This window comes from Protofrankia symbiont of Coriaria myrtifolia (genome assembly GCF_900634755.1).
In the GTDB taxonomy this organism is placed as follows: Bacteria; Actinomycetota; Actinomycetes; order Frankiales; family Frankiaceae; genus Protofrankia; species Protofrankia coriariae.
This window is the reverse complement of the sequence record NZ_CAAAFS010000206.1, coordinates 2,275-52,547: the sequence shown is the minus strand read 5'-3', so window position 1 is coordinate 52,547 and position 50,273 is coordinate 2,275. Positions and strand designations below refer to the sequence as shown.

35 protein-coding genes, 4 tRNA genes and 2 pseudogenes are annotated in these 50,273 nt (G+C 71.0%); 27 read left to right on the top strand and 14 right to left on the bottom strand.

From position 1 onward, the window contains the following. The coding region (gene glgX, locus CM1CMNOD_RS11740; RefSeq protein ID WP_131773982.1) for a glycogen debranching protein GlgX at positions 1–2,154 on the bottom strand (2,154 nt) is incomplete at its 3' end. Between the two features lie 745 nt (positions 2,155–2,899). Between glgX and CM1CMNOD_RS11735 the strand changes: the two genes are divergently transcribed. Continuing rightward, positions 2,900–3,430, top strand: a complete 531-nt coding sequence (locus tag CM1CMNOD_RS11735; RefSeq protein WP_050803510.1) for a DUF3145 domain-containing protein — start codon at positions 2,900–2,902, stop codon at positions 3,428–3,430. 478 nt (positions 3,431–3,908) lie between these two features. Beyond that, entirely contained in the window at positions 3,909–4,202 is a 294-nt protein-coding gene (locus tag CM1CMNOD_RS11730; RefSeq protein WP_013873850.1) for a DUF4193 domain-containing protein, read from the top strand. A 272-nt stretch (positions 4,203–4,474) separates the two neighbouring features. Here CM1CMNOD_RS11730 and CM1CMNOD_RS11725 read toward each other — a convergent pair whose 3' ends face one another. Continuing rightward, on the bottom strand, positions 4,475–5,077 hold the full coding sequence (locus CM1CMNOD_RS11725) for an isochorismatase family protein (RefSeq protein WP_043606273.1): 603 nt from the start codon (positions 5,075–5,077) through the stop codon (positions 4,475–4,477). Positions 5,078–5,362: 285 nt separating this feature from the next. Between CM1CMNOD_RS11725 and CM1CMNOD_RS11720 the strand changes: the two genes are divergently transcribed. From CM1CMNOD_RS11720 to CM1CMNOD_RS23090, 4 genes and pseudogenes are all read left to right on the top strand, one after another. After that, positions 5,363–6,262 carry a DUF3097 domain-containing protein gene (locus tag CM1CMNOD_RS11720; protein WP_013873848.1) on the top strand — a complete coding sequence of 300 codons (900 nt, stop codon included), beginning with the start codon at positions 5,363–5,365 and terminating at the stop codon, positions 6,260–6,262. Positions 6,263–6,312: 50 nt separating this feature from the next. Beyond that, positions 6,313–7,173, top strand: a complete 861-nt coding sequence (locus CM1CMNOD_RS11715; protein WP_013873847.1) for an N-acetylmuramoyl-L-alanine amidase — start codon at positions 6,313–6,315, stop codon at positions 7,171–7,173. Between the two features lie 313 nt (positions 7,174–7,486). Continuing rightward, positions 7,487–7,786: pseudogene (locus tag CM1CMNOD_RS24015) on the top strand (TetR/AcrR family transcriptional regulator); the annotation flags it as partial. Between the two features lie 63 nt (positions 7,787–7,849). Further along, positions 7,850–8,203, top strand: a complete 354-nt coding sequence (locus CM1CMNOD_RS23090; RefSeq protein WP_237702743.1) for a hypothetical protein — start codon at positions 7,850–7,852, stop codon at positions 8,201–8,203. Positions 8,204–9,394: 1,191 nt separating this feature from the next. On the opposite strand, the gene CM1CMNOD_RS11705 is transcribed toward CM1CMNOD_RS23090, so the two are convergent. From CM1CMNOD_RS11705 to CM1CMNOD_RS11695, 3 genes are all read right to left on the bottom strand, one after another. Continuing rightward, a tRNA-Val gene (locus CM1CMNOD_RS11705) sits at positions 9,395–9,466 on the bottom strand. Positions 9,467–9,497: 31 nt separating this feature from the next. Next, positions 9,498–9,569 (bottom strand) — tRNA-Cys (locus CM1CMNOD_RS11700). Positions 9,570–9,613: 44 nt separating this feature from the next. Continuing rightward, positions 9,614–9,686, bottom strand: a tRNA-Gly gene (locus CM1CMNOD_RS11695). Between the two features lie 307 nt (positions 9,687–9,993). On the opposite strand from CM1CMNOD_RS11695, the gene CM1CMNOD_RS11690 reads away from it, so the two are divergent. Further along, on the top strand, positions 9,994–11,040 hold the full coding sequence (locus CM1CMNOD_RS11690) for a chorismate-binding protein (RefSeq protein WP_131772530.1): 1,047 nt from the start codon (positions 9,994–9,996) through the stop codon (positions 11,038–11,040). Positions 11,041–11,385: 345 nt separating this feature from the next. On the opposite strand, the gene CM1CMNOD_RS11685 is transcribed toward CM1CMNOD_RS11690, so the two are convergent. Beyond that, positions 11,386–11,817 carry an SsgA family sporulation/cell division regulator gene (locus CM1CMNOD_RS11685; RefSeq protein ID WP_013873844.1) on the bottom strand — a complete coding sequence of 144 codons (432 nt, stop codon included), beginning with the start codon at positions 11,815–11,817 and terminating at the stop codon, positions 11,386–11,388. A gap of 520 nt (positions 11,818–12,337) precedes the next feature. Here CM1CMNOD_RS11685 and CM1CMNOD_RS11680 point away from each other — a divergent pair. Further along, positions 12,338–12,409: transfer RNA gene (locus CM1CMNOD_RS11680), tRNA-Val, on the top strand. 461 nt (positions 12,410–12,870) lie between these two features. Here the strand turns inward: CM1CMNOD_RS11680 and CM1CMNOD_RS11675 are convergent. After that, the gene (locus tag CM1CMNOD_RS11675; protein ID WP_013873843.1) at positions 12,871–14,511 is read right to left on the bottom strand and encodes a cytochrome P450; all 1,641 of its coding nucleotides are present in this window, start codon (positions 14,509–14,511) and stop codon (positions 12,871–12,873) included. A gap of 788 nt (positions 14,512–15,299) precedes the next feature. Here CM1CMNOD_RS11675 and CM1CMNOD_RS11670 point away from each other — a divergent pair. Then, positions 15,300–15,860, top strand: a complete 561-nt coding sequence (locus CM1CMNOD_RS11670) for an HIT family protein (protein ID WP_013873842.1) — start codon at positions 15,300–15,302, stop codon at positions 15,858–15,860. A gap of 257 nt (positions 15,861–16,117) precedes the next feature. Here the strand turns inward: CM1CMNOD_RS11670 and CM1CMNOD_RS11665 are convergent, their stop codons facing one another. Next, entirely contained in the window at positions 16,118–18,334 is a 2,217-nt protein-coding gene (locus CM1CMNOD_RS11665; protein ID WP_013873841.1) for an elongation factor G-like protein EF-G2, read from the bottom strand. Positions 18,335–18,783: 449 nt separating this feature from the next. Here CM1CMNOD_RS11665 and pgsA point away from each other — a divergent pair, with 449 nt between their 5' ends. From pgsA to CM1CMNOD_RS11630, 7 genes are all read left to right on the top strand, one after another. Then, positions 18,784–19,470 carry a phosphatidylinositol phosphate synthase gene (gene pgsA / locus CM1CMNOD_RS11660; RefSeq protein ID WP_013873840.1) on the top strand — a complete coding sequence of 229 codons (687 nt, stop codon included), beginning with the start codon at positions 18,784–18,786 and terminating at the stop codon, positions 19,468–19,470. Positions 19,471–19,556: 86 nt separating this feature from the next. Further along, entirely contained in the window at positions 19,557–20,549 is a 993-nt protein-coding gene (locus CM1CMNOD_RS11655; protein WP_083828482.1) for a phosphatidylinositol mannoside acyltransferase, read from the top strand. Further along, a complete protein-coding gene (locus tag CM1CMNOD_RS11650; RefSeq protein WP_013873838.1) occupies positions 20,546–21,679 on the top strand; it encodes a glycosyltransferase family 4 protein in 1,134 nt (377 codons plus the stop codon). Before CM1CMNOD_RS11655 ends, CM1CMNOD_RS11650 begins: the two co-directional genes overlap by 4 nt. Before the next feature lie 127 nt (positions 21,680–21,806). Next, a complete protein-coding gene (locus CM1CMNOD_RS11645; RefSeq protein ID WP_013873837.1) occupies positions 21,807–22,484 on the top strand; it encodes a hypothetical protein in 678 nt (225 codons plus the stop codon). Between the two features lie 208 nt (positions 22,485–22,692). Next, positions 22,693–23,682: a pyridoxal 5'-phosphate synthase lyase subunit PdxS gene (gene pdxS, locus CM1CMNOD_RS11640; RefSeq protein ID WP_013873836.1), complete on the top strand. Its 990-nt coding sequence runs from the start codon at positions 22,693–22,695 to the stop codon at positions 23,680–23,682. Further along, entirely contained in the window at positions 23,676–24,410 is a 735-nt protein-coding gene (pdxT, locus tag CM1CMNOD_RS11635) for a pyridoxal 5'-phosphate synthase glutaminase subunit PdxT (RefSeq protein WP_013873835.1), read from the top strand. The genes pdxS and pdxT overlap by 7 nt, the downstream gene beginning before the upstream one ends. Positions 24,411–24,420: 10 nt before the next feature. Then, positions 24,421–25,176: a YebC/PmpR family DNA-binding transcriptional regulator gene (locus CM1CMNOD_RS11630; protein ID WP_013873834.1), complete on the top strand. Its 756-nt coding sequence runs from the start codon at positions 24,421–24,423 to the stop codon at positions 25,174–25,176. A gap of 181 nt (positions 25,177–25,357) precedes the next feature. Here CM1CMNOD_RS11630 and CM1CMNOD_RS11625 read toward each other — a convergent pair whose 3' ends face one another. Further along, a complete protein-coding gene (locus CM1CMNOD_RS11625) occupies positions 25,358–26,050 on the bottom strand; it encodes an alpha/beta hydrolase (protein ID WP_050803508.1) in 693 nt (230 codons plus the stop codon). A gap of 26 nt (positions 26,051–26,076) precedes the next feature. Further along, on the bottom strand, positions 26,077–26,346 hold the full coding sequence (locus CM1CMNOD_RS22445) for a hypothetical protein (RefSeq protein ID WP_050803507.1): 270 nt from the start codon (positions 26,344–26,346) through the stop codon (positions 26,077–26,079). Positions 26,347–26,765: 419 nt separating this feature from the next. On the opposite strand from CM1CMNOD_RS22445, the gene ruvC reads away from it, so the two are divergent. The 9 genes from ruvC to CM1CMNOD_RS11575 all read left to right on the top strand — a co-directional run bounded on the left by ruvC (position 26,766) and on the right by CM1CMNOD_RS11575 (position 39,861). After that, positions 26,766–27,299 carry a crossover junction endodeoxyribonuclease RuvC gene (ruvC, locus tag CM1CMNOD_RS11620; protein WP_013873833.1) on the top strand — a complete coding sequence of 178 codons (534 nt, stop codon included), beginning with the start codon at positions 26,766–26,768 and terminating at the stop codon, positions 27,297–27,299. Continuing rightward, positions 27,296–28,090 (top strand): Holliday junction branch migration protein RuvA, encoded by a 795-nt coding sequence (ruvA, locus tag CM1CMNOD_RS11615; protein WP_013873832.1) that lies wholly within the window; start codon positions 27,296–27,298, stop codon positions 28,088–28,090. Before ruvC ends, ruvA begins: the two co-directional genes overlap by 4 nt. 10 nt (positions 28,091–28,100) lie before the next feature. Continuing rightward, positions 28,101–29,153, top strand: coding sequence for a Holliday junction branch migration DNA helicase RuvB (ruvB, locus tag CM1CMNOD_RS11610; RefSeq protein WP_013873831.1), 1,053 nt, complete (start codon positions 28,101–28,103; stop codon positions 29,151–29,153). 165 nt (positions 29,154–29,318) lie between these two features. Then, a complete protein-coding gene (yajC, locus tag CM1CMNOD_RS11605; protein WP_050803506.1) occupies positions 29,319–29,882 on the top strand; it encodes a preprotein translocase subunit YajC in 564 nt (187 codons plus the stop codon). A gap of 323 nt (positions 29,883–30,205) precedes the next feature. After that, positions 30,206–32,161 carry a protein translocase subunit SecD gene (gene secD, locus CM1CMNOD_RS11600; protein ID WP_431307085.1) on the top strand — a complete coding sequence of 652 codons (1,956 nt, stop codon included), beginning with the start codon at positions 30,206–30,208 and terminating at the stop codon, positions 32,159–32,161. A 3-nt stretch (positions 32,162–32,164) separates the two neighbouring features. Beyond that, positions 32,165–33,412 carry a protein translocase subunit SecF gene (gene secF, locus CM1CMNOD_RS11595; protein WP_013873828.1) on the top strand — a complete coding sequence of 416 codons (1,248 nt, stop codon included), beginning with the start codon at positions 32,165–32,167 and terminating at the stop codon, positions 33,410–33,412. Positions 33,413–33,438: 26 nt separating this feature from the next. Then, on the top strand, positions 33,439–34,014 hold the full coding sequence (locus CM1CMNOD_RS11590) for an adenine phosphoribosyltransferase (RefSeq protein ID WP_431307086.1): 576 nt from the start codon (positions 33,439–33,441) through the stop codon (positions 34,012–34,014). A gap of 572 nt (positions 34,015–34,586) precedes the next feature. Continuing rightward, positions 34,587–37,184: a RelA/SpoT family protein gene (locus CM1CMNOD_RS11580; protein WP_237703136.1), complete on the top strand. Its 2,598-nt coding sequence runs from the start codon at positions 34,587–34,589 to the stop codon at positions 37,182–37,184. A gap of 172 nt (positions 37,185–37,356) precedes the next feature. Beyond that, positions 37,357–39,861 (top strand): RelA/SpoT family protein, encoded by a 2,505-nt coding sequence (locus tag CM1CMNOD_RS11575; protein ID WP_013873824.1) that lies wholly within the window; start codon positions 37,357–37,359, stop codon positions 39,859–39,861. An 84-nt stretch (positions 39,862–39,945) separates the two neighbouring features. Here the strand turns inward: CM1CMNOD_RS11575 and CM1CMNOD_RS11570 are convergent, their stop codons facing one another. Then, positions 39,946–41,340: a helix-turn-helix domain-containing protein gene (locus tag CM1CMNOD_RS11570; RefSeq protein ID WP_237702740.1), complete on the bottom strand. Its 1,395-nt coding sequence runs from the start codon at positions 41,338–41,340 to the stop codon at positions 39,946–39,948. A 609-nt stretch (positions 41,341–41,949) separates the two neighbouring features. Here CM1CMNOD_RS11570 and CM1CMNOD_RS11565 point away from each other — a divergent pair. Further along, positions 41,950–43,785, top strand: a complete 1,836-nt coding sequence (locus CM1CMNOD_RS11565) for a DEAD/DEAH box helicase (protein WP_013873822.1) — start codon at positions 41,950–41,952, stop codon at positions 43,783–43,785. A gap of 240 nt (positions 43,786–44,025) precedes the next feature. On the opposite strand, the gene CM1CMNOD_RS11560 is transcribed toward CM1CMNOD_RS11565, so the two are convergent. From CM1CMNOD_RS11560 to CM1CMNOD_RS22440, 3 genes are all read right to left on the bottom strand, one after another. Beyond that, positions 44,026–44,862 (bottom strand): peptidylprolyl isomerase, encoded by an 837-nt coding sequence (locus CM1CMNOD_RS11560; RefSeq protein WP_347176479.1) that lies wholly within the window; start codon positions 44,860–44,862, stop codon positions 44,026–44,028. Between the two features lie 247 nt (positions 44,863–45,109). After that, complete coding sequence (locus CM1CMNOD_RS11555) at positions 45,110–45,469, bottom strand: hypothetical protein (protein ID WP_013873820.1); 360 nt, start codon at positions 45,467–45,469, stop codon at positions 45,110–45,112. A 763-nt stretch (positions 45,470–46,232) separates the two neighbouring features. Then, on the bottom strand, positions 46,233–46,739 hold the full coding sequence (locus tag CM1CMNOD_RS22440; protein WP_013873818.1) for a hypothetical protein: 507 nt from the start codon (positions 46,737–46,739) through the stop codon (positions 46,233–46,235). A gap of 622 nt (positions 46,740–47,361) precedes the next feature. On the opposite strand from CM1CMNOD_RS22440, the pseudogene CM1CMNOD_RS23085 reads away from it, so the two are divergent. After that, a pseudogene (locus tag CM1CMNOD_RS23085) lies at positions 47,362–50,273 on the top strand (cation-translocating P-type ATPase); the annotation flags it as partial.

Sequence of the window (50,273 nt, the reverse complement as noted above, 5' to 3'; positions counted from 1 at the left end):
GCCGGTGCCGGACGCCGCGCCGGCTCCGGCTCCGGCCGTCGTGGCGTCGACGATCGCCGGCTGGGCCGGGGCGGGCGGGCGGGTGTCGACGACGACCTCCCAGCTGGTGCCGAAGTTCTCCGGCGGGATGCGGAAGCCCAACGGCTCGAAGTGGGCGTTGAAGAACAGCAGGAAGGACTGGTCGGCGACCTTCTCACCACGCTGGTCGGGGTCGGGGATGCCGTGCCCGTTGAGGAACACCCCGAAGGAGCGGGCCGGGGTGAACCCCCAGTCGGCGTCCGACATCTCGGTGCCGTCCGGCCGCAGCCAGACGATGTCCTTGAGGGCTTCCCCGCCGTCGTGGCCGCTGACGGGTGCGCCGTCCGGGCCGCTGCCTGTCCCGGCGTCCAGGCGGTGGATCGGGTCGCCCCGGAAGAACCGGCGGCGGCGGAACACCGGATGCTCCCGGCGCAGGGCGCAGACGGTGGCGGTGAACTCCACCAGGTCCGTGTTGCGTTCCGCCAGGGACCAGTCCAGCCAGGAGATCTCGTTGTCCTGGCAGTATCCGTTGTTGTTGCCCTGTTGGGTGCGTCCCATCTCGTCGCCGGCCAGGAGCATGGGGACGCCCTGGGACAGGAAGAGCGTGGTGAGGAAGTTCCTGACCTGGCTGCCGCGCAGCGCGAGCACCGCGGGGTCGTCCGTCGGCCCTTCCGCGCCGCAGTTCCACGACCGGTTGTCGTCGGATCCGTCCCGGTTGTCCTCGCCGTTGTCCTCGTTGTGCTTGTTGTTGTAGGAGACCAGGTCGTCGAGGGTGAACCCGTCGTGGGCGGTGACGAAGTTGATGGACGCCGAGGGCCGGCGTCCGTCGGACTCGTAAAGGTCGCTCGAGCCGGTCAGCCGGGAGGCGAACTCGGCGATGCCCTGGTCCTGGCCGCGCCAGAAATCCCGCACGGTGTCACGGTACTTGCCGTTCCACTCGGTCCACAGCGGGGGGAAGTTGCCGACCTGGTAGCCGCCGGCGCCGAGGTCCCACGGTTCGGCGATCAGCTTGACCTGCGAGACCACCGGATCCTGCTGGACGAGATCGAAGAAGGACGACAGCCGGTCGACCTCGTAGAACTCCCGGGCCAGGGTCGCGGCCAGGTCGAACCGGAACCCGTCGACGTGCATCTCGGTCACCCAGTAGCGCAGCGAGTCCATGATGAGCTGCAGGACGTGTGGGTGACGCACCCGCATGCTGTTGCCGGTGCCGGTGTAGTCCATGTAGTAGCGCGGGTCGTCCTCGATGAGCCGGTAGTAGGCGGCGTTGTCGATGCCGCGGAAACACAGCACCGGGCCCATGTGGTTGCCCTCGGCCGTGTGGTTGTACACGACGTCGAGGATCACCTCGATGCCGGCGTCGTGAAGGTTCTTCACCATGAGTTTGAACTCCTGGACCTGCTGGCCCGCGCGGGCGTTGGCCGCATAGGCGTTGTGCGGGGCCAGGAAGGCCAGTGAGTTGTACCCCCAGTAGTTGCGCAGCCCCCGGCGGACCAGGTGCTCGTCCTGCACGAACTGGTGGACGGGCATGAGTTCCACAGCGGTCACACCGAGTTTGTGATAATGGTCGATCATCGTCGGATGTGCCACGCCGGCGTAGGTGCCGCGGTACTCCGGTGGGAGCCCGGGATGGGCGATCGTCAGGCCGCGTATGTGCGCCTCGTAGATGACCGTCTCGTTGTACGGGGTGCGCGGCGGGCGGTCCCCGTTCCAGTCGAAGAACGGGCTGATGACCACCGACTTCATCACCCGGGGCGCGGAAGCCCCGGTGTTCATGCTGTCGGGGTCGCCGAAGTTGTAGCCGAAGACCGACTGGTCCCAGTCGATCTCGCCGTCGACCGCCTTCGCGTACGGGTCCAGAAGAAGCTTGGACGGATTACACCGCAGCCCCTTGGCGGGTTCGTGAGGGCCGTGGATCCGATACCCGTATCGCTGGCCGGGGCCGATGCTCGGCAGGAAACCGTGGTAGACGAAGGCGTCGGCTTCCTTCAGTTCGACCCGGGTCTCGGTGTTGTCCTCGTCGAACAGGCACAGCTCGACCTTCTCGGCAACCTCGGAGAAGATCGCGAAATTGGTGCCGGTGCCATCGTAGGTGGCACCGAGCGGATAGGGGCTGCCCGGCCAGACTTGCAACATACGCACGGAGCCTACGGGGTTGGGGAACCGCCGACGACTGGTGCTGGTGTGGATGGGCACCGACGGCTCGGGCGACTTCCCGGCCGGTGGATTCCGGGCCGGTGGATTCCGGTTCGGCCGGCGGGGTGGCGGGCGCGGCCGGGCCGGTTTGAGTACACCTTCGGGCCGCGCTGTGCGCAACTCGTCACCCGCGTTGTCGATCACAAACCGTTGATCACGGTATCCGCCGTGGACGAGGTTCGCGGGGTGGCCGCGCACGCTCCGTCCCTCCGCGACGGAACCCCGTCGGCCGGCCCGAGGCGGCCGGCCCGGCTCGGTGTGCCCGATACGGCCACGGCCCGACAGCCCCACGGCCCGACAGCCCCGCAGCCCGGAGTCCTGCCGGCCCATCCCGGCGCGGAGTTCGGCACGGGCCCGTGCGGGCCCGGTACGACGGGTCCCCGGCTGGAGACTCCTCCGGGACCCGTCCAGACGCACTCCGGACGTCATCCGGACGTCATCCAGACGCACTCCGGACGCTCTGGCGTGGCTGCCGCGCCGGGCCCTGCCGCGGTGGCGGGCGGGACAGTTGCTGCCTGTCATGAATCGTCCAGGTATCAAATGATGAATCGGATCTGTCAGACGGGGGTAGGTATGGCAGCCGCAGGCGGCTCATGGCACCATCGTTACCGCACAGCACGGCCGATCGTGAGACGAGCTCGCAGGGGAAGGCGTAACTCGTTGACGGAGGTCCTGCGTGGTTGCAATGTCATCAACACGTGATCTTGTTTCGGGTTCGGTGTCCGTCGGCGTCCCCGGCATGCTCGCCGTGCTGGCCTGCCCGCCGCCGCTGTGTCCGCACCTGGAGTTTGCCGTGTCCGCCGTGCTCTCCTCGCCGGTGTCCCTGACCTGGACCGGGCAGCCCAACTCCCCGGGGTCGTTCTACGCGGCCCTCCAGTGGCGCGCCCCCTGTGGGACGGCCGGCCGGCTGGCGGGGCAGTTGCGCCGTCTCGGCCCGCTCTCCTTCGACGTGGTCGAGGGGCCCTCACCGGGGTGTGACTCGGAGCGCTACTCCCACACCCCCGAACTCGGCCTGCACCGCGCGTCGATCGCCGCGAACGGGGACGTGGTCGTCGGTGAGGCGGCCCTGCGCGCGCTCATCGATCGGGGCGAGGGCCGCGAGACCCTGGCCAGGGGCCTGCACCGTCTGCTCGGCACCGCCTGGGACGACGTCCTGGAACCGTTGCGCCAGGGCGCCCACGGAGCGCCCGTGACCTGGCTGCGCCGGACCGGCTAGGCCCCGCCTCCGGGCCCGGGCGCGTGTGGAGGCTGACCCGGAAGCCGCCGCCGCATCTGGCCGGCAGCCTGTCGCCGGGTGCGGGGTGGCAGGGAAAGGGTGACAGGGGAGAGGCAGGACAGCCGGCCCTCACCACTGATCCCGTGTTCGGGCGCGTGTCGGGCGGGGTATGCCGGGCCGGGTCACCCGTTCCCGGTGAGCCGCCTTCCGCGCGTTCCCGGAGGATTTCCCAGGCGTTGTCAGGGGAGACTTCCTCCGCGTTGCCGGGGGAGCCGCCGGGGGTGGTGGTGACCTCGGCGGGCGCCCCCGGCCCGATGCCCGCCGCCGATGTCCGGTGACACCTGGGACGTGGGAGCGCAACGGGTGTGGTGAAGGCCACATCCGTTCGGGATCGTCCGGGCGGGCACATACCCCACCGGCCGTGCGTTGTGGGTGGGGCACGAGAGAGCAGCGCACTTATATTCACGGGAGTATTTCAGTGGCCACCGATTACGACACCCCCCGGACCAGCGATGCCGAGGAGGTCGCCGAGCAGAGTCTGGAGGCGCTCAAGGCACGACGGGCGGACGCGGCGGCCGACCTCGGGGACGATGTCGACCCGTTCGAGTCCGAGCTCGACCTGCCCGGCGCGGACCTGTCCGGGGAGGAACTGACCGTCCGCGTACTGCCCCGGCAGGCAGACGAGTTCACCTGCACGAGCTGTTTCCTGGTCCATCACCGCAGCCAGCTCGCCGACAGCCGGCGGATGATCTGCGCGGACTGCGCCGCGTAGGCGGTACGGGCCGCGCGGACCGCGGGACCGCGCCACGCGGACCGCGCGGGACGCCGAGCGCGCCGGGCCGAGCGGCCGACGGCTCGTCGGCGGCACCACGGCCAGGGCAGGTACCGCGCGCCGGGGCCGGCTGCCGGTGCCCGCCGCGGCGACAAGCCCGACAGCCTGTCCGTGCTGCCCGTCCTCGCCCCTGCCCCTGTCCACACGAGCCTGCCTGATGGCGACGACCGACTGTGACCGTATTACCACGGCCATCGGGCAGGCTCAGGTGATCATTTAGATGGTCGGGTAAGCACCCGGACCCCGGCTTCCCGCATCTGCGAGACGGCCTGCTTCTCGTCCCCGGGCCGCAGCCCGACGAAGCGGGTCAGGGCCAGCGGGACCACCACGTCGAAACCCAGCGCCCGGCCGTCCAGGGCCGTCGCCTTCACACAGTGGTCCCCGGCGAGGCCGACCACGACGATCCTGCGGACCTCCCGGGCGGTGAGGACGTCGACCAGTTCGGTCGCCTGATCGGCGTCGGTGAGCGGGTTGCGTACGGTAAATCCGGAATAACCGTCCTCGCCGCCCGTTCCCTTGCGCACGATCGTCCCGTCGACCCGCAGGGCCGGATGCAGCTGCGCGCCCTCGGTCTCCCGTACGCAGTGCGGCGGCCAGATGCCGCCGCCGGTGACGAAGTGCGGGGTGGTCGGCGGATGCCAGTCCTGCGTGTAGACGACCGGTGAGCCCGCGGCCACGGCCCGTTCGATCTCGTCGTTGACAGGTGGGATGATCTCCTCGCCGCCGGCCACGTACAGGCTGCCGGTCGGCGCGGCGAAGTCGTTCTGGACGTCGATCACCAGGAGCGCGACGCCCGGCCCGTATTCGTCGGTCATGAGCCGATTCTGCCCACTGCCGGCCCGCCGCGGTATTCCGGGCCCCACCGAGGAGGGCAGGCCCTGCCGCACACGGATGCCCGACGTTTGTCGGATATTGTTTGTCCGACATTCGGGACCCGGCTCAGCCGGGCCTCAACCGGGCCTCACCTGGGCCCTTGGTCGGGTCGATGCCGGATTGACGTAGTACGTGTCACAGGCATCGGTGATGACCGTATCTGTACCGGATTCGTACGGATTCAAAGCTGATGCGAAGTCGTCATACCCCCCCGTTACAGTGGTCGGGTGCGCAGCAGAGACTACGGGCCCGACGTGCTGGCGCGGAGCGGACGCGTACGGCCCGCCGCGCCGCCATCTGTCGAGGCCGTCCCCGGTCTTGTCGTCGAGGACGCCGCGACCGGTTTCTGCGGGGCGGTGATCGAGGTTGAGGCGGGTGGGGTCGTGCTGGAGGACAGGCACGGCCGCCGCCGCGCCTTCCCGCTCGCCGCCGGAGCGTTCCTGCTGGACGGGCGGACGGTGACGCTGACCCGGCCGGTGCGGTCGGCGCCGGCGGCCCCGGCCCGCACGGCGTCCGGCTCCGTCGCCGTGCCCGGCCAGCCGGCCCGGGTCGCGCGGGCGAGCCGGATCTACGTGGAGGGGCTGCACGACGCCGCACTCGTCGAACGCGTCTGGGGCGACGACCTGCGGGTGGAGGGCGTCGTCGTGGAAAGCCTGGACGGCGTCGACGATCTGCCCGCGCTGGTCGCGGCCTTCCAGCCCGGACCACGGCGCCGTCTCGGCGTGCTCGTCGACCATCTGGTCGCCGGTTCCAAGGAGAGCCGCATCGCCGCGTCCGTGACGTCACCGTACGTGCTCGTCACCGGGCATCCCTACGTGGACATCTGGCAGGCGGTCAAGCCGTCGTCCGTGGGTATCGCGGCCTGGCCCCAGGTACCCCGGGGCCAGCCGTGGAAGGAGGGCGTGTGCCGCGCGCTGGGCGTCGCCGAACCCGCTGACATGTGGCGCCGGGTGCTCGGCAGCGTGCGTTCCTACACGGACGTCGAAGCCGGTCTGCTCGGGGCGGTCGAACGTCTCATCGACTTCGTCACGGTACCGGCGGGTGACGTCGACGACGAGCACGGTGCCAAACACGGGGCCGAGTACGGCGAGGGACACGACAGGGGACACGAAAGCGGCCGGGCATGAGGCCCGGTTCCGCCGTCGGCGTCCCCTCACCCGAGGCGGGGCGACGGTAGATGCCGCCGCGGTGGAGAGCGCTCAGGCCAGGCCTTGTCGTCGCGCTCGTCGCGGTGGTCGCGATCGTGGCCTTCGCGGTTCACGCGGTGCGCTCCGACCCACCCCCGCCGCCGCTCGGGATGTCCGGGGCGGCGGCGTCGCCGTCCGAGCCGACCACCGCCGGGGCCGGGGCGGCGGCCAGGCCGGACCTGATGCGCGGGCGCACCGTCCTGCTCGACCCCGGCCACAACGGGGGCAACGCGAAGGCGCCCGCGGCGATCAACCGGAAGGTGCTCGCCGGTGGCATCGCGAAGGAGTGCGACACCGTCGGCTCGCAGACCACAGCCGGCTATCCCGAACACGCGTTCACCTTCGACGTGGTCACCCGGGTGGCCGCGCTGCTGCGCGACCGGGGTGCCACCGTCGTCCTGACCAGGGCGGACGGCAACGGGGTCGGCCCGTGCATCGACGAGCGAGCCCGCATCAGCAATGACGCGCACGCGGACGCGGCCGTGTCCGTGCACGCCGACGGCGGCCCGGCGAGCGGTACCGGATTCCATGTCATCGCCCCGAGCCTGAGCCCGGACGGCGGCAACGCCGCGATTCTCGCCCCGTCGGCCCGGCTGGCGGACGCGGTGGGCGCCGCCTTCGAGCGGAACACCGGCGAAACCCGGGCGGACTACATCGCGCACGACGGCCTGTCGTTCCGTACGGATCTGGGTGGGCTGAACCTCTCTCGGGTGCCCAAGGTGTTCATCGAATGCGCCAACATGCGCAATCCCGCCGACGCCGCACGGGTCTCCGACCCCGCGTGGCGTGGGCGCGCCGCGCAGGGCATCACGGACGGGATAATCGCCTTTCTGACCGCGCCGCCTTCCTGACCGCACGTCCACCGTGCGGTTACCGGACGGCGTGATGTTCCGGTTGGGCGTGGGCCGCGTTCTCGGGCTTCGTGCACGTGCATTTGCCGAGTCATATCAGCCGAGCCGCGTCAACGGTACGGGTCCGCGCCGCCGGACCAGCGGGTGACACGTCGACGCCGCTGATATTTCGTAAATGTAACATACCGTGTCAAAGATTGACATACCTGTAAGCCGGCCATGTCGCTCCGCCTGACGCGATTTGTGGTAGGACTTCGCCTACTCGACTGTCGCTCTGACGACAGCATATTGACGGAAAGCATCAAGCAGTAAAATCGTCCGCCATGGCGGGATTTGCGACCGCATTGGGGGCAGCCATGAACATGTCGTCGACCCTGCTCCGCCATGCGCCGGACCAAGGAGGAGCGTCATCGACGAGGGGACGGCAGCGACGACGCGGCGGGACGCCGCACTTGGCCGGCGGGCGGCCCGTACCCGCGACGCCATCCTCGAGGGGGCGCGCCGGCTGTTCCTCGACCGCGGCTACGCGGGCACCCGGATCGGCAACATCACCGACGCGTGCGGGATCTCACGGGCCGGCTTCTACACCTACTTCCATGACAAGCGCGAGGTCTTCAACGCCCTCGGGGAGAACGCCTACCGGGACATTCTTAAGATTGTTTCCTGCTGGGAGGCGATGCCGCGGCCGTGCGGCCTGCCCGACGTGATCGGATGGGTACATGCCTACTTCGCGTTTATGGATGCGCACGGTGCGTTCATTTTTGCCTCCGGGCACTCCGCGCCAGCGGACGAACAGTTCCGTAACAGCAGCAGACGGATGCAGATGCGGGTCGCGTCCCTGCTGGGAACGAACCTGCGCGGCCGGCAGACCGAGCCGACCAGCGCGCCGGAAGCCCTGGGATTATCGATCATGGGGATGCTCGAACGCGCCTGGTACTACTGCCGAGCCCAGGAGCTCCCCGTCGGTGACGACGACATCATCCGAACCGTCGCCCGCCTGATCCTTGGCGACCTCAACCCGATCCACTGACTGACCCGCCGCTCCAACCGGCCCCACCGCTCCAAACCAGCCCTGCCGCTCCAAACGGTCCTGCCGGCCCTGCCGGCCGCGTGTGGGTGGAACGCCGTGCCACCCCTGACCGGCCCCGATGTTCGCCGACCTGCCGGCCACGAGCGGGCGGATACCGTCTTCAAGCGCCCCGAGGGCCAGCCGCGGCGACGGGCATCGAGATGTTCACACGCCCTGGCCCGCACAGCGGCCTCGCTGGATATCACAGATCTCTGTACCTTCACCATGCGTGATCGCCAACTGCCCGTTCCCGGCCGCGGAGATCTCCCGCGGTTCCCGTTCGCTCTCCCGGCGCAATATCCGCCCGCGCAGCACCAGATCCCACGCCTGAACGCATCCCCCGCCGGCCATGAAGAGCACCCGGCCATCGAACGAGGAGACGAGGGCGCTGCCTGCTCCTCCCGCTATCTTGCGCGGCGGCGCGAATATCTCGGCTCACACCGTACGCGATTCCTGGAGACCCGTCCGTGCCGGCGGTTCGCTCCGAGCATGATTTGGCGGAAGATGTAGGTAACTTCCGTCGCCACAGCAACGGTTTCTACCTACGACTTCCGCGTCCGTAGGTAGAAACCGTCGTCACAGCAGCGGTTTTCACCGACGGCTGGAGGCTTCCGGAGGCCGGCGCACCAGTCCCCCTGAGCACCCGAAGCCGGCACATGGACGGGCCAGGAAAGCGCTAGGACGAGCTCCGCGCTCGGTCATTCTGCGATCGTCTCCGCCGCGGGACCCCGGGGGCTCCATGCCTCGACCCTGGGCAGATATCGCGGCCCTCGGTGAAGCCGCCCCAAGAGGTGGCGGGCGGGGAGGTTGGCATAAACGGTGACGACTGGGCCGGGTCCCCTCCTGAGGACCCCATGGCCACCCCCACCGTAGGATCATGGGGGTCCAGGGGTCCAGGGGTCCAGGCCCCGGGCAGGCATCGCGACCCTCGGCGAAGCCGCCCAACGAGCGGCAAGCGACCAGAACCGACACCCCGAAGCCGTCCAAAGGACGGCGAGCCCCAGAAAGCCGGATCGACCAAGCCCGCCAACCGGGGCCCCATGGCCACCCCCACCGTAGAACCGTGGGGGCTCCGGGGGCTCGGCCCCCGGGCAGGCATCGCGGCCCCTGGCGAAGCCGCCCAAAGGGCGGCAAGCAAGGAAGGCCGGCGCGTGGGCGATACTGGGATTGAACCAGTGGCCTCTACCGTGTCAAGGTAGCGCTCTCCCACTGAGCTAATCGCCCGAGTTTGTTCCGGTTTGGTGCCTTGTTGCCGAGGCGGAGGCGGGAATCGAACCCGCGTACAGGGCTTTGCAGGCCCTTGCCTAAACCACTCGGCCACTCCGCCAGGGAGGCCGGGACGGGCTTGACCTCTGACCTCACACACTCTCGAGCGGACGACGGGATTCGAACCCGCGACCCTCACCTTGGCAAGGTGATGCTCTACCAGCTGAGCCACGTCCGCGTGCCCCTCGCCTCTCGGCGGGTGCAGGTAGCACTCTAGCGGACGATGTGGGGGAGCGTCGAATGACTCGCCGTCTGCTGTGTCTGTGATGTGAAGTCTCTGTGTCGTTGCCCGTCTGCTGGTGTCGGTTGTGCTTGCCGGTTGTCAAAACGTGCTGGTCGGGCCACGTGCCACGGGCCCGGACGCCGGTAGCGTGATTCGGATGGACGGCGCGACTCGGGACAGCCCGGACCGTGGCCGGCAGGCCAGGCCGGGGGGCGTCTTCATCGGTGCTGGCAGACCGGTGACGCAGGCCTCGGGCGGGCGGATGGAGGTTCGGCGCCGCCCGCCGTGGCGGACGGGATCCTTCATGGTCGCCGGTGGTCGGCTCGCGACCGGCGTGATCGACATCACCGATGACCTGGCCGCCCTCGACCGTGGCGGCTTCTGGGCGGTCGTGGTCGACTTCGAGGGCGCGGCGCGGTGTGTGCGTTTCGCGGACGTCCGTGCCGCGCCCTCGCTGACGGCGATCGCGGGCCGGCCGTGGCACGGCCCGCTCCGCGACGTGTGGACGAGCAGCCTGGATCGGGACGGCTATGTCGCCGGCGTGCGGCGTATCCGCGCCGAGATCGCCGCCGGTGAGGTCTATCAGGTCAATCTGTGCCGAGTGTTGTCCGTGCCGATGGCCGCCGTGAGCGGTGAGGCGATCGCGGCTCTCGGGGGGGCGTTGGCGCGCGGCAACCCGGCGCCGTACGCGGCCGTGATGTATGTCCCGGAGGCGGACATTCGGGTGATCAGCGCGTCTCCGGAGCTGTTCCTGTCACGCCGGGGCGACGTGGTGCGCTCGGGGCCCATCAAGGGAACGGGCCGGGTCGCGGCGGACCTGTTGGAGAAGGACATCGCCGAGAACATCATGATCGTCGATCTGGTGCGTAACGATCTCGGCCGGGTTGCCTGCCCGGGCGGGGTGAGTGTCCCGGCGTTGTGCGCGCTCGAGGCCCATCCGGGCCTGGTGCATCTGGTGTCCACCGTCGAGGCGCGGCTGCGGCCGCATGTCGGCTGGCCCGAGCTGTTCGCCGCGAGCTTCCCGCCCGGGTCGGTGTCGGGCGCTCCGAAACTGAGCGCGTTGCGGGTCATCCGGGATCTGGAGCCGGCGGCGCGCGGGCCGTACTGCGGCGCTGTCGGCTGGGTCGACGCCGACCGGGGGCTGGGTGAACTCGCGGTCGGTATCCGGACGTTCTGGTTCGCGGCCGGCCGGCTGTGTTTCGGTTCCGGCGCCGGAATCACCTGGGGTAGTGACCCGGAAGGAGAATGGCGTGAAACGGAGCTCAAGGCCGAACGGCTGCTGAGGATCTGTTCGTCCGTCCCGACCTGACAGAGCCCGTGGACGCCACGTGGAATTGCCAGCGGAATTACTTGAACGACCTACGGCTATGACCTTCTGTGACTGACGGCGTCCGGTGTGGACGCCGTCCGGTCCGATGCGGTCATGTTCGGGCGGCTTCCGCTCGGTGACCGGTTACGGGACTGGTCCGGGCGGTCTGCCGCCGGGCGGGTCCACCTGGCCGGCAGGGTGCATCGACCACTTGGAGGATCTGCGAAGATCGGTAGGATTCGCGTCGGCGGGATCCGTGGGATCTGCGCTGTCAGGCGTCCTGGTGTGGTCGTCAGGCGCGATGGTCAGGCCGGGACGACACCGGGTGCCCCGGCCTGGGCGATGTCAGGTCTGCGGGCCACCCCAGATGAGCAGCGCGAGCTCCGCGTCCAGATCGACGACTTCGCTTTCCCCACCGAGAGGTACCACCGAGTAGGTGCGGCGCAGGAACGACAGCACCTCGGACCGCGGCATCTCGAACAGCGCGTGGCCGGAGGGACTGGACAGCGACAGGCAGACGATCCGCCCGCCGGACTGGGCCGCCGGCCACACCTGCACGTCGCCGTCCCCGGCCGGTCGCCGGACGCCGTCGCTGAGCAGTTGGCGAGCGAACGTCCACTCGACAACCTCGTCCGCGCCGGTACGGAACCCGATGCTGACCGCGTAGGGATCCGCCGGTTCGTAGCGCATCGTCGCCGCCACCGGGACGGGCGCTCCACCAGGAACGACGAGCCGAAGTGCGAGTTCTGCTGTGATGGAATCGTGACGAATTGTCATCGGGCGGCCTCTCAGTGCTGCGGTGGTTCGGGCGAGCACCCGTGTAACGAGATGGTTCCCTCTTTGAGGCTCGTTGGAAACAAGGTTATGCGACTTGAACATCCGTTACGCCGGTTCGGGAGAGTTGCCCGGCATGGCGCAGGTACACGGACCGCGGCCGTCCGTCGGAGACGGCCGCGCAGCCCATCCGTGGCCGCCTGGGTCAATGAGCGTCATGTGGCGGAACCCCCGTAGGTCGATTACCCTTCGTATTCGCATTGCAAGTGCTGTCGTGCCTGATGAGATGGGGTCTACCCCTCCCTCGCTCGTCCCAATCGGGGCGAGTTGTGTTCGGATCGTGACCGACGAAACCTCGCTCCGCAAGCCCTGATGTGACCGACATCATGGGTCACAGCGGACAGGTCGCATCGGGCGCCCCGCACCTCTCCGCCGCCCCACCAGCCCCCGTCTTGTTGGGACGGCGTTGACGGCCACCCAGCCCGACCCACCGCAACGACGTAGTAAGCTTCATGCGTCTCCAGGGCGTATAGCTCAGTGGTAGAGCGCTGCCTTCACACGGCAGAGGTCCGTGGTTCGAAACCACGTACGCCCACGCGCTGGTCCTCCTTGCTTGCCGCCCTTTGGGCGGCTTCGCCGGGGCCGCGATGCCTGCCCGGGGGCCGAGCCCCCGGAGCCCCCACGGCTCTACGGCGGGGGCGGCCATGGGACCCCCGGTTGGCGGGCCTGGTCGATCGGGCTTTTTGGGGCTCGCCGCCCTTGGGGCGGCTTCGGGGTGCCGGTTCTGGTTGCTCGCCGCCCTTGGGGCGGCTTCGCTGCTGCGGAGGCGGACGCGGTGCTCGGGCAGCCCGGGTTGGGGGCTCGCCGCCCTTTGGGCGGCTTCGGGAGGCTGGTTTTGGTTGCTTGCTGCCATTTGGGTGGTTTTGTACCTGTTCGAGTGTGGGCCCCTGAGGGGCGGTTTGGCATGTTTGCGCCCTTTGGATGATTTTTGGTGGGGGCGTGTGCCGGGGCGAGATGGCCGGCGCACGCCTGTGGTTTGTGGGTGTGGTTTGTGGCTCAGGGGTTGCGGCGGTGGGCGATTACGGGGACGCCGGAGCGGGGGCGCAGGGTGACGCGGGGGAGCGGGGTCACGGAATGGCCGGGGGTCGGCTCCAGGTGCCAGCGTCGGCAGACTGTGGCCAGGACGATTGCGGCCTCGAGTTCGGCGAATGTGTTGCCGATGCACTGACGGCTACCGCCACCGAACGGGAAGAACGCGTACTTCGGACGGGTGGCCGTTGAGCGTGGCTCGCTGGCTGGCCCTGTCGCGGACGGTTGCGTTTCGTCTGTGGGGGATGACGTCGGGGACGGTTCCAGCCAGCGTTGTGGCACGAAACCGTCGGGGTCGGGCCAGTAGTCGGGGTCGCGGTGCATGACCCACTGGCTGACCAGCACCGTCGAACCCGCGGGAATGTCGTAGCCGCCGAGAGAGTGGTCCGCCACCGTACGGCGGAACATGATCCAGACTGGTGGGTACAGCCGGATCGACTCGGTGAACACCGCGCGGGTGTAGGGGAGGCGGGGCAGGTCGTCCAGGGTGGGCAGCCGGTCGCCGAGAACCTCGTCGAGTTCGGCGTGCAGGGCCTCACGCGCCTGTGGGGCGTTGCCGAGCAGGTGGAAGGCCCAACTGAGCGCGTTCGCGGTGGTCTCGTGGCCGGCGAGCAGGATCGTCAGAGCTTCGTCACGTACAGCGTCGTCATCCAGCGGCGCGCCGGTTTCGGCGTCGCGGGTTGTCAGCAGCAGCGACAGCAGGTCGTTGCCGTCGGCCCCCTCACGCCGGCGGTCGGCGATTATTTCCCGGATCAGCCGGTCGAGGTCGGCGCGGGAGTTACGGGCCCGCAACGTCGTGGGCAGCGGTATTTTCTCCAGATACCGGCTACCGGGGAGGATCGCTCGACGTGACACGCCCATGTTCGCCGCGATCGCCCGCCGTATCGTCAGCACGAGATCGCTGTTCATGGGCAGGTCGAAAACGGTTCTGGTGACGATTCCGAGGGTCAGCTCGGTCATCTCCTCATGGATGTTCAACCGTTGCCCGTCGGACCATCCGGAAATGGTTTCCTCGGCCAGCCTGGCGAATGTTCCGCCATACGTGGCGATACGCTGGCGGTGGAACAGCGGCTGAATGAGCCGCCGGCGGGCCCGGTGCAGTTCGCCGCTGCTGGTGAGCAGGCCGGAACCCAGCAGAAGAGCCAGCGGCTGTATTCCCTCGTCGAGCGGCATTCGTTTTCTGCGGAAGCCCTTGGCGAAGACCCGCTGGGAGCTCACCAGGATCTCCTGCACCGCGGCCGGGTCGTTGACCAGGTAGACGGTGCCACGGCCCAGGGATCCGCGCACGATCGGGCCGTGTTCGTGGCGCAGCCTGATGAGCAGGTCGAGCGGGTTGGTCAGGAACGAGTACGCCGTACGCAGCGACTGCCCGCTCGGGCCCGGCGGATGCGGGCCAGGCCTGATGGCCGCGCCGCCCACCGCGCCGCCGGGAGCGTCGGCCGGCTGCGCCCCACTTGCGCTCCCGGCCCCACCCGCGCTCTCTGCCCTGTTCGCGCTGTCGGCGTTCGTGCTGTGGGCCTTGCCCGTATGCCCGGCATCACCCGCGTTCTCGGCCTCGTCCGTGCTCTCCGCCGGGTCGTCGACGGCTCTGGCCTGCGATGATGTCATCGTCTACTCCCGGTTCGGCGGGTCGGGGCACGGCATCCGTCAGGCCCAGGTCGCGGTCCGCATCCGGCGCTGGGACGCGGGGGCGGCGCGTGCCCGGCGGGCCGAAGGTAACGCGATCATGTGCCTTTCGTGGCCGGGGCGCCTCCGGAAGCCGACCCGGTCGGCCCACCGGGATCGGGGCCGGGGTCCCTGGTCACTGTGGGGACAACTCCTATCCACCCTGCCGTGGTTCCACGGTCGGCAACGGGCATGTTGCGCAAGCAGAAGTGACGGTGTGTCCTGGCTGCGACACGCTGAATGATTCTGGTCATAGTGCGGGCGCCGTGGTTTGAAACGGCTTACGCTACCGGGGAGAGGTTGACGGCGACCCCCCCACGTCGTCAACCTCTCCTGTGGTTGACGAGAAGGTCAGCGATCATAATGTGGGATCGCGGGGTGGCCAGCCTAGGCGGTGACCTGTGGTTGGCCTCTGTGCGCATCCCGTGGCTGGTGGCGCGGCGTCCAACCGGGCATCCTGGGGCGTAGCGGTGTTTTGACGCGGTGCCCGGGTCGGAGTAGGTAGATGTACATCAGTGCGCGGGCCGTGGCGAGGCTGGCGGAAGCGCCGTCTTCAGCCTGTCCGGCCGGCGTGCGTGCCCAGCCAGCTTCCGGACGCATCGGGAGGCCCCGCCAGTGACACACCACCAGGGTGGTCCCAGGTCCGTGACCGCGCCGTCTGCGAGGCCACCTGTGAGCATGCCGCCCGTGAGCGTCGCTTTGCCCGCGGGCAACGCGGGAACGGGCAGTTCGTGGACGTGATTCCGACCGCCCCGGAGGGTGTTTCTCTGGAGGCGCAGGCCGGCGTCGGCAGCCCGGACGCGTTCCGCCGGCTCTACACACCGCACCGGATGGCGTACATCAAGGGGGAACGGCCTGCCGGCCAGCAGTGCCCGTTCTGCGAGATCCCGTCCCTGTCGGACGAGGACGGGCTGGTCGTCGCCCGGGGCGAGACCGTGTACGCCGTCCTCAATCTCTACCCGTACAATTCCGGGCATCTCATGATTGTGCCGTACCGGCATATTCCGGACTATGCCGCCCTGGTGGACGCCGAAACCATCGAGATGGCCCTGTTCACCCAGCACGCGCTGCGGGCGTTGCGGCGGGCGAGCGGCGCGCACGGCTTCAACATCGGGATGAATCTCGGTGTCGTCGCGGGCGCCGGTATCGCCGAACACGTCCACCAGCACGTCGTGCCGCGCTGGGGCGGTGACACCAACTTCATGCCGGTCGTGGGCGGCACGAAAGTCCTGCCCGCGTTGCTGGGCCAGACCCGCGAGCTCACCGCCGCCGCGTGGAAGGAAACCGAATAGGCACCGGCCCCGCGGCTGTGCACGGCACGGTTCTCCCGTGCCGTGCACAGCTGCCCAGGTGCCGTTCTTCCGACGCGGTGTTTCGGGGGACCGCGTTTCCCCATGTCATGTTCCGGTGTTATGTTCCGATGCCGTGTTCCGATGCCGTGTCGGAAGTGGACCGCTTTTCCGTGCCCGCCAAGGGATGGTCGGGGGCGGCACGGCGGTGGGGCCCGAACCGGTGCTGATCCGGGCCTACCACGGATGCGGGCCCCGTGCTATCCGGTTTCGCCGGGTCTGTCGCCGAGGTGGTCGGCGGCGAGGTGGTCGGGTACCGGTTCGTAACGCAGATTGTCACGGGTGAACGTGCCGGTGCCCTGGGTCAGTGAACGGATGTCCACCGCGTACCGCAGCATCTCCTTCTCGGGCACCTCGGCCCGCACCAGGGTCCGGCCCGTGGTGCTCCCGTGCACCGCCTGCCCGTTGGACTGCCCACCGCCGACCGGCTCGATGCCGACGACCCGGCTGCGCCGCGCCGCGAGATCGCTGGTCACCGGGCCGACGTGCTCGTCGGGGGTGAGCACGCAGACGGCGAGCACCGGCTCGAGCAGGACGATCCCGGCGGCCCGGGCGGCGTTCTTCACCGCCAGCGCCCCGGCGGCCTGAAAGGCGATGTCGGAGGAGTCCACCGAGTGGGCCTTGCCGTCCACCAGCCGCACCCGGATGTCGACGAGCGGATAGCCGGCCGCCACCCCGAGGTCGAGCTGGCGCAGCACGCCCTTCTCCACCGAGGGGATGAACTGCCGGGGGACCGCGCCGCCGACCACCTCGTCGACGAACTCCCGGCCACTGCCGGCCGGCAGCGGCTCCACCTCGACGTGGCAGATCGCGTACTGACCGTGGCCGCCGGACTGTTTGACGTGCCGGCCGGTGCCCCGCGCCGGTCCGCGCAGCGTCTCCCGCAGCGGCACCCGCGGCGCCACCCGGTCGACGTCCACGCCGTAGCGGGTCCGCAGCCGTTCGATGACGACGTCGCTGTGCGCCTCGCCCATGCACCACAGCACGAGCTGGCCGCTCTCGGTGCCGTACTCCACCGTCAGGCTCGGGTCCTCCGCGGCGAGGCGGGCCAGCGCGGTCGACAGCTTGTCCTCCGAGCTCTTCGTGCGCGCGCGGATCGCCACGGGCAGCTGCGGCCGCGGTATCGACCACGCCTGCAGCAGGATGGGGTCGTCCGGGCTGGACAGGGTGTCACCGGTCTCCGCGGTGGCCAGTTTCGCCACGACACACAGGTCACCGGCCCGCACGACCTGCGCCGGCCGCTGCCCGGAGCGGCCGGCCGGCCGGGAGATCCCCGCGATCCGCCCGTCGTCGTCGTGGTCGGGATGGCCGCGTTCGGCCCGGCCGTGCCCACAGACGTGGACGGTCGTGTCCGTGCGCAGCGTCCCGGAGAACACCCTGACCAGTGAGATGCGTCCGACGTAGGGATCGGTCGTGGTCCGGATGACCTCGGCGGCCAGCGGGCCGTCCGGGTCGGCCGACAGCGACGGCCCCGACGACCCGTCAGGGCGGGTGCTCACCGGCAGGCGGTGTTCGGCGGGGGACGGGAACGCCCGGGTGAACAGGTCCAGCAGTTCGGCGGCGCCGAGCATGTCGCCGCTCCCGCCGACGGCACCGGCCGGGCCGAGAACGGGCAGGACCGGGTGGAAGCGGCCGCGGGCGACCGCGGTCTCCAGGTCGCGAAGCAGCAGCTCCGGCGCCAGCGGCTCCCCGGCGAGGTACTGCTCGAGCAGGGACTCGTCCTCACTCTCGGCGATGATCCCCTCGATCAGGGCGTTGCGGGCGGCGGCGACTGTCGGCCGGGTGGTGCCGTTCCCGGCGGCGGAAACGGCACCGGGAATGGCGCTGCCCGCGGACAACAGATCGATCAGCTGGTAGCCGCCGTGCCCCGGCGCGGGCCCGTCCGCCGCTGGCAGGCGTACCGGCAGGTACAGCGGCAGCACGCCCGGGCCGAACAGCTTCTGGCAGGTGGCGACGGTCGCGGCGAAGTCGGCGCGGGGATGTTCCAGCTTCGTGAGCACGATTGCCCGGGGTGTGCCGGCGGCGGCGCACTCGTCCCACAGCAGCCGGGTGAAGCCGTCGACGCCGTCGAGGGCGCTGACCACGAACAGGGCCGCGTCCCCGCCGCGCAGCCCGGCGCGCAGGTCGCCGATGAAGTCGGCGAGCCCGGGGGTGTCCAGCAGGTTGATCCGCATGCCCCGGTGGGTGGTGGACAGGACGGTCAGGTTGATCGTGCGCTGGCGGTGCTCGGCATCGTCGTGATCGGTGTGCCGCGGCGGGGCGGGACGGCCCTGCGCCGCCTCGCCCTCGTCGGCCGCGGCCAGCAGGCTCTCGGCAAGAGTCGTCTTACCCGCGCCGGTGTGGCCGACAAGGATGACGTTGCGTACGTCGGCCAGGTGCTCGAGGTCGGGACGATCATTGCATGCGGTTGTTTTCACCTACGCCTCCCCGGTGTGACACGGCCACCCGGTGGCCCTGGTGACGGCCACTGGGCGGCTGGGAGGGCTGAACCAGTGGACCCCACCTGGGTGACAGGACGAACGCGATGGGCCGATCCGCTCCGGGCGGCCGGTGGCGGATCGCGTGATCGCGTCGTCATGAGTGGTTGTGTCAGTGGTGACGGTTGTGTGGGTGGAGGAAACGGTCCGGCTGTTGTCAGGTCGACGATTGTGACGTCGACGGTTGTGGTGTCGACACTTGCCATGTCGACGGTTGTTGGCGGTTGTCGTGCCGGCGGTCAGCGGTGAGCTGCTGTGAAAAACTCGTGGGAACAGGTTCCCCCTCCGCCGGCATGTGAACAACCCATGTCGGTCTGGCAAGGAACGGGTTGCCGATGGTCACAGCGGTACTGTGAGGGACAGCACCGGACGTACACGACGGGACGTACATGCTCGCTAGCAAGGCGCGACCGCAGATTCAACGGGTGCTCGATCCCCTGGGCGAGCGGTTGGCCCGGTCGTCGGTGTCGCCGGACGCGGTGACGATCGTCGGCACCATCGGTGTCAGCGGTGCCGCGCTGGGCTTCTTCACCCGCGGGGTCTTCTTCGTCGGCACCCTCGTGATCACGCTGTTCGTCTTCTCCGATCTGCTCGACGGCCTGATCGCCCGGGCCCGCGGGATCTCCTCGCCGTGGGGCGCGTTCCTGGACTCGGCCTCCGACCGGGTCGGGGACGGCGCCATCTTCAGCTCGCTGATCCTGTGGTACGCCGGTGACGGTGACTCGCTGCCACTGTGCGTGGCTGCCCTGATCAGCCTGGTGGCCGGTTCGATCACCTCCTACGTCAAGGCGCGGGCCGAAGGCCTCGGGCTGCGGTGTGACGTGGGGTTCGCCGAACGCGGCGAACGCCTGCTGATCGTCCTGGTCGCGGCCGGTCTCTACGGCCTGGGCGTGCCGTACCTGCTGCCGGCTGCGCTGTGGTTCCTTGCCGGCGCCACCGTCCTGACGGTGACACAGCGTGTCGTTCATGTGCGTCGGCAGTATCTGCGGGGGGCCGGGGCGGCCGGCGCCGCCGGTGCGTCCGCGGCTGCCGGTGCCCCACCGGCCGAACCGACCGCCGGTCCGCGGGCCCGCTGAGGCACGTACCGGGTGTCCCGCGCGCGAATGACCATGATTGGTTGGTGACGTGGTTGGGAGCCGAGCCCTGGGTGTCCCGCGCGCGGATGACCGACCTGGCGTACGCGGCGGGCTGGCGGGTGGTCCGCCTGCTGCCCGAGCGGGTGGCGGCCGCGGCGTTCACGGCGGCGGCCGACGTCGCCGTACGGCGGGACGGTCGTGGTGTGCGCCGGCTGCGCTCCAACCTCGCCCGTGTCACCCCGCCCGGCACCGATCTCGACCGGCTGACCCGGGCGGCCGTGCGGTCCTACGCGCGTTACTGGCTGGAGGTCTTCCGCCTCCAGGACATCTCCCGTGAGCGGATCATCGGGGGAATGCACATGCTGGACGAGCCACGTCTGCGCGACGCCCTCGCCAGCGGCCGCGGGACCGTTGTCGCGTTACCGCACATGGGCAACTGGGAGCATGCCGGCGCCTGGCTGGTCGCCACCGGCGAACCGTTCACGACCGTGGCTGAACGTCTCCAGCCGGCGTCGCTGTTCGACCGGTTCGTCCGGTTCCGTTCGGCGCTCGGCATGGAGGTCATCCCGCTGACCGGGGGCGAGCGTCCCCCCTTCGACCTGCTGGCCGGCCGTCTCGGCGGGGGCGGCACGATCTGCCTGCTGGCCGACCGCGACCTGTCCGAGGACGGCGTGCCGGTGGAGTTCTTCGGCGCGACGGCCACGATGCCGCCGGGGCCGGCCACCCTGGCGTTGCGGACCGGCGCGACCCTGCTGCCGGCCACGCTCTGGTTCGACCGGGACGGCTGGGGCGTGCGGATCCACCCGGCGGTGCCGCACACCGACGTGGCGCGGATGACCCAGGCACTGGCCGACGCCTTCGCCGAGGGCATCGCCGCCCGTCCCGCGGACTGGCACATGCTCCAGCGCATCTGGCGGAACGAGCCACCGGCCGTGCCACCGCAGACGCCGACGCGGACACCGGCACCGACGGAGACGGCGAGGCCGACGGAGACGCCGACAGCTACGGAGACGGAGCTACCACAGCCGCGGTCGGAGCCGGCGCCGCGGTCGGAGCCAGAGCCAGGGCCGAGAACATGAAGATCGGCCTTGCCTGCCCCTACACCTGGGACGTTCCCGGCGGAGTCCAGGTCCACGTGCGTGATCTCGCCGAGGCCCTGGTCGCCCTCGGGCACGAGGTATCGGTGATCACGCCGGTGGGCGACGACAGCGCGCTCCCGCCGTACGGGGTGGACGCCGGCCACGCCGTGCCGGTGCCCTACAACGGCTCGGTCGCCCGGCTGCTGATGGGGCCGGTGTCCGCGGCGCGGGTACGCCGGTGGCTGCGCGAGCACGACTTCGACGTCCTGCACGTGCACGAACCGACGGCGCCGAGTGTCAGCCTGCTCGCCTGCATGCTCGCCGACGGCCCGATCGTCGCCACGTTCCACACGTCCAACCCGCGCTCGAAGATCCTGACAGCCGCGCACGGGGCGCTGCAGCCGTCCATGGAGAAGGTCCGGGCCCGCATCGCGGTGTCCGAAGCGGCCCGTCGCACGCTCGTCGAACATCTCGGCGTGGACGCGATCCTCATCCCCAACGGCGTGTCGATACTCACCTTCGAACGGGCGGCCCCGTTGCCCGAACCGGTCTCGAACGGCTCCACGGTCGTCTTCCTCGGACGTATCGACGAGCCGCGCAAGGGCCTGGACGTGCTGCTCGCGGCCCTGCCGGCGCTGGTGGAACGCCGTCCCGAGGCCAGGCTGCTGGTCGCCGGCCCCGGCGACGGGGAGGCGGTGCTCGAGCGGGTCGAGCCGGGTCTGCGCGACCGCGTCCACCTGCTCGGGCTCGTCTCCGACGCGGACAAGCCCCGGGTGTTCCACTCGGGGGAGGTCTACTGCGCGCCCAACACGGGGCAGGAGAGCTTCGGCATCGTCCTGCTGGAGGCGATGGCCGCGGGCGTGCCGGTGGTGGCCAGCGACATCGACGCCTTCCGCCGGGTCCTGGACGACGGTCAGGCCGGCCGGCTGTTCCCGGTCGCCGACGCGACCGCCCTCGCCCACACCCTCGCCGATCTGCTGGCCGATCCCGCACGGCGCGGGCGGCTGGCCGAGCGGGGCCGGGCGGTGGTGGCCGCCTACGACTGGACGGTGATCGCGAAACGGATCGTCGGGGTGTACGAGATGGTCGCCGGGGACAGGCCGGTGTCACTGGCAGCGAACAGCGTCTGACGGGCCAGTGTCTGACGGGCCAGCGTCCGAGGGCCAACATCGGCCGCGGCCGGCGGTCCGCCATCCGGTGTGAGGAGATTCATGCCAGCTGGCGCGCTCCCACCCCACGTTCACTACGCTGCGCGAGGTGACCCTCGTCGTTGTTACGGTCGTGATCGTGGTGGCGATCGCCACCTATCTGACCTGGCTGGCCAGCCGGCTGGACCGCCTGGCGGTCCGGGTGGACGACGCCCGGACAGGACTGATCAGCCAGCTGGCGCTGCGTGTGGAGGTGGCCGGGGAGCTGGCCCGGCGGTGCGAGCTGACGGAGCTGGGCGAGGCGGTGGAGCGGGCCCGGGCCGCGCAGGTGGGGCCCGCGGGGGGCGGCCCGCTGGACAGCGACACCGAGGCGGCGGAGAACAGCCTCAGCCGGGCCCTGCGCTCGCCGGGGGTCACGGCGACGGCGGACCGGGCGCCGGACACCCTGCACGCGGTGGATGTTGCCGCCGCCCGGGTCGCGCTCGCCCGTCAACTACACAACGACGCCGTACGCGACGTGCGGGCACTGCGGGCCAGACGGATCGTGCGGGTACTGCGACTGTCCGGGCGCAGGCCGCTGCCCACCTACTTCGAGATCGACGACGCGCTTCCGATGCGTGGTGACACCGGGGGCAGGAACGATCATGCCGGCGCCGACGGCCGTGACGGGGACGGCAGGCGCGGCAGTACCACGCGTGACGGCCCTGCGCGCGACGGCATCGCGCGCGACAGCGGCAGGCGTGACGGCAGTACGTATGGTAGAGATATGTCCAGGTTTGCACCGTAAACTCTTCTGTATTGTCGATCGTAATCGCCATCCCGTCCGGTAGGTGCTTCCGGTCGTAGGATGGGATGTCTTCCGTCCGGGCTGACTGTCGCGTGTCCGACGTGCTCCGCTCGTGGAAGCCGCGGTTTGTCGGTGTCCGGCCCAGCTGGGATGTTCGCCGTGGACCGAATTCCTGCACCGGTCCCGTCTGTGTACAGAGAGGCATGCCATGTCCGAGGGTCTGACCGCTGCCGAGCCCGCTTCGCGGGGCCACGGACCGGACCACGGATCCGTGCCCACGGCCACGCTGCCCGGCGCGGCCGGCGCAGGAGACGGCGCCCACGTGGGCACGGCCCGGGTCAAGCGGGGCATGGCGGAGATGCTCAAGGGCGGTGTGATCATGGACGTGGTCACGGCCGAGCAGGCCCGGATCGCCGAGGAGGCCGGCGCCGTCGCCGTGATGGCCCTGGAGCGGGTTCCCGCCGATATCCGTGCCCAGGGCGGAGTCTCCCGGATGAGCGACCCGGAGATGATCGAGTCGATCATCGAGGCGGTGTCGATCCCGGTGATGGCCAAGGCGCGCATCGGCCACTTCGTCGAGGCCCAGGTGCTCCAGGAGCTGGGGGTCGACTACGTCGACGAGTCCGAGGTCCTCACCCCGGCCGACCCGCACCACCACATCGACAAGTGGCGGTTCACCGTCCCGTTCGTGTGCGGCGCGACCAACCTGGGGGAGGCGCTGCGCCGGATCGGCGAGGGCGCGGCCATGATCCGTTCGAAGGGCGAGGCGGGCACCGGCGAGGTGTCCAACGCGGTCGTGCACATGCGCACGATCCGGGCGGAGATCGCGCGGCTGTCCGCGCTGCCCGGCGACGAGCTCTTCGCCGCGGCCAAGGAACTGCGCGCCCCCTACGAACTGGTCGCCGAGGTCGCGCGGCTCGGTGCGCTGCCGGTCGTGCTGTTCACCGCCGGTGGTATCGCGACGCCCGCGGACGCCGCCCTGATGATGCAGCTGGGGGCGGACGGCGTGTTCGTCGGCTCGGGCATCTTCAAGTCCGGCGACCCGGCACGGCGCGCCCGGGCGATCGTCGAGGCCACCACCATGTACGCCCACCCCGACGTCATCGCGAAGGTCTCCCGCGGCCTCGGCGAGGCGATGGTCGGCATCAACGTCAGCGATCTTGCGCCCGCGGACCGCTTCGCCGACCGCGGATGGTGAGCGGCCCCTGGACGCCTCCGGCACAGGCGAGGACCGGCGCGGCGCGGCTGGGCGTGCTGGCTCTGCAGGGTGACGTCCGCGAGCATTCCCGGGCGCTGGCCGCGCTCGGCGTCCAGGTTGTCGAGGTGCGCCGGCCGTCCGATCTGGGCGCCCTCGACGGGCTGGTGCTGCCCGGCGGCGAGTCCACCACGATCGGTCGGCTGCTGCGGGTGTTCGAGCTGCTGGAGCCGCTGCGGGACGCGATCGCGGCCGGGCTGCCGGTGTTCGGGTCGTGCGCGGGCATGATCCTGCTGGCCAGGGACGTCCTGGACGGCAGGCCCGGCCAGCCACTGCTGGGCGGGCTGGACGTGGTTGTGCGGCGCAACGCGTTCGGCCGCCAGGTCGATTCGTTCGAGGCGGAGATCGACATCACCGGTGTTGCCGGCGGCCCGGTCCGGGCGGTCTTCATCCGGGCACCCTGGGTGGAGAAGATCGGGGACGAGGTCGAGGTGCTCGGTAGGGTTAGTGACAGGATTGTCGCGGTCCGTCAGGCGGGCGTACTGGCGACCGCGTTCCATCCGGAGCTCACCGGCGACGGGCGGATACACGAGCTGTTCGTCGGCATGGTGGAGGATGTGCGAGGCATGCGGGCCGTACGGGGCACACAGGGTGTGCAGGGCGTACGGGGCATATCGGCCAGGGCGTATCTATGCAGGGCACAGGTGGCAGACGGGAGCGGGGACAGGTGAGGGGCACGGCATGAGCGGTCACTCCAAGTGGGCGACCACCAAGCACAAGAAGGCCGTCATCGACGCGCGCCGCGGCAAGCTGTTCGCGAAGCTGATCAAGACGGTCGAGGTGGCGGCCAAGACCGGTGGCGGGGACCCTGCCGGGAACCCGACGCTCGCGGACGCCATTGCCAAGGCGAAGTCGCAGTCGGTACCGAACGACAACATCGACCGCGCCGTGAAGCGGGGGTCGGGCGAGCTCGCCGGCGGGGCCAGCTACGAGGAGATCACCTACGAGGCGTACGCGCCGAACGGGGTGGCCGTGCTGGTCGAGTGCCTGACCGACAACCGCAACCGGGCCGCCTCGGATGTCCGGGTGGCCATCACCCGCAACGGCGGCAGCGTCGCCGATCCGGGGTCGGTGTCCTACCTGTTCAACCGCAAGGGCGTCGTCCTCGTCACGAAGACCCCCGAGCTCGGTGAGGACGACGTCCTGACCGCGGTGCTCGACGTCGGCGCGGAGGAGGTCAACGACCTCGGCGACGCGTTCGAGGTCGTCTCGGAGGCCACGGACCTCAACGCGGTGCGCGTCGCGGCCACCGACGCGGGGCTCACGGTGGCCTCGGCGGACCTGTCCTGGCTGCCCAGCGTCAGCGTGCCGCTGGACGAGGAGGCCGCTCGCAAGGTCCTCAAGCTCGTCGAGGCGCTCGAGGATCTCGACGACGTCCAGAACGTCTGGTTCAACGCCGACATCTCCGACGAGATCATGGAGCTGGTCTCGGCCTGACCGGCTCCTCGGCCTGACCGGCTCCTGACCGGCTCCCTGGCGCCGTCGGCGTTACCGTGACTTCTGGTGCCGCCGTACGGACCGGTGTTGTTCGCGTGGTGGGTATGTGCCCCGTTTCGAGGCGTGTGTCTCGTTCTGAGGCGTCCGTCGTTTCGGAGCGGGGGTCAACCCGGGGTGGGAGTCAGCCCGTGTTCCGGTCGCGGATGCACTCCTCGGCAAAGGACAGCGCCCGCAGGTGGTAGGAGCGGGCCGCCCACCCCAGGCTGATGTTGTGGCCCGCGCCGCGCTGCCAGACCAGTTCGAAGCGCGGCGCGGCGCTGAAAGCGGCCCGCAGTTCGGTCTCCGTCGCCTCGTCAAGGTGCCACCAGGACTCGTGGTCGGCAAGCGTCCAACGGACCGGCACCCGCACCCGCGGACCCAGCAGGGGCAGCTTCTGCGGCCACTTCGCGGCATCGGATGCCTCGCCGGCCGGCACGCCGGCTGTCGGTACCGTCCCCAGGACGAACGTGCCGGGCGGGTACAGGGACTCCGGCCCCCAGAACAGCTTGCGGGCCGCGAGGGCGTGCTCCCGGTGGATCTCGGCGACGCTGCTGTCAGCGGGGAGCCGTGGCGGCCACAGACCGTCACGGTACCGGGCTCCCACCCCGGAGACGTCGAGACCGAGCAGGCGCTCGCCGCGTTCGTCCGCGGCGAGCGACACCGACAGCATCGTGCCGAACGAGTGGCCGATCAGGAACAGGCCCGCCCCCACGGCGTGGGATGCCGTGAACGTCTCCAGCGCCCGCCAGGTGGCGGCGGTCTGCGCGGCCAGCGTCTGATGGGTGGCCTTCAGCCCCGCCGACGCGCCGTAGCCGGGCCGGTCCAGCGCCAGCACGCTGAACCCGAGGGCCGTGCCGAGGGTCAGCAGGGACAGGTCCGGATGCGCCCGGCCGTGGAAGTAGGACGCGCGCAGCCCCCACCGGGCAGGCCGACGATGACGGCCCGCGGCGGGCCGTCGGGCTCGGCCAGCAGCCCGGACAGCTCCACGTCACCGGCATCGAGGCGGACGTGGCGCGTCTGGTCCGACCGGCGCGCACGCGGCACCTGTCCGTCGCCGTGTTCGGCCGCCGGCCCGGCGGTCAGCCCGGTCGGCCCGGTCGGCTCGGTACCGGCGGCGGCATCGGAGCCCATTGTGGACCTCATTTCCCGCATTTCCGGTGCTTTTCGGTGGCATCTCCCGCTTGCCCGGCGGGGCACTGACGATCTTCGCGGGGCATTGCCGGTCATCTCACCATATGCTGATCTGTGCCCGGCCGACGGCCGCGGGTGGCGTTGCGGACAGCCAGTTGACGCTGGCCGCCGGCGGTAGGTGCCTGCCGGGCTGCTGCCCGACCGGCAGGGATGGTTGCCGGGCTGCTGCCCGGCCGGCAGGCGATGTTTGCCGGGCCGGCGCCCGGGTAGGCGTGTCGCTGCACTCGAACAGGCGTTCAGACGTGCCACAATCGTGGCGAACCGCCGGTGGCCGGCGGTCCCGGGTAATCCGGCGGTTGCGATGCCCGGCGGACGGTCGGGACGACAGTCGACGAGCTAGCTGGTCGTGGAGGGTGCCGGTGCTAGTGCTGGGGGTCGATCCGGGGCTTACCCGCTGCGGTCTCGGGGTTGTCGACGGCGGGCCGGGTCAGCAGACGTCGCTGGTCGAGGTCGGCGTGCTGCGTACGCCCGCCGCCGATGACGTCGCCGCCCGGCTGTGGGCGCTCGAACGCGGCGTCGGTGAGTGGCTGGACCGTCACCACCCCGACGCGGTCGCGGTCGAGCGGGTGTTCAGCCAGGCCAACGTCCGGACGGTCATGGGTACCGCGCAGGCCGGGGCGGTGGCGATCGTCAGCGCGGCCCGCCGTGGCCTGCCGGTCGCGCTGTACACCCCCAGTGAGGTGAAGGCCTCGGTCAGCGGAAGCGGCCGGGCGGACAAGACCCAGGTCACCTTCATGGTCAGCCGTCTGCTGGGGCTGTCCGACCCGCCACGTCCGGCCGATGCCGCCGACGCCCTGGCCCTTGCGCTGTGCCACCTGTCGCGGGGGCCGGCGCTCGCCCGGATGCGGGCGGCCAGGCAGGCTGCCGCGGCCGCCGGCAGGAGCCTCAGGTGATCGCGTCCGTGGCCGGGACGGTTGCCGCCCTGTCGCCCGATGCCGCCGTCGTCGAGGTGGGCGGGGTCGGGCTGCTCGTCCAGTGCGCCCCCGCGACCCTGGCCGGGCTGCGGGTCGGGCAGCAGGCACGGCTGGTCACCACGCTGGTCGTCCGGGAGACCGAGCTGACTCTCTACGGTTTCGCCGACGCCGACGAGCGCGACGTCTTCGAAACCCTGCAGAGCGCCTCCGGGGTCGGCCCCCGGCTCGCCCAGGCCGTGCTCGGTGTCCACAGTCCGGACAGCGTGCGCCGCGCGGTCGCGGCGGAGGATCTTGCGGCTCTGACGAAGGTGCCCGGCATCGGCCGCAAGGGCGCGCAGCGCATCGTCCTCGACCTCAGGGACAGGCTCGGCCCGCCCGTACCGGCGCCGGCCGCGGGGGATGACGGTGTGGGTGTGGGCGGGGCCGGCGGTGACGGTGCCGCGCCGGCCGCGGGCACGGGTGTCACCGCCGGCGAGCAGGTCCGCCTCGCGCTGCTCGGGCTCGGCTACACCGCGCGGGAGGCCGACGACGCGCTGGCCGCCGCGCTGGCCGATTCCCTGGCCATCACCGGGGCGGATGCCCTGGCCGCGGTCCCGGCCGGCAACGGCCACGGCAATGCCGGGCCGGGCAGCCGCGCGGGCCGTGCCGGCCCCGGTGACCCACGGGCCACCGCCACCGGCACCGGCCGGGCGGGCAGCGGCCGTGCCGAGACACCGGATCCCGTAGGCGTGCTGCTGCGTCGGGCGCTGGCCGCCCTGCGGCCTCGGTAAGGGCGGCTGGATGGACGTCGAGGGTCTGGTCTCGCCGGTGGCCGAACCGCAGGAGCGTGCCTTTGAGGCGGGCCTGCGGCCGGGGACGCTGGCGGAGTTCATCGGCCAGCAGAAGGTCCGCGAACAGCTTATGATCATGCTTGAGGGGGCGCGGGCCCGGGCGCGTCCGCCCGACCACGTCCTGCTGTCCGGGCCGCCGGGGCTCGGCAAGACCAGCCTGGCCATGATCATTGCTCGGGAGATGGCGGTCCCGCTGCGGATGACCAGCGGGCCGGCGGTCGAACGGGCGGGGGACCTCGTGGCGATCCTCACCGCGCTGGCCCCGGGCGAGGTGCTCTTCCTCGACGAGATCCACCGCATCGCGCGCCCGGCCGAGGAGCTGCTCTACGCCGCGATGGAGGACTTCCGGGTCGACGTCGTGCTGGGCAAGGGCCCCGGCGCCACCGCGATCCCGCTGGAGATCGCCCCGTTCACCCTCGTCGGCGCGACCACCCGCTCCGGTCTGCTCACCGGGCCGCTGCGCGACCGGTTCGGTTTCACCGCCCACATGGACTTCTACGACACCAACGAGCTGATCGATGTGCTGGTCCGCTCGGCGGCGCTGCTCGGTGTGCACATCACCGGCGACGGCGCGGCAGAGGTCGCCGGCAGGTCGCGCGGAACCCCCCGGATCGCCAACCGGCTGCTGCGACGGGTGCGTGACTACGCCGAGGTGCGGGCGGACGGAGTCGTCACTCATGAGGTCGCCCAGGCCGCCCTGCGCGTCTACGACGTGGACGCACTCGGCCTGGACAGGCTGGACCGGGCGGTGCTGGAGGCGCTGGTACGTCGCTTCAACGGCGGCCCGGTGGGTCTGGCGACCCTGGCGGTGGCGGTGGGGGAGGAGCCGGACACGGTCGAGGAGGTGGCCGAGCCGTTCCTGGTCCGGGCCGGTCTGCTCGCCCGGACCCCCCGGGGGCGCATCGCGACCCCGGCCGCCTTCACCCACCTCGGCCTCGACCCGGTCGAGGGCCTGCTGGGCCGTTCCCAGGTTCCGCTTCCCCTCATCGACAGCGACGACTGAGCCCCTGGCCGACGGCGGCTGAGAGCGGCGGCTGCCCGCCGGTTCTCCCGGCGCCGCGGCCCCTTCGCCGCTCTTCGTCGGCGTCGGCTGGGCGCGCTCCGGCGGGGCCTGGCGTCGGCAGCCTCGCGGCCGGTACGTACCATCGGCCGCACAACATGGGAGGACGTGGACGTGCAGGTGATCGTGGTCGCACAGGATGTGGCCCAGGGCGGCGGTGGTGGTGGGTTCGGCGGGTTGTTTCCCCTGATCCTGCTGCTGGCGCTCGTCGTTTTCTTTGTCGTCAGCCAGCGGCGTCGGCAGCGGACCCAGCAGCAGGTCCTGACCTCGCTCGTGCCGGGGGCGCTGGTCGTGACCACCGCGGGGCTGTACGCCACGGTGGTCGAGGTCGAGGGCAGTGACGTGCTGTTGGAGGTGGCACCGGATGTGGTCTGCCGCTTCACCCGTTCCGCGGTCGTGCGGGTCGTCTCCCCGGTGGGGGATGACGTGGCGCACCACGACGATCATGATATTGATCATGACGGTGGCCCTGACGGTGGCCACGACAGCGACGAGGAAGGCGGCCACCGGGACGAGGACGCCGGGGCGGCTGACGACCACGGCACGGGCCGGGGGCCCATCGACACGACCAAGAAGGTCGACACGACCGGCAGCGAGGAGGCAACCGGTGGCCAGCGGCGGCCGGACGCCAGCGGTTCCGAGGATCCCGGGGAAGGGACACCAGAGCGGTGAACGGCAGGCCGACCGGCACCGGCCCCCCACCGGAGCCGGTCGGCGTCCGCTTCGACGAACATGCGGATATCGGCGTTACAAATGTGGTATCGGAACGCCTCCGGCATGACAGTCGTTCCGATACCTTGGGTCGATACCTTGGGTGCGGTCGGCACCCGGCCGTGGGCGTGGTCGGCGCCGTCCCACCGTGACGGTAGGTCCACACTGTGACGATCAGTTTCAGTCCACGCCGGTTCCACCGGTCATGGCCGGATCGGCCATCCACCGGGCAGGTCCAGCAGGAAGTGGCATGAGCGCGACGGCGCGTGACGAAGGGATATCCGTTGGCACGAGGGTCAGGGCGACGGCGTAAGGCCTTGAGCCCCGCCTGGTCCCGGATCGGGCTCCTCTTCGGCATCGTGGTGTTGCTCTACGGCTCCATGGCGCTGACGTCCACGTGGACGCCGAAGCTGGGCCTGGACCTCCAGGGCGGGACGAGCGTGATCCTCACGCCCCGGTCGACCGAGCCCGGTAAGGGCGTCGACGGTGGCGCGGTCAACAAGGCCGTCGACATCATCCGGGAGCGGGTCAACGGGCTCGGGGTCGCCGAGGCCGAAGTCAAACGCAACAACACCCAGATCGAGATCTCGGTTCCCGGCCGCGGCCGCAACGATGTCGTCGAACTGGTCGGGCAGACCGCCGAGCTGCGCTTCCGAGAGGTCTACACCTCCGGGGCCGCCGTACCGGCCGCTCCGACCACCCCGCCGGCCGCTCCTGAGGCTCCGACGGCCACCCCGACGGTTCCGGTGCCCGGCGCCACGCCCAGGGCACCGGGCACCGTGTCCGCTCCGCCCGCCGCCACCGCTGCGTCCCCGTCCACCACCACCCGGCCGGACGTGGTCGGCTCCGGTCTGCTCGCCCAGGCCGCGCCGACGGCCCCGGCCGGCTCGGCCGCGCCAGCACCGGCCGCCTCGGCGTCACCGGCCCTCGGGACGCCCCCTGCCGCGGTACCCCCGGCGGCCTCTGGCCAGCCCGCGCAGCCCGCCGCCGACACGCCACCGGCCGACGTCGTCGCCCGGTTCGAAAGCCTGACCTGCGCCCCATCGGACGTGCGCAGCCAGGCAGCCGCCACCGACCGGCCGACGGACTGGGTGGCCGCCTGTGACCGTTCCGGCGCCGTCAAGTACCTGCTGATGCCCGCCACAGTGATCGGCACCGACGTGAAGTCGGCAACGGCCGGGCTCGCCAGCTCCGGCGGCGCCGCCTCGGTGAGCACCGGCGAGTGGGTCGTCAACGTCAGCTTCACCGGCACCGGGCAGGCGAAGTTCACCAGCCTGACCGAGAAGACACTCGGCAAGCAGGTGGCGATCGTGCTCGACGGGGTGGTGCAGTCCGCCCCGACCACCAACGACCGGATCGCCGGTGACGCGCAGATCTCGGGCTCGTTCACCCAGTCCAGCGCCCAGGATCTCGCCAACGTGCTGCGCTACGGCGCCCTGCCATTGGCCTTCGAGCAGTCCAGCGCCGAGTCGATCTCCCCGACCCTGGGGCAGGACTCGCTCAACGCCGGCCTGCTCGCCGGTGTCATCGGTCTCGCGCTGGTGACGCTCTACTCGTTCGTCTACTACCGGACGCTCGGAATAGTCGTGCTCAGCTCGCTGGCGGTGAGCGGGGTGCTGGTGTATGCCTCGGTCGTGCTCCTCGGCGAATGGATCGGGTTCACTCTCACCCTGGCCGGGATCGCCGGTCTGATCCTGTCCATCGGTGTCACCGCGGACTCCTTCGTCGTCTACTTCGAACGCATCAAGGACGAGGTCCGCGAGAACCGCACCGCGCGGGTGGCGACCGAACGGGCCTGGCCGTCGGCCCGACGGACCATGCTCTCCGCGGACACGGTCTCCTTCCTCGCCGCCGCGGTGCTCTACGTCCTGTCGGTCGGCTCCGTCCGGGGATTCGCCTTCACCCTCGGGCTGTCCACTCTGATAGACGTCCTGATCATGTTCATCTTCACCAGGCCGGTGGTCACCCTGCTCGTGCGCAGGCCGTTCTTTGCCACCAGCCGTTTCTCCGGTCTCACCGTCGCGGCGGTCCGTGGCCAGCCGGCCGCGGCCGGCCCCGCGCCGGCCCGCCTGGCCAAGCGGGAGCGGGCCCCGGCCACCCCCGCCCAGGCCGCCGCCGGCAGGGGAACGGCGAGGGCGGACGCCGCCGGTGGCCCCGAGCAGGGATCACGCGATCTTCGTTCGGCACGCGGTTCGCGGCCGTCACGGCCGGGCTCGTCCGGCACGGCGCAGGGGGAGTAGGCGATGTCCTGGGCCAGCCGGCTCTACCGCAACCAGTCCCATGTCGACTTCGTCGGCCGCCGCCGGATCTGGTATGCCTTCTCCGCGCTCCTGCTGATCGTCTGCGTCGCCAGCATGCTGATCCGGGGCTTCTCCCTGGGCATCGACTTCAAGGGCGGGGCGCTGTTCCAGTTCCCGTCCGGCGGCAGGTCGGTCGCCGTGGCCGAGGAGGCCCTGTCCTCGGCCGGCGTCAACCCGGCCGACTCGGTCATCCAGGAGCTCGACACCTCCCAGCAACTGCGGGTGCAGACCCCGACCCTCTCCGCCGAGCAGGCCAGTGCGCTGCAGAACACCATCGAGAAGCGTTTCGAGGTCGCCCCGACCGACATCGACATCTCGACGGTGGGCGCGTCGTGGGGGTCGACCATCACCAGCAAGGCGCTGCAGGGGCTCGCGGTCTTCCTGGTGCTGGTGGTGGTCTACCTGTCGGTCCGGTTCGAGTGGAAGATGGCGGTCGCCGCCATGACCGCGCTCGTCCATGACCTTGTCATCACGATGGGTGTCTACTCGCTGGTGGGTTTCCAGGTCACCCCGTCCACGGTCATCGCGTTGCTGGCCATTCTCGGGTTCTCCCTCTACGACACCGTCGTCGTCTTCGACCGGGTCCGGGAGAACACCGCCGGCATGAGCACGACCAACCGGCGCACCTACGCGGAGGCCACCAACGACGCGTTGAACGAGACCCTGGTGCGTTCGCTCAACACCTCGTTCATCGCGCTCGTGCCGGTCGCCTCGCTGCTGTTCGTCGGTGCCGGTCTGCTCGGCGCCGGCACCCTGGAGGATCTCGCCCTCGCCCAGTTCGTGGGTATCGCCTCGGGCGCCTACTCGTCGCTGTTCTTCGCCACTCCGCTGCTGGTCGACCTGAAGAAGAACGAGCCGGCGGTCAGGGCACTCGACCAGCGGGTGGCCCGGGCGCGGGCGGCGGCCGCCCGGGAGCCCGCCAGGCAGCCGAAGGCCGCGGCGGCGGCCGCCGTCGGTGGTCGCGCATCCGACAGCGGGGCCGCGGCGGCCGGTCAGGGGTCGGGAAGCGGATTTTCCGATACCGCGACCACCCCCTCGGACGCTGACGAGCGTGAACGTGGAGAGCCCGCCAGCGGCCGTGAACCGGCCGTTGCCGGCGTCCGGCCGCCACGGCCCGCCGCGGGCCGCCGTCCGACACCAGCCCGGCGTTCTGGCCGCAAAGGCCGTCCCAGCGGTAAAAAACGGCGGTGACGACCATCGAACCAGCCGAAACGACCATCGGACCGGCCGGCACCGGCACCACCACCAGCGGCCTGTCCGCGGCCGGCACCACCGCCGCGGACGTGCTGCGGGCCCACATCCGGGATGTCGCCGACTTCCCCCAGCCCGGGGTGGTCTTCAAGGACATCACACCGTTGCTGGGGACACCGGCCGCCTTCACGGTGGTCATCAACGAGTTGGCCACGACCGCGGGCGGTTACGGCGCCACCGTCGTGGCGGCCATCGAGGCGCGTGGCTTCCTGCTGGCGGCCCCGGTCGCCTACCGCACAGGGGTGGGTGTCGTGCCCATCCGCAAACAGGGCAAGCTACCGGGGGAGACGGTCAGCCGTACCTACGACCTGGAGTACGGCACCGCCACCCTCGAGGTACAGGCCGACGCCTTCCAGCCGGGTGACCGGGTGCTGCTCGTCGACGACGTGCTGGCCACGGGCGGTACGGCGGCCGCCGCGACCGAACTGGTCCGCGCGTCGGGCGCGGAGGTCGTCGGGCTCGCCGTGCTCATGGAGCTGACCTTCCTGGCCGGGCGTGACCGGCTTGCGCCGCTCGCGATATCGTCGATCATGGAAGTCTGATCGTCGGGGCCTGTTCCTCGCCGGTTCGGAGCCTCGGCCGTGGTGCTCCTGCGCGGCACTCCCGACCGTAATGATCATGATTGCGACAACCCCGGCCTGTGACCTTTGTGTGATCCACGGGCATTGGCCGGGGTTGCGGGAGGAGGTCAACCCGCGGAAGCGTTAGCCTTCAGGGGTCCGACATGAAGCAGGAGCGGCTTGTGCCCGAGGCAGCCCCGGTGACGGCTGGAGCGTCCGAGCCTGGCGCGACGACCGTTCGGGAGTCGTCCGCGGCAGGCGAATACGCTGTGCTCGCCCGCGAGGACAGCCATGGCTGCCCGCCCACCGGCGCGCCGTCGGCGGTCGGGGCGGAACGTCCACCGCAGGCCACGTCGGCGGGACGCGCCAGGGCGGCCGACGGCGCGCCACGGCCGGCCGACATCCCGCCGGCCGATACCTGGCCGGCCGATACCAGGCCGGCTGATGCCGGGTCGAGCGACGCCAGGCCAACCGACACCAGGCCAACCGATGCCGGGCCAACCGAAACCAGGTCGCCAGGCGACGCCCAGCCGACCAGCGTCCAGCCGGATGTGGTGCGATCACCTGACGGGCAGCCGGTTTCCGCACCGCCGGCTGTTCTCCCGGCCTCACCGGTTCCGCCCGCGGCCCCGGCCTCATCAGCCCCGGCTCCGCCCGCTGCCGCTCCACCCGCCGCACCGGCCCCGGCCACCTCGGCTCCATCCGCCTGGCCCGGCACATCGGCCCCGCCGACGCGCCAGTCCGGGCTTCTTGTCGACCACGGTGAGTTCGGTCCTGGTGACGGTTCGCCGGTGGTCCCACGCCTCGGACACGAGTCGCCGCCGTTGCCACGCCGGGTCCGCGGGCGCTTCCCCAGGCTCGCGTCGCATCGAGCGACCCCGCCGTCACTGCTGGATCCGGTGCTGCGCGGCCTGCTCGCGAACCATCCGCGGGCCGACGTCGGCCCGGTCTACCACGCCTTCGAGACCGCGGCGGGGGTGCACGCCGGCCAGGTCCGCCTCTCCGGCCACCCCTACATCACCCATCCCGTCGCGGTCGCGAGCATCCTCGCCGATCTCGGGATGGACACGCCGACCCTGTGCGCCGCGCTCCTGCACGGCACCGTCGGCCAGGGCGGCATGACGCTCGAGCGGATCCGGGACGAGTTCGGCGACCACGTCGCGCTGGTGCTCGACGCGGTGATGAAGCTGCACCGGGTGAAGGTCGGCGAGGCCGCGCAGGCCGAGACGATCCGGCGGATGGTGGTCGCGATGGCCCGCGACCCCCGGGCCCTTGTGATCAAGCTTGCCGCCCGCCTGCACAACATGCGCACGCTGCGCTTCCTGCCCGAGCACAAGCAGGAGCGCAAGGCCCGGGAGACCCTGGAGATCTACGCTCCGCTGGCCCACCGGCTCGGGATGAACTCGCTGAAGTGGGAGCTGGAGGATCTCGCCTTCGCGACGCTCTACCCGAAGCGTTACGACGAGATCGTCCGGCTGGTGGCCGACCGCGCGCCCAGCCGGGACACCTACATCACCGCGGTGGTGATGCAGGTGCAGGCGCACCTGGCCGAGGCCAGGATCAAGGCTGTCGTCACCGGCCGGCCCAAGCACTACTACTCGATCTATCAGAAGATGGTGGTCCGCGGCCGGTCCTTCGACGACATCCACGACCTGGTCGGGATCCGGGTGCTGGTCGACTCCCTGCGGGACTGCTACGCCTCCCTGGGCACCATCCACGCGAACTGGAAGCCGATCCCGGGCCGGTTCAAGGACTACATCGCGATGCCCAAGTTCAACATGTACCAGTCGCTGCACACGACGGTGATCGGCCCCGAGGGCAAGCCCGTCGAGCTGCAGATCCGCACGCACGCGATGCACAACCGGGCCGAGTACGGGATCGCGGCGCACTGGAAGTACAAGGAGGACGGCGTCGGCGCCCGGCCCTCCGGGGAGACCAGGGCAGGCGCGTTCGGACTCGCCGACGGCGGCTCCAGGGCCGGTGCGTCCCGGGACGGCGGCCGTTCCCGGCGGGGCTCCGCCGGGGCCGACCAGACCGCCTGGCTGCGCCAGATCCTCGACTGGCAGCGGGAGAGCGCCGAACCCGGCGAGTTCCTCGACAGCCTGCGCTTCGACCTGCACACCGACGAGGTCTTCGTGTTCACCCCCAAAGGGGACGTGATCGCGCTGCCGGAGGGGGCGACCCCGGTCGACTTCGCCTACGCCGTCCACACCGATGTGGGCAACCAGTGCGTGGGCGCGCGGGTCAACGGCCGGCTCGTCGCGCTGGACACCACGCTGGACAACGGGGACACGGTCGAGATCTTCATCTCCCGGGCGCACGCGGCGGGCCCGAGCGAGGACTGGCTGACCTTCGTCCGGTCGTCCCGGGCCCGTACGAAGATCCGCCAGTGGCACGCGAGGGAGCGGCGGGAGGACGCCATCGTCGCCGGCCGGGACGCGATCGCCCGGATGATGCGCCGCCACGGCCTGCCGCTGACCCGACTGATGAGCGGCGACATGCTGCCCAGCCTGGCCAGGGACCTGCGCTACCCGGACGTCTCCGCGCTGTATGCCGCGATCGGGGAGAAGAACATCAGCGCCCAGCACGTGGTGGGCCGCCTGCTGGCCGCGCTGGGCGGCCCGGAGGGCGCGGCCGAGGACGTCGCCGAGACCGCGCTGCCCACCCGTGCCCTGCAACGTACGGCCGGCGATCCAGGGGTGGTCATCAACGGCGCCGAGGACGTGTGGTCGAAGCTCGCCCGCTGCTGCACACCCATGCCCGGAGACCCGATCGTCGGATTCGTCACCAGGGGGAAGGGCGTCTCGGTCCACCGCCAGGACTGTCCGAATCTGGCTACTTTGTGTAATAGTTCTCGTGACCGGGCGGTGCCGGTCGAGTGGGCCGCATCCTCGGGGTCGGTGTTCCTCGTCGTCATCCAGGTCGAGGCGACCGACCGCGCTCGTCTGCTCTCCGACGTCACCCGGGTGTTGACCAACCACCACGTCAACATCCTCTCGGCGTCGGTGACGACGACCAAGGACCAGCGCGCGGTCAGCCGGTTCACCTTCGAGATGGGGGACGCCAAACATCTCGGCCACATCCGGGACGCCGTGCGCTCGATCGACGGTGTGCACGACTGTTACCGGATCGCCTCCGGGGCGAGGTGTTGACCATGCTGGTGCGGTGGGGGGATCCGGCGGTTTCCAGCGGGAGGGGCCGCCGGCCGGGTCCGCGTCGTCGATGTCGCCGCGGCGGGAGACCGTCACCGGCGAGCGGCGGGGGCACGGAGCTGTTCCGTGCCGGGACGTACCGACGCACCGGGACGTATCGAGGGGGAGCACTGTGGACGCTGAGATCGTAGGTGCCGGGATGCAGGGCGCGGCGCTGCCCGCGCGGGTGGACCGATCCAGTGGGGGGCAGGTCGGCGGCGGGGAGGACGCCTCGCGGACCCTCGCGGCCGCCTGGCTGGCCGGCAGCCGGCTGGCCCACCTCGCCCGCCGGGTGGCCGCGGCCCGAAGTTCACCACCAGGGCCACCTGCGCCATCCGTACTACGGGGGATCATCGACAGGCACTGTCAGCATCATCCCAAGGCCGACGTCGCTCTCATCGTCCGCGCCTACGAGGTCGCCAACCGCCAGCACGCCGGTCAGATGCGGCACAGCGGTGATCCGTACATCACCCATCCGCTGGCGGTCACCGACATCCTCGCCGAACTCGGGGTGGACACCACCACGGTCGTCGCGGCCCTCCTGCACGACACGGTCGAGGACACCGGCTACACCCTGGAGGCCGTCACGGCGGACTTCGGCCCGGAGGTCGCCAACCTCGTCGACGGGGTGACCAAGCTCGACAAGATGCGTTTCGGGGACGCGGCCGAGGCCGAGACACTGCGGAAACTGATCGTCGCACTGGCCAGGGACTACCGGGTCCTGCTCATCAAGATCGCCGACCGGCTGCACAACATGCGGACCCTCGGCTTCAAGTCCCCATCCAAGCAGGCGCGCATCGCCCGGGTGACGCTGGAGATCCTCGCGCCGCTGGCGCACCGGCTCGGCGTGAACGTCATCAAGCGGGAGCTGGAGGATCGGGCGTTCGCCGTCCTGCACCCCGACGAGTACACGCGGATCCAGTCGGTGGTCGATACCTTCACGGCCGCGGAACGCGAGTCCGGCCAGCTTGCCTCGGTCGTCGACAAGCTCGCCAGCGGCCTGGCCGAGGCGCGCATCGACGCCAGGGTCTCGGCCCGTACCAGCCATCTCTTCTCGATCTACAAGCGGGCCCAGGAGCGCGGCTTCGAGGCGCGGGACCACAACGACATCGTCCGCGTGCTGATCCTCGTCGATTCGATCACTGATTGTTATGAGGCGCTTGGGGAAGTGCACGCCCTGTGGCGACCGGCGCCGGGACGGCTGCGCGACTTCGTGGCCACACCCAAGTTCAACATGTACCAGTCGCTGCACACCACCGTCATGGACCCGGCCGGCAAGCCCGTCGACATCCAGATCCGCACGGACGCGATGCACCGGCTCGCCGAGACCGGGATCATCGCCCGGCCGGTCGGGCCGTCCGCGGACGGCGCCCGGCTGGAGGGCCTGGCCTGGCTGCACAGCCTGCTCGACTGGGAGGGCGACGCCAAGGATCCCGGTGAGTTCCTGGAGTCGCTGTCGGCGGACCTCGACTCCGACGAGGTATTGATCTTCACTCCCAAGGGGCGGATCATCGCGCTGCCGGCGAGGTCCACGCCGGTCGACCTCGCCTACGCCGTCCACACCGAACTCGGGCACCGGGCCATCGGGGCGCGGGTCAACGGCCGGCTGGTCCCGCTGCACACCCGGCTGCGCAACGGCGACGTGGTGGAGATCCTGCGTTCGGGGCTGCCGGACGCAGGCCCATCCGAAGACTGGTTGGGTTTCGTCAAGACCTCCCGGGCCCGGGTACGGATCCGTCGTGGGCTGACCAGGCAGCGACGGGAGACCACCGGCCAGCAGTCGGATCCCGAACACCCTGCTGATCGGCAGCTGACACACCCGGATGCCCGCCATGACGATACCCGGGATCCAAGCCCGCTCCGCCCTGGCCGTCAACATCTGGACAGCGGTGCCGGCACCGGCACCGGCAGTGGCACCGGCAGTGGCACCGGCAGTGGCACCGGTGCCGTCCCGGAGGCCTCCGAGCGGACCTCGAACACGGCCCCGCGGCCCGTAGCTGTCGGCGGCCCCGCCACCTCACTGTCCCCGGCGGGCCTGGTGAGTCCGCCCGCTCTGCCGGCCACGCCCGTTCCGGCCGCCCTGCCCGTCGTGTCGGCCGCGCGGACGCCGGCACCGGTGCCGAGGGAACAGGCCCACACCAGGCGGAGCCGGCGGCGATCACGGGACACGGACGAGGCCCTCACCTGGGCGGGGACGGCCGCCATCGACGGCCGCAGCGGCGTCCCGGTCCGTCCCGCCCGCTGCTGTCTTCCCCTGCCCGGGGACGACGTCGTCGGGTTCACCAGCACGCACAGCCTCGCCGTGTCCGTGCACCGGTCGCAGTGCGTGAACGCGGCAAGCGACCGACATCGGGTCGCGGTGACCTCCTGGCTCCCATCGGCGGAGGGCACGTTCCCCGCCGAGATCGCGGTCGAGGCGTTCGACCGCCACGGGCTGCTCGCGGACATCACCGAGATGCTGTCGGACGTGTCGGCCACGGTCCGTTCCGCCTCCTCGATCACCTCCGAGGACCGGGTGGCCCGGGCCCGTTTCACCGTGGAGGTCGCCGGCCCGGCACAGTTGGACGCGCTGCTCTCGGCCGTACGGACGGTCGGCGGCGTCTACGACTGCTACCGCGCCGGCACCAGGCCGGGTTGATCCTGTTCGTCCCGCGCGCCACCTGCGCGCCATCCGCGTGTCGCCGGTGGCCGGCGGGAGTCCGTTCTCGCCGGCCACCGGCGTTCAGATCAGAACCCGCAGCTGTTCGTCGAGGTCACGCACTGCCTGGACGTCACGCCAGGGCGACAGATGATCACGGATGTGCAGGACGCGGGTCAGGCCGAGCGAGAAGTCCGTCTGCGCCACGATCGCCAGGGCGTCGGCGGCGAACTGGCAGGCCTGTTCGATCTCCCGTTGCTGAATATGCACCTCGGCGACGGCGCCCAGCAGCAGGGAACGCTTCTTGGTGGTGGTGGGGCTGGTCGTACGCAGCCCCTCGAAGGCGGTCGCGCGGGCCGCGTCCGGACGGCGCAGCCGGGTGAAGGTGGTGACCTTTATCCCGTCGAGACGGGAACGGTCGAAGAACTGCGTCCACACCCGGTCGTCGGCCGGGGTGGCCTGGCCGAAGGCGTCGGTGGCGCGGTCGAGCGCGCGCAGCGCCGCGTCGCTGTCCCCCTGGTGGGCCTGTTCCTCCGCCTCCCGGGCGGCCAGCCAGGCGCAGGTCATCGGGCTGCCGCCGCGCTCGGCGTGACGCTGGGCCTCGGCCAGCAGCGCACAGGCCTTGTCCGGCCGTCCGTTCATGCTCGGCTGGAAGCTCTCGTAGCCGAGCACGCATGCCAGCAGGGCGTCGTCGCCGGCCTCCTGGGCGGCCTCGGCCGCGACGTGGTAATAGGCGCGGGCGTGGGCACTGTTGCGCATGTCGAAGGCGAGCCAGCCGGCCAGCGCGGCGGTCTCACCGGCGGTGACAGCCAGCGCCCGGCGCACCGCCGAGCGCGGTGCGGCCTCCAGGAGACGGCTGAGGGCGGCCAGATGCGCGGTCACCCGTTCTATCAGCCGATGGGCCGGCACCCGCTCCTCCAGCCCGAACAGGCCGGCGGTGCGGGCGGAGAGACTGTCGACGACTGACGGAGTGGCCACGGCCTGCTGCCGCAACGCCGCGGAAAGCCGCTCCCACGGCGGCCGGGCGTCGGGTGACGCCGTCGTGGCATCCTCGGCCGCCGCGACCAGCCGGAGGAAGGGACGCTGTTCCGCCCCCGGCCGTGACGGCCCGGACGCGTGTTCCGGCCCGGGTCCGGCCGCGATGTCACCGACAGTGCTGACGATATTGGTAGCGCCAGTAGCGCCGGCGGTGTCGTTCTCGATGAACCCGAGCTCCCCGGATGTTCGCTGAAAGAGAGCTCCCAGAAGCCGTTGGTAACGAAGACTTGGCTTCTTGTCGCCTTTCTCCCACTTGCAGACCATGTTGCCGGTGACCCCGGCCTCACGTCCTTCGCGGCTGACGGCGAAGCCGCGCAGCTCCATGGCCAGTTGTTCCTGCGACCAGCCCCGTTCCTCCCGGCAGTTTCGCAGCCGGATGTTGGGGGTGCGTGCGGGTGGTCGGGAAACGGCAGTCGTAAGGGCCCTGCTCGCCGGAGTCATCGTCTGCCTTTCCTTGTCCGCCAACTCCCGTATAGCCCCCCGGTAAAAGAGTTCATCCATGGCCTTATGTCCGCGGGTTGCCGCCCTCCCACCGTCCGTGGTGCTCACCGGCCGCGGCCCCGCTGCCGGGCGTCGCCGTCCGTTGTGTCGTCGTGATCTGGTTGTCCAGCGGTCGGACGGTGGCACCACGTCGTTCCGTCGTCCGGACGGCGGCCTTCGCGCGGGCGACGGCTCCTCTCCGACGGCCTGGCCCGTGCGTTTCGGAGTTATTTCCCGGTGGTTTTGTCATCGGCGGCACAGCTGGCGACATGGTTGATGGCACGGTTGATGACATGCCGGTGCTCCGCCGGCCGCCGTTTACTGAATGTGTGCGGATGCCGGAGCACGGGGATGGCGGAGGGCGGACGCCGGAGAACAGCGTCCGGCCGCCCGTCGGCGCGCACCGGGGAAGCGCATCGGCCGGCACCGGTACACAGGTATGTGGATTCCGGCACATTCGGTGATGTCGGATGTTGCCGGCGGTGCCCGTCGGCGGGAAGCGGATGGCCCTGAGCGCGCTCGGTGAGATCCGGTGACGGCCCGCGGCAGGCAGCCCGTAGAGTCTGTCCTGTGAGTGCAGGCCCTTTCGATGACGCTTCACCGCCCCCGGCGAATCGCCGTCCGTTACGAGCCTGGCAGGAGGCTGCCCTTGCGATCTACCGGGCCCGGGCGGGCTCCGGCGCACGCGACTTCCTGGCCGTCGCCACCCCCGGCGCGGGCAAGACGACCTTCGCGCTGCGCGTCGCGTCCGACCTGCTACGCGACGGCGTGGTGCGTGCGATCACGGTGGTGGCGCCGACCGAGCACCTGAAACGGCAGTGGGCCGACGCGGCGGCGGAGGTGGGCATCTCCCTCGACCCGGCCTTCCGCAACACCGCCGGGGCCACTTCCTCGGACTACACCGGCGTGGTGCTCACCTACGCCCAGGTGGCGGCGCATCCCGCGCTGCACCGGCTGCGCTGCGAACGCCGCCGCACCCTGGTGATCCTCGACGAGATCCACCACGCCGGTGACGCCCTGTCCTGGGGCGACGCCGTCCGGGAGGCGTTCACCCCCGCGACCCGGCGTCTCGCGCTCACCGGCACCCCCTTCCGGTCCGACGTCAACCCCATCCCGTTCGTCACCTACCTGCCCGGGCCGGATGGTGTGACGCGCAGCGTCGCCGACTCCTCCTACGGCTACTCCGACGCGCTGCGTGACAGCGTGGTGCGTCCCGTGCTGTTCCTGGCCTACTCCGGGGAGATGACCTGGCGGACCAGCGCCGGGCACGAGCTGTCCGCCCGGCTCGGCGAGCCGCTGAACAACGAGCAGACCGCCGCGGCATGGCGCACCGCCCTCGACGTCCGCGGCGACTGGATCCCCGCCGTCCTCGCCGCCGCCGACACCCGGCTGTCCCAGATCCAGGCCGGCGGAATGGCGGACGCCGGCGGGCTGGTGATCGCCAGCGACCATGCCAGCGCCCGCGCCTACGCGGGGATCCTGCGCCGGGTCAGCGGCACCGAGCCGGTGGTGGTGCTCTCCGACGACCCTTCCGCCAGCTCGAAGATCGCGAATTTTCGGGAGTCGCGGCAACGGTGGATGGTCGCCGTCCGGATGGTCAGCGAAGGCGTGGACGTCCCACGCCTGGCCGTCGGGGTCTACGCCACCTCCGTGGCCACCCCGCTGTTCTTCGCCCAGGCCGTCGGCCGGTTCGTCCGCGGCCGGGGCCGGGCGGAAACCGCCTCTGTCTTCCTGCCCAGCGTCCCGACGCTGCTCGCACTCGCCGGCGAGATGGAGGTCCAGCGTGACCACGCGCTGGACAAACCCCTGCGTGAACCGGACGCCTTCGACGACGCGGCGCTGCGCGAGGCCAACCGGCGCCGGGACGTCCCCGACCTGCCCGAGCGGTCCTTCACCGCGCTGGGTTCCTCGGCACATTTCGACCGGGTCATCTTCGACGGCGGTGAGTTCGGCACCCAGGCGGCCGCCGGCTCCGCCGAGGAGGAGGACTTCCTGGGGCTGCCCGGCCTGCTCGAACCCGACCAGGTCGCCGTCCTGCTCAAACAGCGGGAGGCCGCCCAGCTCGCCGCCCGGCGCCGGCAGGAGCGCACCGAGGCCCGCCAGGACCCCACCGGCCGCGCCGCCCGGGGCGCCTTCGGGCAGACGGTCCCGGCGGCCCGCGCCGCCGAGGCGGACGGCCCGGACGCGCAGGCCACGGACAACCGTCCGACCCACGAGGTGATCGCCGAACTCCGCCGGGAGCTCAACCGGCTGGTCGCGGCCCACCACCACCGCACCGGCCGCCCGCACGGGGCGATCCACGGCGAACTGCGACGGACCTGCGGCGGCCCGGCAACCGCCCAGGCCACCGCCGCTCAGCTACGCGCCCGCATCGACGCTGCCCGCCGCTGGGCCCTCCCCGAATAGCGGCCTTTCTCCAAATAGTGGCTTTCACCACCATTTGGGGCCCCTGGCGGAGGGGTTGGCCGTTACGTGGGCTTATCGATCATCTGATGATGATCGATAAGGAGAAGGAGGGGTGCGTCGGGGGCTTTTGCTGGGATTGGGGGGTTTTAGGTGTCAACGATGTGAATGCGCTGCTGTCATAGCAGCAGTGGATTCACATCCTTGGCGGCTGCTGAGGGTGGGTGGGGAGGTTTTTGGGGGTCAGGTGCCCTGGGTGATGGTGAGGGTGAGGGTCTGGGGCTTGCTCGCGGGGGCGCCGTCAGGGGCGCCGCCTTCGACTCCGGGAGTGGTGAGGGCGGCGAGGACGGACAGGCCCTCGGTCACCTTCCCGACGACCGTGTAGTTGGTGGCCAGTGCCTGCACGCCGTCCTCGTTCGGGTCCTGGTAGTTGATGAAGAACTGGCTGCCGTTGGTGCCGGGGCCCGCGTTGGCCATGGCGATGACGCCGCGGGTGTACCTGGCGCCGTCGGTGTTCTCGTTGGCGTAGGCGAAGCCCGGGCCGCCCATACCGGTGCCGTCCGGGTCCCCGCACTGGAGCACGAAGATGTTCTGGGTGGTTTCGCGGTGGCAGGTGGTGTTGTCGAAGTACTTGGCGTTCGCCATCGTGAGCAGGGCGTGGACGGTGCAGGGCGCCTTTTCCGCGTCCAGCGCGGCCCTGATCGTCCCCTTGTTCGTGTTGATGGTCATCGTGGCGGGGGAGCGGTCCACCGTGTCGGCTGCCGCGGGCAGGCTGAGCGGTCTGGACGGTTTCTGCCCGTCCGAGGTGTAGGTGCAGGGGCCGACCTGTGTCGTGACGGCCGGGGCCGCCGCGGATGGCTCCGTCGCGGGCGATGTCGCCGAAGGCGACAGGGAGGCGGTGTCGTCGTCGCCGGTGACCAGCAGTGCCGCGGTGATACCGCCGGTCAGCAGGATCAGGGCGCCCACGCAGACGGCCGCTGTCACCCTGCGTTGTCGACGCCGTGAGGCGGCCCGGCGTGCGGCCTGCCGGGCGGCCCTGGCCGCGGCGAGATCGCGCTGTCGGCGCGTCTTGGACGTCACCACCTGTCGGCCTCCCTGTCCATCACTGCGGATACGCGGCGTTGTTCCGCCACTGGCGAGCGCACGGTCAAGGGAAGTGTAGGTAGTCACGATCCGCCCGTTGCCGCCGCACCGGTATCGTGCCGAGTCCGGCTGTGTGAAAGCTGTGCGTAACCTTCAGATGGCGTTAACTGTCACGATCCCGCTACTGGCCCGATCCAGGGCGCAACCGTCCTGATCACGGTCGCCGCACCGCCGTGGCACCATGTCAGCGGGTCACGGTGATGCCGTCGCGCTTCCGTGGTGGCCGTACCGTGCGCTGTCGCTGGGGCCGTTCGGGTTGGCGCGGTGTGTCCGTCGTGGCTTCCGCCGTCGGAGTCCGGGGGATGCCCGACGGGACGTCTGACCTGTTGGTCAGACGTGCGGCGCTGGCCACCGCGAGCTGTGACTCGCGTTGCGCCGCGTCAAGCAGTTCGGCCAGGTTGGTGTTGGTCGGAGTGCGCAGCGCCCTGCGGTGAAGGATCATCCGCTGTTCGGTGACAAGCAGCCAGTCCTCCAGGGCGGAGCGCCGAGGCAGCAGCACCAACCGTGCCCGTTGCGCGATTCGAGCGCGCGGCCGGTGTGTCATGGCGATCCACTTCTTCCATCCGCCTGAAATCCTGAAATATCAAGTGCTGTCAGAACAACGAAAGCAGGGAACGTACAGTCGTTACGACGGTCGTTTCCGTGCTCGTCGTCTGTGTTCCTGCTATCGATCGTTTTCCTATTATCGATCAGGACGGGTTGGACGGCCATCCGACCGGTGAGCCAGGGACGCCGGACGGTGGCGGCATTCTGCGAACGGATTCCGCGCGTGGCCGACCGGTCCCTTCAGGTGGCAGGGTCCCGCCCGCGGGCTCTCGCTTTCCGGCTGCTCTGTTCGTCTGCGTGGCCAGGTTGTTCGCGCTGCCGGCAACCGGTGGACCAGCCGCCCTTTCCTGTGCGATACCTGTACCGCCGAAGGTGGCAACGGCGATCATTCCGAAATCATCATCTGTTGAGGAGCGCACGGTGTCGGATATTGTGCTGGCCCTGGTGGCCGAACTCGTCAGCGCGGCGGTTGTCGTGCTGGTCTCGTCGCTGTTCCGGCGGTGGCTCAGGCCAGCCATCCGTACGGCCTGAGCCCGTCGTCCACCGTCTGTCCTGGATATTTCCTGTCCGAATGGATCCTCCTGTCCGCGGGTCATCGTCTCCGCGGGTCGTCGCTGACGGCTGACAGGTGACCGGCGACGACCGGCGGCCACCGGCTCCCGAACGGAGTCGGTGGCCGCCGACGGCCCGCCGTTTCGCGTGACCGCGGTCGGCGGTTGCGGTCGGTGGCTATCGTCGGTGCGTGTCTGCTGTCCTTTGCGTCATGTTTCCTCGGTCTGGCCCGACTTCCTTGGAGCCGGAGCGGCCCCGGCGTGACTGTGCTGGGCGATGTAGGCACCGGCTCCGATCGCCGCCGCGACCGGCCATTCGACGACCTCGGTGACGGCGAGCACGCCGAGGCCCACGTAGAAGGCGGTCTGGGTTGGTGACGGCAGTCTGATCGGGCCCACTTTCATGCTTGTGCCCGGCGCGCGCGGGATCTCGATGCGAGCTGTGGCGAACGGCGTCCGCAGCGTGGCGCTGTGGGGCTTTCGCGCCTCGCTCTTCCCTTCCCCACCCGCACCCTCCAGTTCGCTTTCGCGGCCGGCCTCGCCGCGGGCCCGGCCGTTGTCGGTGGCCTCGTTCGCCTGGTCGGCCCGCGACTGCTCCGATGGTTCCGTAGGGGTTCCGGTTTCGTCGCCCGCGTCCGATCCGTCCTGGTACTTCTTCGCCCTGCCGGCTTCTTCTTTTTCTTCGTCTCGTACATGATTGTGTGTCTTGGGGGACATCGGGCCCTCCCTCCGCTATCAGGTCACCATCCCCAAAAGGAAACCCCAGGTAAACAAAAGATCTCGAGGTCGGTTCCAGAAGATTTCTCGGCGGGAACCGAGGCTGTCGGTCGACGTTTCGTCCCGTTGTGGACGTCTGGTCCCTCCCGCGAGGACGGCTGCCTGCCGCGACATTCGTCCAGCGACCGTGCATGGGTACTTCTTCCGGTTCTTCCCGTTCGCCCAGGGGCGGTGTTCGTCCGGTTGTACCTGTCCGGCGGTGTTCTTCCAGTGACGACGGGCGCGCTCTTCCGATGGCGGGCGTCGGCCGTCTGGCGGAGCGCCCGCCTGTTAGACGGTGCCGGCCACCGGGTACCGGCTGTTGAGGGGGTATCCGCGGGGCCCGAGCCGTGGGGGGACGCGGCGCCGGCCATGACGTGCGCCGTCAGGCTGTGGCCTGACGGCGTCGGCCATGAGCTGGGGGCCGGCCACGGCTGTTGCCGTCCGGGTGCCGCAGCTGCCGGTGGCCGGGTGTCATCGCGGCCGGTGGTCGACGGGTGTCATCGCGGCCGGTGGTCGATACCGCCCCGCCGGTGATCGACAGGATCGGTGCGATCGACGGGATCGGTGAGGAGGTCCGCCGATGCGGCTGCCGGATCCCCGCTCGGGTGTGCGACGCGTGCTGGCCGAAGGACGCCTCCTGTGCGACACGGGACTGATACTGCTGGCCGGACCGCTGCTGGAGCGGCTGGAGCCCTCCGCCGCGGACCAGCCCGATCATCGGCCTGACCAGCTCGATCATCGGTCTGACCAGGCCGGTCAGGCCGCCGGCCGGCTGGCTCGTCCCGGCGGCGGCCTCGGGAGCACCCGGCTCAGGGTGGCCAGCCTGCGGGTGCGCGGTGTCGGCGGGCTGCCGCACCCGTCGTGCCGGCGGCTGCTGGAACAGGAGCTGGAGCGCCGTCCCGGGGTGCGGTGGGCCCGGGTCAACGCGCCGCTGGGACGGCTCCTGGTCGGTCTGGCCGAGCCGTACCCACGGATGGGTGAGCTGGTCGTGGCCGCCGAGCGCGCCGTCCGCGTGATCCGCGGCGAGTGGGCCGAGCGGGAAGCCCGGGCCGAGCGGGAAGCCGCCGCGAATCAGACCGCTGGTGATCAGACCGCCGGTGATCAGAGCGCGGTGGACGCCGGTCCACGGCCCAGGACCGCCGACCTGCCGGATTCGGCGGCTGTGGTGCTGCGGGCGGCCGCCGCGCTCGCCGCGGACGGGATCGCCCTCACCGTGGCCTCGGTGGGCCGGGTCGCCCGCTGGACGCCGTTGCCGCTGGAGTTCGCCGCGCTGGTCACGGTCGTCGACACCCAGCCGCGGCTGCGCGCGGTCGTGGAGCGGACGATCGGGCCGCAACGGGCGGACATCGTCCTGGCGGTGGCCAACGCCGCCGCGCTGGGGCTGGCCGGCAGCTCCAGCGGTCTCGGTCTGGACGCCGTCCACCGGGCGCACGCCCTGGCCGCCGCCCGGGCCCGCCGGGGCGCGTTTGCCGCCGCCGGCGCCGAACTGCTGGGGGACCCTGACCGGGCCGGTGCCGGACTGGTGGCCCCTGAGCGGCCTCGACCGGCTCCGGCCGGCCCGGTGGAACGCTACGCGGACGCCGCCGGGGTGGGTCTGCTGGCGCTCTTCGGTGCCACGGTCGCGCTGACCGGTGGCCCGCGGCGGGCCGCCGCTGCCGGGCTGGCCATGCTCCCGCGTCCCGCCGGTCTTGGCCGGGAGGGCTTCTGCGACCAGCTCACAGTTGTGCTGGCGCGCCGGGGAGCGCAGGTGATGAACCCCGGGGCGCTGCGGCTGCTGGACCGGATCGACACGGTGGTGGTCGACTCCGACGTGCTGGTCGGCACGGCGTTCACCGTCGGTGAGGTCATCCCGCTGGCCGGTGCCGACGCGAGCGAGGTGGCCGTCCGGGCGTACGCGCTGTTCCGGCCGACCGATCCGGCGGCGACGACCGAGGCGGACGGCTGGACGCTCGCGCCGATCGAGCGGCTGGTCGGCAACGGCGGCTCGGGCAACGGCGGCTCGGGCGACAACGGCCCGGATAACGACGGCCAGGATGGCGACGGCCCGGGCCGGGCGCAGTGGCGGCGGCTGCGGGCGGCCGGGGTGCACACGATCCTCGGCCTCGCCCAGGGTACGGCGGTGACGGCGGTGGTGACGGCGGTGCCTGAGCGGGCCGAGGGCGCCGAGGCGCTGCTGGCCTCCTGCCGGCGCAGCGGGCTGACGGTGCGGGTGGCCGGCGGCGCGGCCTGCCCGGACGACGGCTTCGGGTTCCCGGTGATCCCGGGCGGGCACCGTCTGCCGGCCGCCGTCGGCGACCTGCGGGCGGCGGGTGCCGGGGTGCTGGTCGTCTCGCACCGGCGTCCCGCGGTGGGCGGCGCCGACTGCGGGGTCGGGGTCGACGGCCCCGACGGCGCGCCGGCCTGGGGCGCCGACGTCCTCGTCGGGACGGACCTGCCGACCGCCGCGATGATGGTGGAGGCGGCCGCCGTGGCGGCCCGGGTGAGCCGGCGCGCGGTGCGGCTCGCCCGGATCGGTTCCGGCGCCGGCGCGCTGGTCGCGCTGACCGGTACCGGCCCACGGCTGCTTTCCCGGGCGATGCTCATGGTGAACGGGGCCGGTGCCCTTGCGTTCGGTGACGGCGTCTGGGCGGCTCGCGAGCTCGACCGGCGTCTACCGCCGCCGAGCATCCCGCGCACGCCCTGGCATGTGCTCTCGGCGCGGCGTGTCCTGGCCGGGCTGGGCAGCTCCGCGGACGGTCTGACCAGCGCGCAGGTCGCGTCGCGGCGGGCGGACGACGTCCCGGGGGGCACGGGGGCTCCTGGCCTGTTCGCCGCGCTCGCCCGGGAGCTGGCAAGCCCCCTGACCCCGGTCCTGCTGGGCGGGGCGGCGCTGTCGGCCGCCAGCGGCTCGGTGCTGGACGCGGGCCTGGTGGTCAGCGTGGCTGTCATGTCGGCGCTGGTGGGCGCGGTGCAGCAGCGGCGGGCCGATCGCGCGCTGGCCCGGCTGTTCGCCCGGTCCGCGCTGCGGGCCCGGGCGCGCCGGGACGGCGCCGACGTCGAGCTCATCGCGCGGGAGCTGGTCCTTGGTGACGTGATCTTGATCGGGCCGGGGGACGTCGTCCCCGCTGACGCCCGGCTGCTGTCGGCGACCAGCCTGGAGATCGACGAGTCGTCGCTGACCGGGGAGTCCCTGCCGGTGACGAAGTCGCCGCGTCCGGTCGCCGCCAGCTATGTCGCGGAGCGTTCCTCGATGGTGTACGAGGGAACCACCGTGGTCGCCGGTTCCGCGACGGCCGCCGTCGTGGCGACGGGTCCGGCCACCGAGGCGGGCCGGGGGATGGCCGCGACCGACGGCCCGGAGCGGGCCGTCGGTGTCGAGGCCCGGCTGGCCGCGATCACCGAGTTCACCGCGCCGGTGGCGCTCGGCGCGGCCGCGACTCTGCTCGCCTCCGGGCTCGTCCGCGGCCGGCCCGCCGGCGACACGCTGAGCGCGGGCGTGGCGCTCGCCGTCGC

Bases quoted from the DNA above. Each gene is read 5' to 3' on its own strand.
- CM1CMNOD_RS11735 (WP_050803510.1), top strand. From the start codon at position 2,900: ATGTCATCAACACGTGATCTTGTTTCGGGTTCGGTGTCCGTCGGCGTC.
- CM1CMNOD_RS11725 (WP_043606273.1), bottom strand. From the start codon at position 5,077: ATGACCGACGAATACGGGCCGGGCGTCGCGCTCCTGGTGATCGACGTC.
- CM1CMNOD_RS11715 (WP_013873847.1), top strand. From the start codon at position 6,313: ATGCCGCCGCGGTGGAGAGCGCTCAGGCCAGGCCTTGTCGTCGCGCTC.
- CM1CMNOD_RS23090 (WP_237702743.1), top strand. From the start codon at position 7,850: ATGCCGCGGCCGTGCGGCCTGCCCGACGTGATCGGATGGGTACATGCC.
- CM1CMNOD_RS11690 (WP_131772530.1), top strand. From the start codon at position 9,994: ATGGAGGTTCGGCGCCGCCCGCCGTGGCGGACGGGATCCTTCATGGTC.
- CM1CMNOD_RS11685 (WP_013873844.1), bottom strand. From the start codon at position 11,817: ATGACAATTCGTCACGATTCCATCACAGCAGAACTCGCACTTCGGCTC.
- CM1CMNOD_RS11675 (WP_013873843.1), bottom strand. From the start codon at position 14,511: ATGACATCATCGCAGGCCAGAGCCGTCGACGACCCGGCGGAGAGCACG.
- pgsA (WP_013873840.1), top strand. From the start codon at position 18,784: ATGCTCGCTAGCAAGGCGCGACCGCAGATTCAACGGGTGCTCGATCCC.
- CM1CMNOD_RS11655 (WP_083828482.1), top strand. From the start codon at position 19,557: ATGACCGACCTGGCGTACGCGGCGGGCTGGCGGGTGGTCCGCCTGCTG.
- CM1CMNOD_RS11650 (WP_013873838.1), top strand. From the start codon at position 20,546: ATGAAGATCGGCCTTGCCTGCCCCTACACCTGGGACGTTCCCGGCGGA.
- pdxS (WP_013873836.1), top strand. From the start codon at position 22,693: ATGTCCGAGGGTCTGACCGCTGCCGAGCCCGCTTCGCGGGGCCACGGA.
- pdxT (WP_013873835.1), top strand. From the start codon at position 23,676: ATGGTGAGCGGCCCCTGGACGCCTCCGGCACAGGCGAGGACCGGCGCG.
- CM1CMNOD_RS11630 (WP_013873834.1), top strand. From the start codon at position 24,421: ATGAGCGGTCACTCCAAGTGGGCGACCACCAAGCACAAGAAGGCCGTC.
- CM1CMNOD_RS22445 (WP_050803507.1), bottom strand. From the start codon at position 26,346: ATGGGCTCCGATGCCGCCGCCGGTACCGAGCCGACCGGGCCGACCGGG.
- ruvB (WP_013873831.1), top strand. From the start codon at position 28,101: ATGGACGTCGAGGGTCTGGTCTCGCCGGTGGCCGAACCGCAGGAGCGT.
- secF (WP_013873828.1), top strand. From the start codon at position 32,165: ATGTCCTGGGCCAGCCGGCTCTACCGCAACCAGTCCCATGTCGACTTC.
- CM1CMNOD_RS11570 (WP_237702740.1), bottom strand. From the start codon at position 41,340: ATGACTCCGGCGAGCAGGGCCCTTACGACTGCCGTTTCCCGACCACCC.
- CM1CMNOD_RS11555 (WP_013873820.1), bottom strand. From the start codon at position 45,469: ATGACACACCGGCCGCGCGCTCGAATCGCGCAACGGGCACGGTTGGTG.
- CM1CMNOD_RS22440 (WP_013873818.1), bottom strand. From the start codon at position 46,739: ATGTCCCCCAAGACACACAATCATGTACGAGACGAAGAAAAAGAAGAA.